Source organism: Bradyrhizobium sp. CCGUVB14 (genome assembly GCF_024199935.1).
In the GTDB taxonomy this organism is placed as follows: Bacteria; Pseudomonadota; Alphaproteobacteria; order Rhizobiales; family Xanthobacteraceae; genus Bradyrhizobium.
In genome coordinates, this window is the sequence record NZ_JANADS010000001.1 from 3581324 (window position 1) to 3638366 (window position 57043).

Consider the following 57043-nt stretch of genomic DNA (forward strand, 5'->3'; position numbering starts at 1 on the left):
ACGCATCCATCGCGTCGGAAGCGACCGCCCGGATGTCACAGCCCCATCCGGGCTTCATGGCCCACGCGGCTATGACGGAGGATGCGGGCTACGACGCGCATCAGTATCACGGCGGCCCGAAAGCCAACGATTAAGATCTGACCGGGGCGCCGAGGTCTTGGTAACGGGCCGCGCAGAGGCGGCCTGATGGCGAATGTGCCGGCACCGGGGAACAGCTAAGGTCCCCCGGTGCGGCCCGCATCATGCCTTGATCTTCGGGTCGATCGGCGTCGTCCCGCGCAGGCCGAGAATATCCTCCAGCACCTTCGCGCCGGCGAGCACCTGCGCATCCGCGCGCGGCGCGCCGACGACCTGCACGCCGACCGGCAAACCGGAAGCCGTGAAGCCGCAGGGCAGCGACAGTGATGGGCAGCAGGCCAGCGTGATGGCGTAGACGATGCCGAGCCATTCGACGTAGTTCTCGAATCTCTTGCCGGCGCATTCCGCGACATAACGGTTCTCGATCGGGAAGGGCGGCACGATCGTCGTCGGCGTCAGCAGCAGATCGTAGGTCTTGAAGAATTCGATCGCGCGTGCGGTCATGCCGACGCGCTGGGCTTCGGCACGAGCGAGCTGCTCGACCGTGAGCTTGAGGCCCTCCTCGATGTTCCAGATCACCTCGGGCTTGAGCAGGTCGCGCTTGGTGCGCAGCAGATTGGCCTTGGTGATCGCGAAGTCGAAGGCGCGCAGCACGTGGAAGCATTCGTGCGCTTCGCGCCAGTCGGGATGCGCCTCCTCGACGATGGCGCCGGCTTCCGCGAAGCGTTCCGCCGCCTTGCGCGTGATCGCCTTGACCTCGGGATCAACCGGCGTGATGCCGAGATCGGGCGAATAGGCGATGCGCTTGGGCTTCCTGCCCGACTGTGCCGCCGACAGGAAGGAGGTCGTGGGCGCCGGCAGCGACAGCGGATCGTCGGCATAGTCGCCGCTCATGGCGTCGAGCAGCAATGCGAGATCCTCGACATTGCGCGCCATCGGACCGACCACGCCGAGATTGCGGTCGATACCCGATTTCGGGGTATGCGCGACGCGACCGATGCTCGGCCGCATGCCGACGACGCCGCAGAAGGCTGCGGGGCTGCGCAAGGAGCCGCCCATGTCGGAGCCCTGTGCCAGCCAGGCCATGCCGGTGGCGAGTGCCACCGCTGCGCCGCCGGAAGAGCCGGCCGCCGACCTGGACGTATCCCAGGGATTGAGCGTCGCACCGAACACCTCGTTGAAGGTGTTGGCGCCGGCGCCGAATTCCGGCGTGTTGGATTTTGCGTAGACGACCGCGCCATTGGCCTCGAGATTCTCGACCATGAGGTCGGACGTCGCGGAAATGTTATCCTTGAAGATCGGCGAGCCCTGGGTGTTCAACACGCCGGCGACGTCGGTCAGGTCCTTGATCGGCAGCGGCAGACCCGCGAGCAGCCCGCGTGCACCGGCCGGCTTCTGCATCAGCGCTTTCGCATTGGTCCGCGCGCGATCGAAGCACAGTGTCGGCAGCGCGTTGACCTTGCCGTCGACCTCGCCGATGCGCTTCTCCACCACGTCGAGCAGCTCGAGGGGAGAAACGTCGCCGGAGCGCAGCTTGTCGACGACGGTGCAGGCGGTTTCGCGGATCAGGTCTTGAGACAACTATTTTGCTCCTAAGGCTACTCTTGGTTCGCTTCGACAGAAAAGTCTAACCCCATCCGGCGCTGATGCCGCCGTCGACCGTGTAGATCACGCCGGATGTGTAGCCGGCGCGATCCGACGCGAGGAAGGCCATGAGGTCGCCGATCTCGCGCGCATGCGCGGGGCGGCCGAGCGGCAGGCCCTTCTGGAATTCCTTGTAACGGTTCTCATCGCCGAACTGGTGCTTTGCCCGCGTCTTCAGCAGCGTGACGTGGCGGTCGGTGCCGACCGGGCCCGGATTGATGCCGACCACGCGGATGTTGTCGGCGAGGCTTTTTCCGCCGAGCGCGCGGGTGAAAGCCATCAGCGCGGCATTGCCGGCGCTGCCGCAGATGTAATTGGCGTCGAATTTTTCGCCGGCCGCACCGATGTCGTTGACGATGACGCCGCCGCCTTTGGCCTTCATCTGCGCGTAGATCTGCCGCGTCAGGTTGATGTAACCGAACACTTTCAATTCCCAGGCGTGGCGCCAGGTGGCTTCATCGATCTTGTCGATCGAGCCGCCGGGGATGTCGCCGGCATTGTTGACGAGCACGTCGATATCGGCAGCTTCCTTGGCGAGCCGGGCGATGTCCTCGGCCTTGCGCAAATCCACGATGCTGGTCGCAGCGTCGATCTGGTGCGCCGAGCGCAGCCGGTCAGCCAGCGCCTTGAGCTGATCGCCGTTGCGGGCGGCGAGCAGGAGATGAGCGCCTTCCTCGGCAAACGCTTCGGCGGCGGCTGCGCCGATGCCCTTGGACGCGCCCGTGATCAGGACGCGCTTGCCACGCAGATGCAGATCCATGGAGTGTACTCGCTCGGTGGGAACTGAATGAAATCAGTAGGCGGTCGGCTGCGCCATGGTCAACATTGCAGTGCAGCGTTGCACTGCCGCCGAGTTTGGTCCATTGCAGTGCGGTCAAAAAGACGGCGGCTGCCGGACCAAAAAGGGACGTTCTCGATGAGCAAGAAACAATACCGGATCGCAGTCATCCCCGGCGATGGCATCGGCAAGGAAGTGATGCCCGAGGGCCTGCGCGTTTTGGAGACGGCGGCCAAGAAGCACGGCGTGTCCCTGCATTTCGATCATTTCGACTTCTCGTCCTGGGATTATTACGAGAAGCACGGGCAGATGATGCCGGATGATTGGAAGGAAAAGATCGGCAAGCACGACGCGATCTATTTCGGCGCGGTCGGCTGGCCCGCCAAGATTCCGGATCACGTCTCGCTGTGGGGCTCGCTGATCAAGTTCCGTCGCGAGTTCGATCAATATGTGAACCTGCGCCCGGTGCGGCTGATGCCCGGCGTGCCGTCGCCGCTGGCGGGCCGCAAGCCCGGTGACATCGATTTCTGGGTGGTGCGCGAGAACACCGAAGGCGAATATTCCTCCGTCGGCGGACGCATGTTCCCCGACACCGACCGCGAGTTCGTGACGCAGCAGACGGTGATGACCCGCACCGGCGTCGATCGTATCCTGAAATTCGCCTTCGAGCTCGCGCAGTCGCGGCCGAAGAAGCACCTGACCTCGGCGACCAAGTCCAACGGCATCTCCATCACCATGCCCTATTGGGATGAGCGCGTGGAGGCGATGGCCAAGAAGTTTCCGGGCGTGAAGTGGGACAAGTACCACATCGACATTCTCACCGCGAACTTCGTGCTGCATCCGGACTGGTTCGACGTCGTGGTCGGCTCCAACCTGTTCGGCGACATCCTGTCCGATCTGGGTCCCGCCTGCACCGGCACGATCGGCATCGCGCCATCGGGCAACATCAATCCCGAGGGCGATTTCCCCTCGGTGTTCGAGCCGGTGCACGGCTCGGCGCCCGACATCGCAGGGCAGGGCATCGCGAACCCGATCGGTGCGATCTGGTCGGGCGCGATGATGCTGGATCATCTCGGCGAGAAGGTTGCCGGCAAGTCGATCGTCGATGCGATCGAGCGCACGCTGGCCGAACGCACGCTGCGCACCAAGGACCTCGGTGGCAATGCCGACACCACGGCGTGCGGCAAGGCCGTCGCGGATATGGTGGACTAGGCACGTTCGCGCAACAGATCACGGTGTCGTCCCGGCGAAAGGCGGGACCCATACGCCGCAGCCGTTGTTGCTGCGCGAGAAGGTCATTGCCTGTCTTCGCCAAACGCCTGCTGCGACATATGGGTCCCGGATCTGCACTTCGCTTGTCCGGGACGACACCGTTTGTGGTTGCTTCGTTCTCGTTCAGCCCGCGATCTTCTCGATCGCCGCCTGATCCAGCCCGAACTTCTTCCCGGCTTCCAAAATTTCCTGCCAGGTGGTCGGATCGACCGGAATGCCTTCGGCAAGGCGCTTCTTCTTGGTCTCGCGCTCGGGCTCGCCGGCAATCTTCACTTTCTCGACGCCGGGGCCGGGAGGCGAGCCGGTGTGCCAGGCAACAAAACTCTCGACTTCACTTGCCAGGTTCTCGCCTGTGCCGAGCTTGCCCGGATCAATGACGATCGAGAGCATGCCGTTGAGGACGTTGTACTTGCCGTCGGACGGGCCCTTGACCACCTGCCCGCCGGAGAGCGCGCCGCCGAGGATTTCGCACACCAACGCGAGCCCCGAACCCTTGTGCTCGCCGAACGGCAAGATGGCGCCATACGGCGGGATCACGGTGTAGCGCGGATTGACGGTGGGCTTACCTTCGTTGTCGATGATGGTGCCGGGCTCGAGTTCGACGCCCTTGTTGTGAGCGACGCGGGTCTTGCCCTGCGCGATCCGGCTGGTGGCGAAGTCGAGCACGATCGGCTCCTTGCCGCGGCGCGGGATGCCGACACAGAACGGGTTGGTGCCGTGGCGCGGATCGCTGCCGCCCCAGGGCGCCACGATCGGGCGCGAGATCACGTTGACGAAATGGATCGAGACCAGCCCGTGGTCGATGCACTGCTCGGCCCAGTGGCCGATGCGGCCGATGTGGTGCGCGTTGGAAAGGCCGACGAGGCAGACGCCGTTCTGCTTGGCGCGCTCTGCCGCCAGCTCCATCGCTTCATGGCCGATCACCTGGCCGTAGCCGGTGAGACCGTCGAGGGTGAGAAGCGGACCGGTGTCGAGCACGGTCTTGACGTGAGCGTTCACCGCCAGGCCGCCGTTGACGACGCTCGAGACATAACGCGGGATCATGCCGACGCCGTGGGAATCATGTCCCTTGAGGTTGGCCTCGACGAGATTGGTGGATACGAGTTCGGCTTCACGGTCGGAGGAGCCCCCGGCCTTGACGATGGCGCGGATGGCGTTGGTGAGCGGCTCTGCCTTGATGGTGCGATAGTCGGCCATTGTTGTTGCTCTTATCCTTTCACGATCCGGCGGCAATGGATCCATGCCGCCTCAATCAGGTTCTCGCTGGCTTCCGGCGTCCGAAACGCCGAATGCGCCGACAGCGTCACGTTCGGAATCTTGGTCAGTGGATGATCCGCGGGCAGCGGCTCGATGTTGAAGACGTCGAGGCCAGCATGGCGGATGTGGCCCGACTTCAACGCATCGATCATCGCCTGTTCGTCGACGATGGCACCGCGCGCGGTGTTGATGAAGACGACGCCCGGTTTCATCTTCGCGATCTTTTCGCGCGTGATCATGCCGCGCGTCTCGTCGTTGAGCAGCAGGTGCAGCGACACGACGTCGCTCCGCGCCAACAACGTGTCGAGATCGGTGAACTCGATGCCGGGATGGGTCTTCGGCGAGCGGTTCCAGGCGATCACCTTCATGCCGCTGCCGGACGCAATGCGCGCGACTTCGGCGGCGATACCGCCGAAGCCGATCAGGCCCAGCGTCTTGCCGGTGAGCTGCATACCGTCCTCGCGCAGCCAGTTACCGGCGCGCATCTCGCGGTCCATCATCGTGATGACGCGCGCGGAGGACCACATCAGCGCGATCGCCGACTCCGCGACGGCCGTATCGCCATAGCCCTTGATCAGATGCACGGAGATGCCGAGCTCGGCGAGTTCCTCCGGGTTCATGTAGCTGCGCGCGCCGGTGCCGAGGAATACGACGTGCTTGAGGCCTGCGCACTTCTTCGCGACCTCGGTTGGCAGCGCGGTGTGGTCCACGATCGCGATCTCGGCACCGTCGAGGATCTCAGGATATTGCTCGGGCTTGATATCAGGGTCCCGGTGAATCCGCACCTTGGGGTCGCCGGGCTTCTCCAGCCGCTCCATGATCACGGCGAGCGCTTCATTGGCGTCGACGAAAACTCCGCGCATATCTGTCTCCGATCAGGATGCGACGCCGGCGATCGCCAGCACGGTGTGCATCAGCACGTTGGTGCCGGCAGCGCAGTCGGGCTGCGTGGCGTCTTCGAGCTCGTTGTGGCTGATGCCGTCCTTGCAGGGCACGAACACCATCGCCGCCGGCATGACGGTGTTGAGGTTGCAGGCATCGTGGCCGGCCCCGGAGGTGATACGGCGGGAGGAGTAGCCGAGCGTCTTGGCCGCATTCTCGACCGCCGCAATCAGCTTGGGATCGAAATGCGTCGGTGGTTTGCGCCAGACCAGATCGATCTTGACATCGACCTTGCGGCGCGCGGCGATCTCGGCGATGGCCGCACGAAGGTCGCGATCGAGCGCATCCATGATCGCGCCGTCTGCGCTGCGGCAATCCATGGTGAAGGCGATCTCGCCGGGAATGACGTTGCGCGAGGGATTTGCGATCACGGCCTCGCCGATGGTGCCGACCGCGTTCGGCCCGTGCTTCCTGGCGATGGCTTCCATCGCGAGCACGATCTCGGACAGCGTCGCCAGCGCATCGCGCCGCAACGGCATCGGCGTCGATCCCGCATGGCTCTCGAAGCCGGAGATCTTGCCGTCGTACCACAGCACGCCCTGGCCGGAATCGACCACGCCGATGGTCTTGCCCTCGGCTTCCAGGATCGGACCCTGTTCGATGTGCAGCTCGACGAAGCAGCCGAGCTTCTGGAAACCGACCGGCTTGTCGCCGCGATAGCCGATGCTGTCGAGCGCCTGGCCGACAGTCGTGCCCTCGATATCCTTGCGCGAGAGGATGTCGTCGGTGGTGAAATCGCCGACATAGGCGGCGGAGGCCATCATCGCCGGCGCGAAGCGCGAGCCTTCCTCGTTGGTCCAGTTGACGACGCAGATCGGCGCCTCGGTCTCGATGCCGGCATCGTTCAGCGTGCGGATCACCTCGAGCGCGCCGAGCGTGCCGAGAATGCCGTCATATTTGCCGCCGGTCGGCTGGGTGTCGAGATGCGAGCCGATGCCGACGGGCAGCTTCGACATGTCGCGGCCCTTGCGGAGCCCGAACTGCGAGCCGAGCGCATCGACATGCACCTCGAGGCCCGCGTCCTCACAGGCCTTTCGGAACCAGTCGCGAACCTGCTTGTCTTCGCTGCTCAGCGTCAGCCGCCGTACACCGCCCTTGGCCGTCCCGCCGAATTGCGCGGTCTCGTGAATGGAGCCCCAGAGGCGGGCGGAATCGATTTGCAGGTTCGTCGCGGCTCGGCTCATGCGTCAGTCTCTCGTTTGTCCGGCGCCTTTTTCAATGACGCGCCAGCGCGGGCGCGTCAACCGCGAGGCTGCTCTGCGCAATCTGACATGCAAGCTCGGCGACGCGCTCCACCGCAACGACGTCGGGCGAGGCGAGCCAGCTTGCCGTAAACGTCAGCGGCGCGATCTCCAGGTCGGTGTCGAGCAACTGCAGCCGGCCATCGGCGAGCTCGTTCTCGACGATGGCATCGGGGATCACGGCGATGCCGAGGCCTTCCACTGCCATGTGGATCACGGTCGCAAGCGAGGCAGAGGCGTGGAGACGGATCGGCGGCAAGTCGGGCCGGTCGAATACCTCGCGCACGACCTCGTAGGGCCTGGTCTTGCGCGGAAAGGTGATGATCGGAAACCGCGCGAGATCGGCGGGCGTCACCGGGCCGTGTCCGAGCCCGAGCGAGGGACTTGCGAGAAAGCCGATCGGATAATCGGCCAGCACGCGGTTGTGCACGCCCGAGGCCGACAGCGGTCCGACCACGAAGGCCAGTTCGATCTCCTGCGCGAGCAGGCGCGCGGTGAGGTTCGGCGTGATGTCGACCTCGATCTCCAGCGACAGGTTGGGATAGATCTGGTTCATGCTCTTCACCAGCCGCGGCAGCCAGGTGTGCACGATGGTCTCGGCGACGCCGAGCCGCATCACGCCGCGCATCGCCGAACGATCGCCGATCTCGGCCATCATCTGGGCGCGCAGGCCGATCAGCTTTTCCGCATAGACCATCATCTGCCGGCCGCTCGGGGTGGGCGAGGCCACGCGATGGTCGCGGTTGAGGAGCTTGACACCCATCTCGCGCTCGAGCTGGGCGATGCGCTGGGAGATCGCAGGCTGGGTCGTATTCAGCCGTGCCGCGGCGCCGCGAAAGCTGCCGAGCTTCACAACCCAAAGGAAGGTTTCGATCGACCTGAAGTCCAGCATCGGAAGGATTTTCCCAATCGATAAATTATATTTATCGATATTGATTAGAAAGGAAGATTAGACTTTATAGCACGCTTGGTGTTGGCTGTCTTTGTCGAGTTTATAGGCAGGTCAATCACATGACTGTTTTGGTGGCAGCGCAGCAAACTGAAACACCCGACGCCCTCCCGAGCCGCCAGGCGCGGCTGGCCTATCGTGGCGGCGAGGTCGGTTCCACCGCGGGGGTCGCCCCCGGCTTCGTCCAGGGCAATCTGGCGATCCTGCCGGCGGAATATGCCGGCGCCTTCCACCGCTTCTGCCAGCTCAATCCCAAGCCGTGCCCGATCATCGGCATGTCCGATGTCGGCAGCCCGTACATCCCCGCCCTTGGCGCCGATCTCGACATTCGCACCGACGTGCCGCGCTACCGTGTCTGGCGCGACGGCGAAGTCGTCGACGAGCCGACCGACGTGACGAAGCATTGGCGCGACGACCTCGTGACCTTCGTGCTCGGCTGCTCCTTCTCGTTCGAAGAGGCACTCCTCGACGAGGGCATGCCGATCCGCCACATCGAGCAGAACGTGCGGGTGCCGATGTACCGCACCAACATCGCGTGCGGCGAGGCCGGCCCGTTCGCCGGTCCGATGGTGGTGTCGATGCGCCCGTTCAAGCCGGCGGATGCGATCCGCGCGGTGCAGATCACGTCGCGCTATCCCGCCGTGCACGGCGCGCCCGTGCATCTCGGCCATCCGCATCTGATCGGTATCAAGGACATCGCCAAGCCCGACTATGGTGATCCCGTACCTGTTGCCGACGACGAGATTCCGGTGTTCTGGGCCTGCGGCGTGACGCCGCAATCGGTGATCAATGCCGCCAAGGTCCCGTTCGCGATTACGCATTCGCCCGGCCTGATGCTGGTGACCGATCTGAAGAACAGAAACATGGCCGTGATTTAGTAGGCAGCGTTTGCTGCTTCTTCGGGCTTTACGCAGTTTGCCAATCGTTTCATTCGATACGCGCAAAATTCGGATAACAGGGGACTTTGCCTATGACGATCACTCGCCGCGACGTTCTGCTCGGAGCCACCGCCGCTGCCGCGCTGTTGCCGCTAGCCGCGCGCGCGCAAACCTCTGAGGTGGTGATCGGCGCGACCTATCCCCTGTCGGGCGCCGGCGCCCAGGTCGGCGTCGACGCGCAACGCGCGTTCGAGACCGCGATCGACATCATCAACAACGACCAGGACTTCGATCTTCCGCTGGCAAAGGGCGTCGGTTTGCCGGGGCTCGGCGGCGCCAAGATCCGCATGGTGTATGCCGACCATCAGGGCGACCCGCAAAAGGGACGCGCCGAAGCCGAGCGACTGATCACCCAGGAGAAAGTCTGCGCGGTGCTCGGCTCCTATCAGAGCGCGGTCGCGGTCACGGTCAGCCAGATCTGCGAGCGTTACCAGATCCCGTTCCTGTCGGCGGACAATTCCTCGCCGAGCCTGCATCGCCGCGGACTGAAGTACTATTTCCGCGCCTCGCCGCATGACGAGATGTTCTCGGCCGGGATGTTCGATTTCCTCGACTCGATGAAGAAGAAGGGCGTCAAGGCCGACACGCTGGCGCTGTTCCACGAAGACACGATCTTCGGCACCGACTCCGCCAACGCCCAGACCAAGCTCGCGACCGAGCGCGGCTACAAGATCGTCGCCGACATCAAGTACCGCGCCAACTCGCCGTCCTTGTCTGCCGAGGTCCAGCAGCTCAAGGCCGCCAATGCCGATGTGCTGATGCCCTCGAGCTACACCACGGACGGCATCCTGCTGGTCAAGACGATGGCGGAGCTCGGCTACAAGCCGAACGCGATCCTGGCTCAGGCAGCCGGCTTCTCCGAAAAGGCGCTTTACGACGCCGTCGGCGACAAGCTCGAAGGTGCGATCACCCGCGGCAGCTTCTCGCTCGATCTTGCCGCCAAGCGGCCGATGGTCGGCAAGATCAACGATCTGTTCAAGGCGAAATCGGGCAAGGACCTCAACGACAACACCTCGCGCCAGTTCATGGCGATGATCGTGATTGCCGACGCCATCAACCGCGCCAAGTCGACCGACGGCGAGAAGATCCGCGACGCGATGGCTGCGACCGACATTCCGGGCGAACAGACCATCATGCCCTGGAAGCGGGTCAAGTTCGACGACATGGGCCAGAACAACGACGCCGATCCGGTGCTGCTGCAATATATCGGCGGCAAGTTCGTCACCGTGTTCCCGTCGCAGGCGGCGGTCGCCGAAGCTGTCTGGCCGATGAAGTGAGGATTGCATCGGGAGCGCGGACGTTAGCTCCCGATCCTGATCCTGCGGAGTAAGACGGAGCCCGCGTCGGGACAGGCGAGGGCGGCCCGTCGTTGCGACACGCGTTCGATGACGCCCCTCGGGGTGAGGGCTTTTTCTGGGGGACAAGTTGCTGACAGTCGAAACAATTGTCCAAAGTCTCGCAAGCGGCCTGCTGATGGGCCTGCTCTACGGACTGATCGCCGTCGGCCTCGCGCTGATCTTCGGCCTGATGGACGTCACGAACTTCGCCCATGGCGAGTTCCTGATGATCGCGATGTACGCGTCCTTCTTCCTGTTCGCGTTCTTCGCCATCGATCCCTTGCTCTCGGCGCCGCTGGTCGCGGCGGCGATGTTCGTGTTCGGAGCAGTGGTCTACCTGTTGATTGTACGCTTCGCCATGCGGGCCAAGGCCAATGCCGGCATGGTGCAGATCTTCACCACCTTCGGCCTGGCCATCGTGATGCGCGGACTGGCCCAGCTGTTCTTCACGCCGGACTATCGCAGCATTCCGCAATCCTGGCTCGGCGGCAAAACCGTCTCGATTGCAGGCATTTTCCTCCCCGAGCCGCAGCTGGTCGGTGCGCTGGTCTCGATTCTCGCCTTTGCCGGCCTCTACTTCTTCATCCACCGCACCGATTTCGGCCGCGCGCTGGAAGCCACCCGTGAGGATCCCGGTGCGGTCGCGCTCGTCGGTATCGACAAGAACCGCGTGTTCGCGTTCGGTTGGGGCCTGGGCGCTGCGCTTGTCGGTCTCGCCGGCGCGATCATGGCGGTGTTCTTCTACATCTATCCCGACGTCGGCGCGTCCTTTGCGCTGATTGCCTATGTCACGGTGGCGCTTGGCGGCTTTGGCAGTGTGTTCGGTGCCTTTGCCGGCGGCATCATTGTCGGCCTGGTCGAAGCGGTGACCGCGCTGATGCTGCCGCCTTCGCTGAAGTCGGTCGGCATCTACGCGGTGTACCTGCTCGTTGTCTTCATCCGGCCGCGTGGCCTGTTCGGGTCGATGTGATGGACAAGAATTTTGCCGCGCGGCGTCGCCGCGATCTCATCATTGCGGCAGTGCTGACCGCACTGGCCGCGCTCGCGCCGCTGTTCGTCAAAAACGTCTACGTCCAGAACATCCTGGTCCTGACCTTGATGTATGCGGCGCTGTCGCAGAGCTGGAACATCCTCTCCGGCTATTGCGGACAGATCTCGCTAGGCCACGCTCTCTATTTCGGCATCGGCGCCTACACCACCGAGCTTCTGTTCACCAAGTTCGGCGTGCTGCCCTGGTTCGGCATGCTCGCCGGCGGTACGATCGCGGCGCTCATCGCGATGGGGCTCGGTTATCCCTTCTTTCGGCTGCGCGGCCATTACTTCGTGATCGCGACCATCGTCATCGCGGAGATCGGGTTGCTGCTGTTCCAGAACTGGGAATGGGCAGGGGCTGCGATGGGCATCACCATTCCCGTGCGCGGCGACAGCTGGCTGAAATTCCAGTTCATGCGCAGCAAACTGCCGTATTTCTATTTCGCGCTGGCGCTTTGCTGTCTCGCCTGGTTTGTCACATGGTGGCTTGAAGACTCTAAATGGGGTTTTTGGTGGCGCGCGGTGAAGGACAATCCGGAAGCGGCCGAGAGCCTGGGCGTCGTCGTGTTCAATTCCAAAATGGGTGCGGCAGCGGTCTCTGCGTTCCTCGTTGCTGTCGGAGGCGCCTTCTACGCGCAGTTCCTCGCCTATATCGATCCCGAGAGCGTCATGGGCTTCCAGTTCTCGCTGCTGATGGCGCTGCCGGCCGTGCTCGGGGGCATCGGCACCCTCTGGGGTCCCGTGCTCGGGGCGGTCATCCTGATCCCGATGACGGAGCTGACGCGCTCCTATATCGGCGGCTCCGGTCGCGGCGTCGACCTCATCGTCTATGGCGCGCTGATCGTGGCGATCTCGCTGGCCTTGCCGCAAGGCCTGGTCAGCCTGTTTTCCCGTTCCAAAGCAAAAGGAGCCACGCGATGACCGCGCTCCTTGAAACCCGCGGCGTCTGGCAGCGCTTCGGCGGCCTCGTCGCCAACAGCGATGTGTCGATCTCGGTCGGCCGCGGCGAAATCGTCGGGCTGATCGGTCCGAACGGTGCCGGCAAATCGACGCTGTTCAATCTGATCGCCGGCGTGCTGCCGCCGACGCAAGGCTCGATCTGGTTCGACGGCGAGGACGTGACGAAGATGCCGGCGGCAGAGCGCTGTCAACGCGGCGTCGGGCGCACCTTCCAGGTCGTCAAGAGCTTCGAGACCATGACGGTCATCGACAACGTCATCGTCGGCGCCTTGGTGCGCAACACCGTAATGCGCGAGGCGCGCCGCAAAGCGCATGAGGTGCTGGAGTTCACCGGCCTTGCCGCGCGCGCCGATGTGCTCGCAAGCGACCTCGTGCCGGCCGAGAAGCGCCGCCTCGAGGTTGCCCGTGCGCTCGCGACCGAACCGAAACTGCTGCTGCTCGACGAGGTCCTCACCGGCCTCACGCCGACCGAGGCGCAGACCGGTGTGGCGCTGGTGCGGAAAGTCCGCGACGCCGGCATCACCGTTCTGATGGTCGAGCATGTCATGGAGATCGTGATGCCGCTGGTCGATCGCGCCATCGTGCTCGATCTCGGCAAGGTTCTGGTCGAGGGCAAGCCCGCCGACGTGGTCCGCGATCCCAAGGTGATCAAGGCATATCTGGGAGATCGTCATGCTGTCGGTGCATGAAGTCACGACCGCCTATCAGGGTCTGGTTGCGATCTCCGCGGTCTCGATCGAGGTCCAGAAGGGCGAGATCGTCTGCGTCGCCGGCGCCAACGGCGCGGGCAAGTCGACCCTGCTCAAGACGATTGCCGGTGCCGAGCGTCCGCGTTCGGGCTCCGTAACGTTCGACGGCAAGCGCCTCGATGGCATGGCGCAGCATCACGTCACCGCCACCGGCATTGCCTACGTGCCGGAGAACCGCCGTCTGTTTCCGCGCCTGTCGGTGCGCGACAACCTTCGCCTCGGCAGCTACCTCTATCGTGGCGAAGCGGATCGCGAAGCACCGCTCGATCTCGTCTTCAAGCTGTTCCCGCGCTTGTCCGAGCGCCTCGATCAACGCGCCGAAACGCTGTCCGGCGGCGAGCAGCAGATGCTCGCGATCGGCCGCGCGCTGATGACGCGCCCGCGGCTCTTGATGCTCGACGAGCCCTCGCAGGGCATCATGCCGAAACTGGTCGACGAGATTTTTCAGGCGGTGAAGCTGATCCGCGACTCCGGCATGACCGTGCTGATCGTCGAACAGCGTATGGCCGAGTGTCTGGAAATTGCCGACCGCGCCTACATCCTGCAAACCGGTCGCGTGCTGATGCAAGGGCCGGCAGCGGAGATCAGGGGCAATCCGGACGTGCGGAAGGCGTATCTGGGGCTGTAGCGGCGGAGTGTGGGGCTCGCTCGCGCAACACATTCGATGTCATCGCCCGACTTGATCGGGCGATCCAGTACTCCGAGACAGCAGTGGTCAATCGAGAGGCCGCGGCGTACTGGATTCCCCGCCTTCGCGGGGAATGACAGTGGTGTGTGGGGCGATACTATCGCCTCCGACGGCACGCACTAATGCCCGTGCCCGTGCTCCGGCAGCGTCACCCCGAACACCTTCACCAGATCCTTCACCTGCTCTGGCGAAAGATAGCGCGGGTTCATCCCGCGCAGCAGCAGATAGAGCTTCGCCGTCTCCTCCAGCTCCTCGGTCGCGAACACCGCCGCTTCGAGCGTGTCGCCTGCGACCACCGGGCCGTGATTGGCGAGCAGCACGGATGAATATTTTCCGGCCAGTCCCTTGATCGCATCCGCAACCGCCGGATCGCCGGGCCGGTAATAGGGCACGAGCGCGGTGGCGCCGCATTTCATCAGATAATAGGCGGTCATCGGCGGCAGCGCGGCGCGCGGGTCGATCTCGGGCAGCATCGAGAGCGCGACCGAATGGGTGGAGTGCAGATGCACGATCGCCCGCGCACTCCCGCGCGTATCGTAGAGTGCGGTATGCAGCGGAACTTCCTTGGTCGGCGCATCGCCGGACATGAGCCGGCCCTGCTCATCCAGCCGCGACAGCTTTGCCGGATCAAGGAAGCCGAGCGAGGCGTTGGTCGGCGTCACCAGCCAGCCGCCGCCGTCCAGCCTGACACTGATATTGCCGGAGGAGCCCGGTGTCAGGCCGCGCTCGAACAGGGACCGTCCGAAGCGGCAGATATCCTCACGCAGTCTTGTCTCGTTGCCGGTTTCAGTTCTCATGGCCGTCATGCCCGCTTGTCTCACGCTTTGGCAGCGCGGCCAAGCCGTGTTATTCGAGATCACGAGCCGCCGCAAAGGCGGCCCTCCGGGAAACGTTCGCAAGAATAAGTCGAAGGGTTAGTTGCATGTCCGCCTCCACCTCACAAAATCAGCGCATCGCCGTCATCGGGCTCGGCTCGATGGGGTACGGCATGGCGACCTCGCTGAAACGCGCCGGCCATACGGTGACCGGCTGCGACGTTTCGGCCGATGCGGTCGCGCGGTTTGTGAAGGACGGGGGCGCGGGCGCCACAACGCCGGCCGAGGCGGCTAGGGCTGCGGACATCGTCGTCAGCGTGGTCGTCAACGCCGCGCAGACCGAAGCGATCCTGTTCGGCAAGGACGGCGTCGCCGAGACCCTGCCGAAGGATGCCGTCTTCATCTCCTCCGCGACCATGGATCCCGACGTGGCGCGGCGCCTGGCCAAACAGCTGGAAGCGACCGGCCGAAATTACCTGGATGCGCCCATCTCCGGCGGTGCGCAGCGCGCCGCCGAGGGCGAACTGACGATCCTCGCTTCCGGCAGTCCGGCTGCCTTTGCAAAGGCGCGTCCCGCGCTCGATGCCATGGCGGCAAAGCTCTACGAACTCGGCGATGCCGCGGGGCAGGGCGCCGCGTTCAAGATGATCAACCAGCTGCTGGCCGGCGTGCATATCGCTGCCGCGAGCGAAGCGATGGCGTTCGCCGCCAAGCAGGGGCTCGACATCCGCAAGGTCTACGAGGTGATCACCGCGTCCGCCGGCAATTCCTGGATGTTCGAGAACCGCATGCCGCACGTGCTCGACGGCGACTACACGCCGCGCAGCGCGGTGGAGATCTTCGTCAAGGATCTCGGCATCATCCAGGACATGGCGCGCAGCGCCAGATTTCCGGTTCCGGTTTCCGCCGCAGCCCTCCAGATGTTCCTGATGACATCAGCCGCGGGCATGGGGCGTGACGACGATGCGTCGGTGGCGCGAATGTATGCGCAGGTCACCGGCGTCAAACTTCCCGGCGACAAGTAGAAGAGGATTCCAATGCCCCGTTTCGCCGCCAACCTCTCGATGATGTTCACCGAGGTGCCGTTCCTCGACCGCTTCGATGCCGCCGCCCAGGCCGGCTTCACTGCTGTCGAGTTTCTCTTTCCCTATGAGCATCCGGTCGAAGCGATCGGCGAGCGGCTCAAGCGCAACGGTCTGACACAGGCACTGTTCAATCTGCCGCCGGGCGACTGGAATGCCGGCGAGAAAGGTTTTGCCGCGCTGCCGGCGCGCTTTGCCGATCTCAAGGCGAGCCTGGAGACGGCGCTGCCTTACGCCAAGGCGACCGGCGTCAAGCGGCTGCATCTGATGGCGGGCATCGCCAACCGCGGCGAACGGGTCGCAATCGAGGCCTTCTACAAATCGGTGGCGTGGGCCGCGGAATTCTTCGCGCCGCATGGCATCGACATCGTGCTCGAGCCGATCAATTCCCGCAATGTGCCGGGCTATTTCCTCAATGATTTCGGCTTTGCGCGCGACCTGATCCAGGAGTTGCGGCTTCCCAACCTGAAACTGCAGTTCGACATCTATCATTGCGGGATCATCCATGGCGATGTCACCATGCGGCTGCGCGAGATGATGCCGATCATCGGCCACATCCAGATCGCCAGCATTCCCTCGCGCAACGAGCCCGACGGCGAGGAGCTCAATTATCCGTTCCTGTTCGAAGAGCTCGATCGGCTCGGCTATGCCGGCTTCGTCGGCTGCGAATACAATCCGCGGGGCAAGACCACCGATGGGCTCGCCTGGTTCAAGCCCTATGCGGGAGTGAAGCCGTGACACTTGCGCTGGGCTGTATCGCCGACGACTATACCGGCGCCTCCGATCTCGCCAACACGCTGACGCGCGCCGGTTTGCGCACGGTGCAGACCATCGGCGTGCCCGCGGACGATCTGAAGCTACCCGACGTGGACGCGGTCGTGGTGTCGCTGAAGAGCCGCTCGATCGAGGCGGGGCTTGCCGTGTCGCGCTCGCGCGCGGCCGAGACATGGCTGCGTGGTCGCGGCGCGGGCCACGTGCTGTTCAAGATCTGCTCGACCTTCGATTCGACGGATGCTGGCAATATCGGCCCGGTGATGGATGCGCTGCGCGCCGATTGCGGTGCGGCCGTCGTGCTGGTGACGCCGGCCTTTCCTGAGACCGGCCGCACCGTCTACCAGGGCAATCTGTTCGTTGGCGCCGTGCCGCTGAACGAGAGCCCGCTCAAGGACCATCCGCTCAATCCGATGCATGATTCCAACCTGGTGCGCGTGTTGGCGCGCCAGAGCAAGACGCAGATCGGTCTCGTCGATCTCGCGACGCTGTCGCGGGGGGCGGAGGCCGTGCAGGCCAGGCTTGCCGAATTATCGGGCAAGGGCATCGGCGCCGCGATCGTCGACGCGGTGTTCGACCGCGATCTCGAGACCATCGGCCTTGTTGCCGCGGAGCACCGGCTGTCGGTCGGCGCCTCCGGGATCGGCCTCGGGCTCGCCCGCGCGCTGGTATCGACCGGCAAGGTCAAGTCGGCCGCCACCGGCAGCGAGCAGGGCGCCGCCGTTGGTGGGCAGGTGGCGTGCCTCGCGGGAAGCTGCTCGCAGGCCACCCTGCAGCAGATCGCCAACGCCGAACGGGTCATGCCGGTGCTTCGTCTCGACTCCGACCGTATTCTTACGGGCGCAAACGAAACGCAGCGCGCGCTGGACTGGGCGAAGGAGCGATTGGCTCAGGGGCCCGTGCTGATTGCATCGAGCGCGACGCCGGCCGACGTCGCTGCGCTCCAGGCGCGGCACGGCCGCGATGCCGCAGGCCATGCGATCGAGCAGACGATGGCCGATATCGCCGAAAGCTTAGTGAAATCAGGCGTGCGGCGACTGATCGTCGCAGGCGGTGAGACATCAGGGGCGGTCGTCGATCGGCTGAAGATTCCCGGATTTCTCGTAGGGGCAGAGATCGCCGCGGGCGTCCCGGTGCTGCGCGCGGTGGGCGCTGTGGCCGGTGACATGCTGCTCGCGTTGAAGTCCGGTAATTTCGGCGGGCCGGAGTTTTTTGCGGACGCGATTAGGCTCATGCGCTGAGCGCAGAGCATTTTTAGTCGCTCATTCACTTCTTTAAGGTTCCGTACTCGTACGGAGTCGTAGTTAACAACTGCTCAGTCGCTTTGTTGTTGGATGTCGGCGCCGCCGCTTTTGGTTGATCCATTCGACGCGCCGCCGCGCCAACGCAAAGAGACCCGATTATGCTCGCCACCATCTCCATCCGCGCCAAGATCATCAGTGTCGTGGCGTTCCTGCTGGTTGCGATGACCGGCATGGGCCTGCTCGCCGTCATGAAGATGCGGTCGATGAATGCCAATACAACGGACATCACCACGAGCTGGCTGCCGACCGTGCGGGTGCTCGGCGAGATCCGGGCGAGCGTCATCACCTATCGCAACGTGGTCCGCCAGCACATGCTGGCCGAGACCCTGGAAGACAAGCTCGCCAACGAGAAGACCGCCGGCACTGTAATGGAGGCGCTCGGCAAGTCCCGTAAGAGCTACGAGCCGATGATCACCTCCCCGGAGGAGCGGAGGCTGTACAACGAATGGGCCAAGCTCTGGGATGATTACAAGAAGGGTACCGAAGAGGTCTTCGCGTTGTCGCGCAAGGAGGCCGGCAAGATCCCGCATGAAGCCCAGGAGTTGAACACCAAGACGGTCAACAAGATCGGCCTCGCGTCAGATGAGGTGCTGACCAAGGACATCGAGCTCAATACTCAGGGCGGTGATCAGGCTGCAAAGGATGCCGCCGACAGCTACTATTACGCCTTCATGCTGGTCTCGATCATCCTCGGTGCCGCCGTCATCATCGGCATCGGCGTCAGCTTCTACCTGGTCCAGGACGTTTCCGCGGGCATCAATTCGATCATCCAGCCGATGCAGGCGCTGGGCCGCGGCGATCTCTCCGCTGAAGTCCCGCATCGCGGCGAGAAGACCGAGATCGGCTCAATGGCCGACGTGCTCCAGGTCTTCAAGGAGGCTCTGATCGCCAAGAAGGCTGCCGACGAAGCTGCCGCGGCCGACGCCGAGGCCAAGATCGAGCGCGGCCGCCGCGTCGACGGCATCACCCGCGACTTCGAAACGATGATCGGCGAGATCGTCCAGACCGTCTCGTCGGCCTCGACCCAGCTCGAAGCTTCCGCCTCGACGCTGACCTCGAGCGCCGACCGCTCGCAGCGGATGGCGACCACCGTTGCCGCCGCCTCGGAAGAAGCATCCACCAACGTCCAGTCGGTGGCTTCTGCCACCGAAGAGATGGCCTCCTCGGTCGGCGAGATCAGCCGCCAGGTGCAGGAATCGGCGCGGATGGCGGGTGACGCCGTCGGCCAGGCCCGTGCCACCACCGACCGCGTCAGCGAGCTCTCCAAGGCTGCGTCCCGCATCGGCGACGTCGTCGAACTGATCAACACCATCGCCGGCCAGACCAACCTGCTGGCGCTGAACGCGACGATCGAAGCGGCGCGCGCCGGTGAGGCCGGCCGCGGCTTCGCGGTGGTCGCCTCCGAAGTGAAGGCGCTCGCCGAGCAGACCGCCAAGGCGACCGGCGAGATCGGCCAGCAGATCTCCGGCATCCAGGCGGCCACCAATGACTCGGTCGGCGCGATCAAGGAGATCTCCTCGACCATCGAGCGTCTCTCGGAAATCTCCTCGGCGATCGCCGCCGCAGTGGAAGAGCAGGGCGCGGCGACCCAGGAAATCGCCCGCAACGTCCAGCAGGCGGCCCAGGGCACCCAGCAGGTCTCGTCCAACATCACCGACGTGCAGCGCGGAGCCACCGAGACCGGCACCGCCTCCTCGCAGGTGCTCTCTGCCGCACAGATGCTGTCCAACGACTCGGCCCGGTTGAAGACGGAAGTCAGCAAGTTTCTGACCAACGTCCGCGCGGCCTAAGCCTAAAGACGATGTCGTTCTGAAAGCGGCGCCTTTGGGCGCCGCTTTTTTGTGGGTGAGAGCCGTCTCTGTAATCTTCCGGGCGGCGGTTGCATATCTGGAATGCGATTTCGCTAGGCGATAGCAGGGAAGTGACCGCGCGTGACGCGCCGCCATTAGCCATTTCGGCGGTGTTCGGGTAAATCACCCGAGGAACCCGTGGGGCGTGTTCCCTGACCCCCGTTTTGGAATTGCCTGACGAATGATTGCTCTGGTTCGTATTGCCCTGAGCCGGCCCTACACGTTTGTCGTGCTGGCGCTCCTGCTTCTGATCATCGGGCCGCTCGCAGCGCTGCGGACGCCGACCGATATCTTTCCGGATATCCGCATCCCCGTGATCGGCGTGGTCTGGCAGTATACCGGCCTGCCGCCCGACCAGATGTCCGGACGCATCACCACGCCGTTCCAGCGGGCGCTGACGACGACGGTCAACGACATCGAGCACATCACCGCCAACTCCTATAACGGCTTTGGCATCATCAAGATCTTCTTCCAGCCCAATGTCGACATCCGCACCGCCAACGCGCAGGTCACCGCGATCTCGCAGACGCTGCTGAAGCAGATGCCGCCGGGCGCGACGCCGCCCTTGATCCTGAACTACTCCGCCTCGACCGTGCCGATCATCCAGGTGGCGCTGTCGGGCGATGGCCTGACCGAGCAGAACCTCGCCGACATCGGCATCAACAATCTGCGTACCCCGCTGGTCACCGTGCCCGGCGCGGCGATTCCCTATCCTTTTGGCGGCAAGCAGCGCCAGGTCCAGATCGACCTCGACCCGACCGCGCTGCAGGCCCGTGGCCTGTCCGGCCAGGACGTCGCCAATGCGCTCGCAGCGCAAAACCTGATCACGCCGGTCGGCACCCAGAAGATCGGCACCTTCGAGTACAGCATCCAGCTCAACAACTCGCCGCTCAAGATCGATGAGCTCGGCAATCTGCCGATCAAGACCGTCAACGGCGCCATGGTCTATGTGCGCGACGTTGCCACCGTGCGCGACGGCAATCCGCCGCAGACCAACATTGTCCACGTCGACGGCAACCGTTCGGTGCTGATGATGGTGTTGAAGGCGGGCGCAACCTCGACGCTCGATATCATCGCCGGCATCAAGCAGAAGGTCATCGACGTCAAGGATCAGCTGCCGGACGCGCTCAAGATCGGCTTCATCGGCGACCAGTCGGTATTCGTGCGCGGCGCGATCCAAGGCGTCGCCTTCGAGGGCGTGATTGCGGCGCTGCTCACCAGCGTCATGATCCTGCTGTTCCTCGGCAGCTGGCGTTCGACCGTCATCATCGCGGTTTCGATCCCGCTGTCCGTGCTTGGCGCCATCGTCATGCTGTCGGCGATCGGCGAGACGCTCAACATCATGACGCTCGGCGGTCTCGCGCTCGCGGTCGGCATTCTCGTCGACGACGCCACGGTGACCATCGAGAACATCAATTACCATCTGGAGCAGGGCAAGCCGGTCGAGCAGTCGATTCTCGACGGCGCCAATCAGATCGTGACGCCGGCCTTCGTCTCGCTGCTCTGCATCTGCATCGTGTTCGTGCCGATGTTCTTCCTCACCGGTGTCGCGCGCTTCCTGTTCGTGCCGATGGCTGAAGCGGTGATGTTCGCGATGATCTGGTCGTTCATCCTGTCGCGCACGCTGGTGCCGACCATGGCGAACTATCTGCTGCAGGCGCACGTCCATCATGATGGCGAACCGCCGAAATCGCGCAATCCGCTGGTATGGTTCCAGCGCGGCTTCGAGGCGCGGTTCGAACGTATTCGGGGGGGCTACCGTGGCCTGCTCGGCATGGCGCTGGCGCATCGCGCAGTGTTCGTGATCGGATTCCTCTGCGTCGTCGGTGCGTCCTTCGCGCTGGTGCCGTTCCTGGGGCGCAATTTCTTCCCCGCCGTCGATGCCGGCAACATCCTGATGCATGTGCGCACCCAGGTCGGCACCCGCGTCGAGGAAGCCGCCAATCAGCTCGCCGATGTGCAGAAGGCGGTGCGCAAGCTCGTTCCCGGCGAGATCGAGACCATGACCGACAACATCGGCATGCCGATCTCCGGCATCAACATGACCTACAACAACACCGGCGTGATCGGTCCGCAGGACGGAGACATCCAGATCAAGCTGAAGGAAGGTCACAAGCCGACCGAAGAGCATGTGAAGGTGCTGCGCGAGCAGCTGCCACGGCTGTTCCCGGGCGTCAGCTTCGCCTTCCTGCCGGCCGACATCGTCAGCCAGATCCTGAATTTCGGCGCGCCGGCGCCGATCGACCTGCAGATCCGCGGCGCCAATCTCGACGCCAACTTTGCCTACGCCAACAAGTTGCTGGCCAGGGTCCGCCGGATTCCGGGCATTGCCGATGCACGCATCCAGCAATCGCCGAACCTGCCGACCTTCAACATCGATGTCGATCGCACCCGCGCGCAATATGTCGGCCTGACCGAACGCGACGTGACCAACAGTCTCGTGGTCAATCTCGCCGGCTCCTCACAGGTCGCGCCGACCTACTATCTCAACCCTGACAACGGCGTGTCCTATTCGATCGTGATGCAGACGCCGCAATATCAAATCGATTCGCTCAGCGCGTTGCAGACGCTGCCGATTACCGCCGCTGGCGCCTCGCAGTCGCCGATCCTCGGCGGCATCGCCGACATCAAGCGTGCAACCTCGAGCGCGGTGGTGTCGCAGTACGACATTCAAAACCTCGTGCAGATCTTTGCCACGACGTCGGGCCGCGATCTCGGCGCGGTCGCAACCGACATCCGCCAGGCCATTGCCGACACCGCCAAGGAGGTGCCGAAGGGCTCCTCCGTGGCATTGCTTGGTCAGGTGCAGACCATGAACAGCGCCTTCACCGGTCTTCTGTTCGGCCTGCTCGGTGCCGTCGTGCTGATCTATTTCCTGATCGTCGTGAACTTCCAGTCCTGGTCCGATCCGTTCGTGATCATCACGGCGCTGCCGGCCGCGCTCGCCGGCATCGTCTGGATGCTGTTCACGACCCAGACCACGCTGTCCGTACCGGCCCTGACCGGCGCCATCATGTGCATGGGCGTGGCTACGGCGAACAGCGTGCTGGTGATTTCCTTCGCGCGCGAACGCTATGAGGAACTCGGCGACCCCATCGCCGCCGCGCTGGAAGCCGGCTTCGTCCGGTTCCGCCCGGTGCTGATGACCGCGCTCGCCATGATCATCGGCATGGCGCCGATGGCCTTGGGGCTGGGCGAGGGCGGCGAGCAGAATGCGCCACTTGGCCGCGCCGTGATCGGCGGCCTGATCTTTGCAACTTTCGCCACGCTGATGTTTGTTCCCGTGGTGTTCAGTATGGTACACAAGAAACAAGGCGCCAAAGCCGCCGCCCCATTGGAGACTCCGCATGTCGCCCACTGAACCCCGCTCCCCGGTGTCGCACCGGAAACTGGGCATTTTCAGCGTGGTGGCGCTGATTGCGGCTGGCCTCGTGGTCGGCACCGGCATCCGGGCCCGCGAGGACCAGAGCTCCAAGCTGAAGGAATGGACCGACGACCAGGCCGTTCCCAGCGTTGCGGTGACCCTGCCCAATGCCAAGGCGCTCAATTCCACCATCGACCTGCCGGGCCGGCTCGAGGCCTATTACCGCGCGCCGATCTTCGCGCGCGTGTCCGGCTATCTCAAAAGCTGGAGCGCTGACATCGGCGCCCGCGTCAAGGCCGGCCAGGTGATCGCCGAGATCGAGGCGCCCGACCTCGACCAGCAACTCTTGCAGGCCCGCGCCGACCTCGCCAGTCAGCAGGCCAGCGCCAGGCTGTCGGAAGCAACCCTGAACCGGCGCAAGACGCTGGTCGCCTCCAACTTCGTCTCGGCGCAGGAGATCGACGAGCGCACCGCCGATCTCTCCAACAAGAACGCCGCGGTCCATTCTGGCCAGGCCAATGTCGAGCGGCTCGAGGCGCTTGCCGGCTACAAGAAGATCACCGTGCCGTTCGACGGCGTGGTCACGGCACGCGACACCGACGTCGGCGCGCTGATCAACGCGGGCGGCGGCTCGGGACCGGCGATGTTCGTGGTCTCCGACATCACCAAGCTGCGCGTCTATGTCAGCGTTCCCCAGAACTACGTGCCGGCGATCAAGATCGGCGCCAAGGCCACCATCTCGCTGCCGGAATATCCGAACCGGACCTTCCAGGCCACGGTGGAGGCCTCCTCGCAGGCTGTCGACGTCGCCTCGGGCACCACGCGCATGCAGCTCGGTCTGGACAATTCGAGCGGCGAATTGATGCCCGGCGGCTATGCCAGCGTGAAGCTGAGCCTCCAGCGCGATTCCGCGCCGCTCAGCATTCCCGCCAGCGCTCTCATCTTCAACGGCAGCGGCCTGCGCGTCGCGACCGTCGGTGCGGACGACAAGGTGCAGTTCAAGACCGTGACCATCGCCCGCGATCTCGGCAAGGAGATCGAGCTTGCCTCGGGGATTGCGCCCGACGACCGCGTCATCACCGCTCCGCCGGATGGTTTGTCCGACGGGGACCAGGTGCGTGTGGTTGGCGCCGGCGGCAAGCCGGCAACCGCGTCGGAGAAGCAGGCACCGAAGAGCTAGGGCAGTCTCGTGCCCCGGACGCAGGTCCCGTAGGGTGGGCAAAGGCGCATATGCGCCGTGCCCACGTTCTTTTTCAATTGAGCAAGATGGTGGGCACGCTTCGCTTTGCCCACCCTACGAGACCTAGGCGAATCGCCACTCCGGCACGCCATCAGCAGCCATGGTGATCTCGCCAAGCGATCCCACCGGCGTGCGATCCATGTTGAGCAGATGCGCCAGCGTCGCACCGTCGCTCGCCGGAATCCGCGCCAGCGTGCGCCGGTCATCTGCCGTGCGCAACATCACCACGCCGTGCTCGGCATCGCCACCACGGCCGTAGAGCACCGTAAAGCTCTCGACCTTCCCCCTGCCTGAAGCCTCGTTGACGAACTCCGGCACCGCGCGCTTGTTGCGGTCGGCCTCGCCCTGCACGCTGGTGTCCTGCGCCAGTGCATCCCGCGGCGGCGTCTTCGAAACGACCAGCGCGTGATGCTTGGTGACGAAGCCGCCCTGGCCGTAGAGCAGGCCGAGCCTGTCGCCGCCGCGCAGCCGCCGCACCATCGCGCAGGCCGCGTGCGTCATGTAGGTGTTGAGCGGCGCGCCGAAGAAGGTGAGGCCACCGTTCACCGTGGGCTGCACATCGGCGGAAAGACCCAGCGTCCGCCGCGCCATCTTCGGCACGCAGGGGAAGCAGCTATAGAGCTCGATCGCGTCGAACTTCCGGCCGTCGCCGCCGGCGATGTCCATCACGGCCTTCAGCACCGCATTCTGTGGATGGCTCTCGTAGAACTGGTCGCGCACGAGATAGTCGGGCGGCTCCTCTGCCGAGGCGCCGCCGAGCGGATAGACCAGCTTGTCCTCGGCAATCCCGGCCGCGCGTGCCTTGGCAAGGCTGGTCAGCAACAACGCGCCGCCCATGTTGACGCTGGGGTTGGCGACCATGAGCTTGTTGTAGGGCCACGCAATCAGCCGGTTGTCCGCGGTCGGCGTCGTGATCTCGTCCGGCGCATAGCGCCGCTTCAGCCAGGAATTGGGATTTTGCGCGGCTGCTTCCGAATAGCGCGACCACAACGTGCCGGATTCTTGCATCGCCTCGCGCGGCGTCTGGCCCCAATGCGCGGAGGAAGCCGCTTCATAGAACGGATAGACCGTGACGGGCCGGAACACGCCGAGCTTCACGGCAAGCGGCTTCTGGAATGACGCACCGCGCTTCGGCTCCGGGGCATCGTGGGCGAACGGCGTCCATGGCAGCTTGGCGCCTGCGCGGTCGGCCTTGGTTGCCGTCGATTGCGCTTCCGCGCCGCAGACCGCGGCGACGGTGCATTCGCCCCGCGCGATGCGCTTTGCGGCTTCATGAATGAAGCGGATCGGGCTCTCGCCGCCGACAGGGCCGTAATGGCAATGCGCTGGCGTAACGCCGAGCCGTTGCGCCAGCAGCCTCTCGGGGTCGCGATAGCGCCAGCTCAGGAAGTTGACCACGTCGAGCGACTGCACCTCGCCGAGCAGCTTCGCGCCGGCATCGGCTTCCGCGCGCAGCAAGGCCTGTTCGAGCAGATCGAGCGGCTCGAGGCCCTCGGTGATCTCCTTGGGACGGTCGACTATCTCGCCGATGCCGATGATGACGGGGATGCGGTCTTCGGGGGAAACAGTCGTCATTGTTCTTGCTTCTTCACTCTCTCAAAAACCTCTGACCTCATCCTGAGGAGCCTGCGCAGCAGGCGTCTCGAAGGATGGGCCGCGGGCTCTCATGGTTCGAGACGGCGCTTGCGCGCCTCCTCACCATGAGGGTCTACATCTACTCCGCCACCAGCGCATTCATGTGCTCGACGGCTTCGGCAAACTCTTCCTTGAACTCCTGCACCACGGCGCCGGCCGATTTCACGCTGTCGATCAGGCCGACGCCCTGGCCGACGAAATAGCTGACGAGATCGCGCGCCTTGGCATTGCCTGCGGCCGCCGCGCGGTCGATCGAGTTGAAGGCATCGCGGCTGATGATGCTTTGCAGCGGCATCGGCAGGGCGCCGGGGCTCTCCGGCGCGCGATCCCAGGCATCGGTCCAGACCGAACGGAGCTGTCGTGCCGGCTTTCCGGTGCGGCCCTTCGAGCGGATGGCATCACGCGACGATGCCGCGATCATCTTCTCGCGAAAGATCTCGGAAGTCTCGGACTCGACGGTGGCCAGCCACACCGAGCCGGTCCATGCACCGGCGGCGCCCATCGCCATGCACGCCGCCATCTGCCGTCCCGTCATGATGCCGCCGGCCGCCAGCACCGGCACGTCGCGGATCGGCTTGATCGCCTTGATCACCTCCGGCACCAGCACCAGGGTCGAGACCTCGCCGCAATGGCCGCCGGCCTCGGTGCCCTGGACCACGAGGATGTCGACACCGGCCGCGACCTGGCGCAACGCATGCTCCTTGGCGCCGACGAGGGCCGCCACCGGCACGTTGTGCTTCCTGCCCATCTCGATCATCGCCTTCGGCGGCACGCCCAGCGCGTTCGCGATCAGCCGGATCGGATGATTGAACGAGACCTTCAGCAGCTCCATCGCGGTCTCGGCGTCGAACGGCTGAGGCTGGTTGTCGGCAACATCAGTTGTCGTCAGCTCGATATCGTACTTCTTCAGGAGATCGCTGGTGTATTTGCGGTGCTCCCGCGGCACGCGCGCTTCCAGGCTCTTCCAGGTGACGTCCTTCTCGCCCGCGGTCGAGATGTTTTCGGGGATCAGCACGTCGATGCCGTAGGGCTTGCCGTCGACGTGGTCGTCGATCCATTTCAGCTCGCGTTCGAGCGTATCAGGCGTGTGCACGGTGGCGCCGAGCACGCCAAAGCCGCCGGCGCGGCTGACGGCAGCAACGACATCGCGGCAATGGCTGAAGGCGAGCAGCGGGAACTCGATACCCAGCATGTCGCAGATCGGCGATTTCATGATCCTCTCCCGGCGGCCCTCGACGACGCTAGCCCATCGTCATTTGCGATGCCATGCCGGATTCCCGCGCGCATCTTGCGTGCAGACGTTACGTCGTGCGGTGAGCCATTCCGTCGTGCAAAATAAGCGGGAGAGGGGCCACCGACTAGCCTCTTGCGCTTTCGCCGATGTCAGAGAATGCTGGCTCACAACAACAGAAAACAATCAGGGAGCGCCAACCGATGTCGCCAACGCAAGCGAGCCAGGCTCAAGCCGCCGAGGCCTATGATGTGGTCGTCGTCGGCGCGGGCTTTGCCGGCATGTACATGCTGCATCGTCTGCGCGGGCTCGGTTTCTCGGCGCGCGTCTACGAGCAGGGTGGCGGTGTCGGCGGCACCTGGTACTGGAATCGCTACCCCGGCGCGCGCTGCGACGTCGAGAGCATGCAATATTCCTACTCGTTCTCGGAAGAGCTCCAGCAGGAATGGGACTGGAGCGAGCACTATGCGCCGCAAGCGGAGATCCTGAAATACGCCAACCACGTCGCCGACCGGTTTGATCTGCGCCGCGACATTCAGTTCAACACGCGTGTCGAGCGCGCCGTGTTCGACGAACGCGCGAACAGATGGTCGGTCACGATATCCAACGGCAGGACGGTTCGGGCGCAATTCGTCGTGCTCGCCACCGGCTGCCTCTCGAATGCGCGCAGGCCCGACATCAACGGCCTCGAAAATTTCAAGGGCCCCGTCTACCACACCGGAAACTGGCCGCATCAAGACGTCGACTTCACCGGCTTGCGCGTCGGCCTGATCGGCACAGGATCGTCAGGCATCCAATCGACACCCGTCATCGCCGAGCAGGCGAAGCATCTCATCGTGTTCCAGCGCACGGCGAATTTTTCGATTCCCGCCCGCAATGCCGCGCTGACGGACGAGGAACGCGATGCGGTCCGCAACAAATATCCGGAGATCCGCCGCTTCGCTCGCGAGGTCGCGCGCAATGGCATCTATGCCGAGCAGCCTGATCGCGGCGCGCTCGACGACAGCGACGAGATCAGGAACGGAAAGTACGCCTCGCGCTGGGATCGTGGCGGACTGACCTTCATGTACGTCTACAACAATCTCGGTCTCGACCGGGCGGCCAACGACACGGCCGCCGATTTCGTCCGCGGCAAGATCGCCGAGATCGTGAAGGACCCCGAGACCGCAAAGCTGCTCCAGCCGAACAGCCATCCGATCGGCACAAAACGCATTTGCATCGACACCGATTATTTCGCGACGTTCAACCGGCAGAACGTCTCGCTGGTCGACATCAAGTCCAATCCGATCGAGGAGATCACGGCGAACGCCGTGCGTGTCGCCGGCAAGGACCACGAGGTCGATGCCCTGGTGATGGCGACGGGTTTCGACGCCATGACGGGATCGGTCGCGAAGATCGACATATGCGGCCGCGACGGGCAGACGCTGAATCAGAAATGGGCGGAGGGTCCGAAGACCTATCTCGGCCTGATGAGCGCAGGCTTTCCGAACCTGTTCATCATCACCGGTCCCGGCAGCCCGTCGGTGCTGTCGAACATGATCGTGTCGATCGAGCAGCATGTCGACTGGATCGCCGATGGCCTCGTCCATATGCGCAAGCAAGGCCTCGCCACGATGGAAGCGGGCAGGGACGCCGAGGAGAAGTGGGTGGCGCATGTCAACGAAGTCGCCCATGGCACCCTCTATCCGCAGGCCAATTCCTGGTACATGGGCGCCAACATCCCCGGCAAGCCGCGCATCTTCATGCCCTATATCGGCGGCGTCGGCGTCTACCGGCGGATCTGCAACGAGGTCGCGGCCAAGGGGTATGAGGGGTTTGTGCTGGAGGCGGGGCTGCAGCCTCGCCGGGCGGTGACGGGCTAGGGCGGATGCATGGCGCTGGCCTCAGGCCCGCGCAAAACGCAGAGCCGGCGGGGCTTGCCATCCGCCATCCGCGGGCTAATTAATGCACGCGCATCTTTCTGCCGGAGCCCCTCGCATGACCGACGCCCCTTACGTGCCGCCCAAAGTCTGGACCTGGAACAAGGAGAATGGCGGTCAGTTCGCCAGCATCAACCGGCCGATCGCAGGCCCCACCCACGACAAGGAACTGCCGGTCGGCAAGCATCCCTTCCAGCTCTATTCGCTGGCGACGCCGAATGGGGTGAAGGTTACCGTGATGCTGGAGGAGCTTCTGGCGCTCGGTTACAAGGGCGCCGAATACGACGCCTGGCTGATCAAGATCGGCAATGGCGATCAGTTCGGCAGCGGCTTTGTCGACATCAATCCGAACTCCAAGATTCCGGCGCTGATGGACCGCTCCGGCCCCGAGCCGATCCGGATCTTCGAATCCGCCTCGATCCTGTTCTACCTCGCCGAAAAGTTCGGCGCGTTCCTGCCGAAGGAGATCAAGGCCCGCACCGAGGCGATGTCCTGGCTGTTCTGGCAGATGGGCAGCGCGCCTTATCTCGGCGGCGGTTTCGGCCATTTCTACGCCTATGCGCCGTTCAAGATCGAATACGCCATTGATCGCTTCGCGATGGAGGTCAAGCGCCAGCTCGACGTGCTCGACCGGCGCCTTGCCGATCATGAGTATCTCGCAGGCAAGGAGTACACCATCGCCGATATGGCCGTATGGCCCTGGTACGGCGCGCTCGCCAAGGGGCTGGTCTACGGCGCCGGAGAGTTCCTGTCGGTGCAGGACTACAAGAACGTGCAGCGCTGGACCGATCAGATCGCGCAACGCCCCGCCGTAAAGCGTGGCCGCATGGTCAACCGCGTCTCCGGCGACCCCGCCAGCCAGCTCCACGAGCGCCACGACGCGTCGGACTTCGAGACCAAGACGCAGGACAAGGTTGAGGCGGCGACGTAGGTGCTTCCTTCACCTCTCCCCGCTCGCGGGGAGAGGTCGGATCGCTCTTGCGATCCGGGTGAGGGGGTACAGGTCTCACGGCGATCCTACGCGCGGAGAGAGGCCCCTCACCCCAACCCTCTCCCCGTAAGAACGGGGCGAGGGAGCGCTTCTTCACCGTGGTGCACCCTACGCTTTCTTCACACCCTCCGCCGCCGGAAACACCACGCGGTCATCCGTGCGACAGTAACGATCTGCGAACATGCGGCCGATCGGGTGGTAGCGGTCCATGTGCACCCGCATCGCCTTGTCGTCCCACAACTCGTCGCGAATGTGGAAGTGGATGCCTTCGCCCATGATCAGCCGACGATCGTTGTTGACGTCGATCATCTTCCACAGCTTGCACTCCATCGCCCAGGGCGTGTCGGCGAGCCGCGGCACGGCGATCCTGGTCGAGGGCGCGAGCTTCAGCCCGAGATAATCGGGCTCGCCGATGTCAGGCGGAAAGTCGCCGCTGCTCTCATGCATGGCCCTCGCCAGCGGCTCGTCCGTCAGATTGACCACGAACTCGCCGGTGCGCTGGATGTTGAGGAAGGTGTCCTTGTCCTGACCGTTGGGCTTGCGGTTCGCCGCGAACATGCAGAGTGGCGGATCTTCGCAAAAAGCATTGAAGAAGCTGAACGGCGCGGCGTTGACGACGCCGGTCGGCCCCACTGACGTCACCCATGCGATCGGTCGCGGCAGGATGAAGGACGTCAGCACCTTGTAGCGCTCGCGTGGCGTCAGGTCGCTGGCGGCGTAGTCCATGGTGGCTCCGTGGGGAGGGGGAGACTTGCTTTCTTCACCTCGCCCCGCTTGCGGGGAGAGGTCGGATCGCTCTTGCGATCCGGGTGAGGGGGTACAGGTCTCACGGCGATCTCACGTGTGGAGAGAGGCCCCTCACCCCAACCCTCTCCCCGTAAGAACGGGGAGAGGGAGAGGACCTTTACGCCATGCTCAGCTCGTGACGTCCCACCACCATCCAGTGCACCTCGTCCGGACCGTCGGCAAAGCGCAGATGGCGCACGTCCTGGTACATCTCCGCAAGCGGGGTCCAGTGCGAGATGCCGGTGGCGCCGTGCATCTGGATCGACTGGTCGATGATCTTGCAGGCGCGCTCCGGCACCATGGCCTTGACCATGGAGACCCAGACGCGAGCCTCCTTGTTGCCGAGCACGTCCATGGCCTTCGCGGCCTTCAGCACCATCAGCCGCATCGCTTCGATCTCGCAACGCGCCTGCGCGATGATCTGCATGTTGCCGCCGAGATGGGCAATCTTCTTGCCGAAGGCTTCGCGGGTGAGGCCACGCTGCACCATCAAATCGAGCGCCTTCTCGGCCTTGCCGATGGTGCGCATGCAGTGATGGATGCGGCCGGGTCCGAGGCGGAGCTGCGAGATCTCGAAGCCGCGGCCTTCACCGAGCAGCATGTTCTCCTTCGGCACGCGGACATTGTTGAAGCGCATGTGCATATGACCGCGCGGCGCGTGGTCCTGACCGAACACGTACATCGGCCCCAGCACCTCGACGCCGGGCGTGTCGCGCGGCACCAGGATCTGCGACTGCTGCTTGCTCGGCGCTGCGTCCGGATTGGTCTTCACCATCACGATGAGGATCTTGCAGCGGGGATCGCCGACGCCGGAGATGTAATACTTCTCGCCGTTGATCACCCACTCGTCGCCGACGAGCTTGGCCGTGGTCGAAATGTTCTTGGCGTCGGAGGAGGCGACGTTCGGCTCGGTCATGACATAGGCTGAACGGATCTCGCCGTTCATCAGCGGCTTCAGCCACTTCTCCTTCTGCTCCTTGGTGCCGACGCGTTCCAGCACCTCCATGTTGCCGGTGTCGGGCGCCGAGCAGTTCATGGTTTCCGAGGCCAGCGGGCTCTTGCCGAGCTCGGAGGCGATATAGGCATAGTCGAGGTTCTTCAGGCCCTGGCCGGTCTCGTCATCGGGCAGGAAGAAGTTCCAGAGGCCTTCCTTCTTGGCCTTGTTCTTTGCGACCTCGAGCACCTCGAGCTGCTTCGGGGTGAAGCTCCAGCGATCCTGCTTGCCTTCGCCGGCCTTGGCGAATTCGATCGACATCGGTTCGACGGTGTCGCGAATGAATTTCCTGACGTGATCGTACAGCGGACGGACCTGGTCCGACATGCGCAGGTCGTTCAGCTCGTCGCCGGGATTGAGCGTGTAGTTGGTGGTGCGGGGAATGTAGGTATGTTTTGTCATTGTTCCTCCCGGGGTCACTGAGATCGCGTTGGGCCTGAGAATAGTCGCAGCGCGCGCAAAGTGCGAGCGCGCATTTTCTCACGCAAGCCATGCCATGCGATGAAATTTCGCAGGGGCGTTTGAAATGTTGTTTGAATGGGGAGAGCGCGGTCTCTCGCGGACGTCGTCCCGGACAAGCGAAGTGCAGATCCGGGACCCATAACCACAGGGAGGAGTTTGGCGAAGATGCGTAGTTGTCAGCTCGCGTTACGACTGCTCCCTGGGGGTATGGGTCCCCGCTTTCGCGGGGACGACACCGATTGTGCGGCGCTAGCTCAGTTCGGCATCCGGTGCATTGCACAGATCTTGTTGCCGTCGAGGTCGCGCAAATAGGCGAGATAGAGCTTGTTTCCCGCGCCCTCGCGAATGCCGGGCGGATTTTCGATCGGCGTTCCGCCGGCGGCGACGCCGGCGGCGTGCCACTTGTCGACCTGCTCAGGCGAGTTGGCGGCAAAGCCGATGGTGCCGCCGTTCGCACAGGTCGCCGGCTCGCCATTGATCGGCTTCGACACCGAGAACACGCCCGTCTTGGTGAAATAGAAAATGCGATGGCCGTCGACCTTCGCCGGGCGCACCTCGAGCGTGCTGAGCAGGCTGTCGTAGAAGCTCTTGGCCTTGTCGAGGTCGTTGGTGCCGATCATGATGTGTGAGAACATTTGCCTTCCCCTCAGAGTTTGTCGCCCGGATGGAGCGTAGCGAAATCCGGGTCTTGTTTACTTCTTGGCAGTCCCGGATCGCGCTGCGCTCCATCCGGGTTATGAAAAATCAAAACGCCGTATAGCCGCCGTCGATCACGAAGGTATCGGCGGTGTGATACGACGACGCCTTGCTCATCAGATACACGGCGATGCCGCCGAAATCGGATGCTTCGCCGAAGCGGCGCATCGGAATGCGCGGCATCACGTTGGCGACGAACTTTTCGTTGGCCATGATTCCGGCGGTCATGTCGCTCTTGATCCAGCCGGGCAGGATCGCGTTCGCGGTGACGCCGTGGCGGGCGAGCTCGACACCGAGCGCGCGCACCAGCGCGTTGATCGCGGCTTTCGTCGCCGCATAATGCTCGTTGCGCGCCGTGCCGAAGATCGAGGCGAGGCTCGAGGTCGCGACCAGCCGACCGAAGGGATCGCCGGCATTGGCGCGCTCGGTCATGTGTTTTGCGGCGGCCTGGAAGGCGTGGAACACACCATCGAGATTGGTCGCAAACATCGTGCGCCATTCCTCCTCGGTGCGCTCGATGAAGGACCTGCGGCCGCCGCCGCCGATGCCGGCATTGGCGAAGCAGCCGTCGACCCGGCCGAAGGTGTCGAGCGTCGCCTTCATCGCGGCGTTGACCGAAGCCGGATCGGTGACGTCGCAGACGCGGCTGTCGACCTTGCCGGAGAGACCCGCCATGCTCGCGGCAGCGGCCTTGTTCTTGTCAGCATTGCGGCCCCAGATCGAGACGTTGCAGCCCTGGCCCGCAAGGGCCTGCGCGATGCCGAGCCCGATACCGCCATTGCCGCCGGTGATCACGGCGACGCGGCCGGTGAGGTCGAAGAGGTTCATGGCGCGTTTCCTGTTTTTTGGCGAGGCTTCTTGGTATGACGCGCGTCAGCCGGTGCGCGCAAGATCATGCGATATGACGGTGGGGTATGCTTTCGTCACCATGGACAAGACCGCGCCAAAAATCAAATATGCGCCGCGGCAAAACTAATTCCGGTCTGCGAAACTGACGCAGGCGGCAACTGACGAGGAAACGATGCAGTTCAAACACGTCACGCTCGAATTCGATGGTTCGGTCGCGATCCTCAGGCTCGACCATCAGGAGGTGATGAACGCGGTCTCCATGGACATGCTGGGCGGGCTCTCCGATGCGCTCGACGCGATCGAGGAGAAGAAGGACGAGGTGCGCTGTGTCGTACTGACCGGCGCGGGCCGCGCGTTCTGCACCGGTGCCAACCTCCAGGGCCGCAACAATCAGTCGAAGAAGACCAAGGCGGGCCTGACGCTCGAGACCGGCTTTCATCCCTTCCTGCGCCGCATCCGCAACCTGCACTGTCCGATCGTGACGGCGGTCAACGGTCCCGCCGCCGGCGCCGGCATGAGCTTCGCGCTGCTCGGCGACATGATTTTGTGCGCGCGTTCCTCCTACTTCCTTCAGGCGTTCCGGCGCATCGGTCTGGTGCCGGATTGCGGTTCGACCTGGCTGCTGCCGCGCCTGATCGGCAAGGCGCGTTCGGTCGAACTGTCCTTGATGGGCGAGCGGCTGCCGGCCGAGAAGGCGCTGGAATGGGGCCTCGTCAACCGTGTCTATGACGACGGCGTGCTGATGGAGGAGGCGATGAAGCTGGCGCGCGACCTCGCGAGCGGGCCCACGGTCGCACTGTCGTTGATCCGCAAGCTCTATTGGGACAGCCCGGAAAATTCCTTCGAGGACCAGCTCAATCTCGAATTCCAGTGCCAGCTGCGCGCCGGCGATACGCAGGATTTCCGCGAGGGCGTCGGCGCGTTCCTGGAGAAGCGGCCCGCGCAGTTCAAAGGCAAATGATCGAGGCGGAGCTTTCCCGCAGCGTCCAGCGCTGGTGTCCCGGTGCGACCGGTGTCACGGGCGCTGCAAAGCTGTCCGGTGGCGCCAGTCAGGAAACCTGGCGCTTCGACATCACGCATCCCGGCGGGCCGATCGGCGCGATCCTGCGCCGCTCGCCGAAAGGCTATGGTGCGGCGCCGACGCGCGCGGCGGGGCTCGCGGCCGAAGCGCAGCTGATGCAGCTGGCGTTCGAGGCCGGCGTGCCGTCACCGCGCGTGATGCATGTGCTGACGCCGGACGAAGATCTCGGTACCGGCTTCATCATGCAGCGGGTCGAGGGCGAGACCATCGCCCGCAAAATTCTTCGCGACGACGAATTCGCCGCGGCGCGGCCAATGCTTGCGCGACAGATCGGCGGCGTGCTTGCGGGCCTGCACAGGCTGCCGCAGGACAAATTGCCCGAACTGCGCAGTCGTAATGCGACCCAGGAGATCTCCGAGTTCGATCGCGACTATCGCAGCCTGAACTGGCCAAAGCCGGTGTTCGAGCTGGCGCTGCGCTGGCTGCGCGACCACGATCCGGGCCCTTCGGCCGAAACTACGCTGGTGCATGGCGATTTCCGCAACGGCAACCTCATCATCGGTGCCGATGGCGTGCGCGCCGTACTCGACTGGGAGCTTGCCCATCTCGGTGATCCCATGGAGGATCTCGGCTGGGTCTGCGTCAACTCCTGGCGTTTTGGCGAGATCGACAAGCCCGTCGGCGGGTTTGGTTTACGCGAGGAGCTGTTTGCGGGTTACGAGGCGGCGGGTCGGAAGGTCGATCCGTCGCGCGTCAAGTTCTGGGAAGTGATGGGCACGCTGCGCTGGGGCATCATGTGCGGCGGCATGATGCAGCGGTTTCGCGAGGGACCGGACCATTCGATGGAGCGCGCCATGATCGGCCGCCGTGCCTCGGAGACCGAGATCGATCTGCTGCGGCTGCTCGCGCCGCGGGGAGGGTAGACATGCAGGACGAACCGACACCGATCGAGCTGACCAAGGCGGTCGCCGATTTCCTCCGCAACGACATCACACCGCTGATTTCCGGCCACCAGGCTTTCAAGCTGCGCGTGGCGATCAACATCCTCGATCTCGTGACGAGGCAGTTGACGCAGGAGGAGGGGAGCGACGCGAAGGAAGTGGAGCGGCTGCGCGCGCTGCTCGGCGTCGATGGCTCCGTGACCGAGCTCAACCGTGCGCTGGCCGAGCGGATCGCCAAGGGCGAGGTGGATCTGGCCACGCCGGGGTTGGCGGAGCATCTTTGGCAGACCACCATGGACAAGCTGGCCGTCGATCAGCCGAGTTACGCCTCGTACAAGCGCGAACAGGGGCGCAATCCGTAGGATGGGTAGAGCGTAGCGAAGCCCATCATCTAACACCCCGCCCCGGCATCGATGGGTTTCGCTGCGCTCTACCCATCCTACACCCGCTCTCTCCCCGTCATTGCGAGGAGCGGAGCGACGAAGCAATCCAGACTGTTTTCGCGGAGGTACTCTGGATTGCTTCGCTACGCTCGCAATGACGGCGGTGAGACCGCGCTACTTCCCCACCCATTTCGGCGGCCGCTTCTCCGAAAACGCCTTGGGTCCCTCGATGTAATCCTGCGACGTTACCATCGCCTTCACCGCCGGATACTCGCGCTGCTCCTCGATCGCCTGCTCCAGCGACACGGCAAGGCCCTTCCGAATGGTCTGCTTGGACGCCCGGATCGACATCGGCGAGTTCTTAGTGATCATCTCCGCCCAGCGCAGCGCGCCCGACAGAGCCTCGCCTTGTGGCACCACCTCATTGACGAAGCCGAGATCAAGGCCCTCCTTGGCGCTGACGTGACGCGCGGTAAGGATCATGCCCATGGCGCGCTTCAGTCCGATCTGCCGCGGCAGCCGGTGCAGGCCGCCGGCAAGGGCTGCGAGGCCGACGCGCGGCTCGGGCAGGGCGAAGGTCGCGTTCTCCGATGCGATGATGAGGTCGCAGGCGAGCGCGATCTCGAAGCCGCCACCCATGGCAACGCCGTTGACCGCGGCGATGATCGGTTTGTCGCAGTCGAAGCGCGACGTGAGGCCGGCGAAGCCGCCCTTGTCCCAGCCGCGTTTTTCCCCCGCCGCTTGCCATTTCAGATCGTTGCCGGCGCAGAAGGCCTTGTCGCCGGCGCCGGTGACGACCGCGACCCATTGCTCGGGGTCCGCGGCGAAATCGTCAAACACCTTGTTGAGCTCGAAATGCGCATCGATGTGCAGCGCGTTGTAGACCTCGGGCCGCGACAGCGTGATGATCGTGATCGGCCCCTTGCGTTCCACCTTTGAGAATTTCAGCTCCATCGCGCGCTCCCGCAGTTTCTCGTGAAGGAATATTGCCGTCATACTAACGCGCGCCGGCGCTGGAGCACCATCGAATTGCGCTGATGCGCCTTGCGCCGCTCACACGCCTCGCCTTGCTTGACTTGGAGACGCTCTTCTCACCTTAATCGTGCGAAGCAAAAACGCGTCTAGCGCCTTAACGCAAAACGATAAAATCAATCCGGGAGAGAACCGTGGATTTCTCATTGCCTGCCGATCTCGTCGCCTATCTCGGAGAGCTCGATCGTTTCATCGAACGCGAGATCAAGCCGCTCGAACAGGCCGACGACAACATTCGTTTCTTCGACCATCGCCGCGAATGGGCGCGCACCGATTTCGAGAATGGCGGGCTGCCGCGCCACGAATGGGAAGCGCTGCTGCGCAAGGCCAAGGATCTCGCCGATGCCGCCGGCCATTTGCGCTTTCCGGTGTCGAAGCAATATGGCGGCAAGGACGGCTCCAACCTCTGGATGGCGGTGATCCGCGAGCATTTTGCCGCGAAGGGCCTCGGCCTGCACAACGACCTCCAGAACGAGCACTCGATCGTCGGCAATTTTCCCGTCGTCACCATGCTCGACCGCTACGGCCGCGACGACCAGAAGGCAATGATCGACGGTTCGATCAGGGGCAAGTACCGCATCACCTTCGGCTTGACCGAGCCGCATCACGGCTCGGACGCGACCCACATGGAGACGCGCGCGGTGCCGGCTGTCAGAGACAACGTCAAGGGCTGGATCATCAACGGCGAGAAGATGTGGACGACCGGCATGCACGTCGCCACGCATTGCGCGCTGTTCGCGCGCACGTCTGGCAACGACGGTGATGCCCGCGGCATCACTTGCTTCCTCGTTCCTGCGAAGAGCCACGGCGTCAAGGTCGAGGAGTACATGTGGACCTTCAACATGCCGACTGACCATCCTCGTGTCAGCTTCACGGATGTATTCGTGCCGGAAGATGCGCAGTTCGGCGAGGTCGGCCGCGGTCTGTCGCTGGCGCAATGCTTCGTGCACCAGAACCGCATCCGGCAGGCGGCGAGCTCGCTCGGTGCTGCCGTCTACTGCATCAACGAAAGCGTGAAATACGCGCGTGAGCGAAAGCCGTTCGGCAAGGCGCTCGCTGAGAACCAGGCGATCCAGTTCCCGCTGGTCGAACTCGCAACGCAAGCCGAGATGCTGCGCCTGCTGATCCGCAAGACCGCCTGGGAGATGGATCAGCTCAACGAGGAGCAGATCGAGCGCACGCTCTCCGACCGCGTCTCGATGTGCAATTACTGGGCAAACCGCCTCTGCTGCGAATCCGCCGATCGCGCCATGCAGGTCCACGGTGGCATGGGCTACTCACGCCACAAGCCGTTCGAGCACATCTACCGCCACCACCGCCGCTACCGCATCACCGAAGGCAGCGAGGAGATCCAGATGCGGAAGGTGGCAGGGTTCCTGTTCGGCTATATGGGGCCGGGGAAGCATTAGCCCCATGTCGTCCTGGCGAAAGCCAGGACCCATTACCCCAGGGAGAAGTTTTGGGCAGGCACGCAACTGCCAGCCTTCGCCAATCTCAATTCGGTGGTAATGGGTCCTGGATCTGCGCTTCGCTTGTCCAGGACGACAAGGCGATCAATTCACCCGCCGATCCTTCCCAGCCCAGTACGGCTCGCGCAGCTGCCGTCGCAAGATCTTGCCGCTCGGATTGCGCGGCAGCGCCGGCAGAAACTCCACGCTCTTCGGCGTCTTGAATCCGGCGATGCGCTCGCGGGTGAAGTTGATGATGTCGGTGGCGGTTGCCTCCTTGCCGGGCTTCATCACCACCACGGCTTTCACGGCCTCGCCCCATTTGTCGTCGGGCACGCCGATCACGGCGGCCTCGGCGACGTCAGGATGATCGCACAGCGCGCTCTCGACCTCGGCCGGATAGATGTTCTCGCCGCCGGAGATGATCATGTCCTTGATGCGATCGTGGATGTAGAGGTAGCCGTCCTCGTCCATGTAGCCGGCATCACCCGTGCGCAGCCAGCCGTCGCCGCGCAGCGTCGAGGCGGTCGCTTCCGGCAGATTCCAGTAGCCCGCCATGTTGGAGCCCGAGCGCGTCGCGATCTCGCCGACCTGACGCGGCGGCAGCGGCTTGCCGTCGGCATCGAGGATGGCGATCTCGACGCCCGGCAGCGCCTTGCCGGCGGAGCGCATCCGTTCCAGCCCCTCGACGTGGTCCTCCGGCGGCAGCGCGACGATGGTGCCTGTGGTCTCGGTCATGCCGTACATCTGCACGAAGCCGCATTTGAAGACCTCGATGCACTCCTTCAGCAGCGCAGCGGGGATCGGGGAGGCGCCGTACAGCATGTATTTCAATCGTGAAAAGTCGACCGTCTTGGCGCGCGGCTGCCGCACCACGAACTGCATCGCCGCAGGCACCATGAAGAGTTTCGTGATGCCGGACTGCTCGAAGAAATCCAGCACCTTGGTCGGATCGAACTCGCGCGCGATGACGCCGCGGGCGCCGTGATAGAGCCCCATCACGCCCCAGCCGGAGCCGCCGATGTGGAAGATCGGCATGGCGACCAACGACACATCGGAGGTCGACCACCTGTTCCATTCCGGCTTGTCCTCGGCATTGCCGGTTTGCACGAGGTTGAGGAAGTTCGCGTGGCTCAGCATCGCGCCTTTCGGTTTGCCCGTGGTGCCCGACGTGTAGAGCTGGATCGCGATGTCTTTCGTATCGATCGGTACCTTGGGATCGTCACCGCTCTGCGCATCGCGCCACGCGGTAAAATCCTGCCATTCCGGCGCGCCGCCTTCGGTGGTGATGATGGTGCGCACGCCCGGGAGCTGATCCCTGATCTGCGAGACGAGCGTGATGAACTCCGGCCCTGCGAATAGCACCGGCGCCTTGCAGTCAGCGACGATGAAGGCGACCTCGGGGCCCGCCAGCCGCCAGTTCACCGGCGCCATCACTACGCCGGCCTTCATCGCGCCCATCAGCAGCTCGAAATAGAGATCACTGTTTTTGCCGAGATAGGCGATGCGGTCGCCCTTCTTCACGCCCATCGCAATCAATGCGTTGGCGACCTTGTTGGTCTTGATGTTGAACTCGGCAAAGCTGGTGACGCGTCCCTCGAACTCATAGGCGGTGGCGCCGCCGCGGCTCGTCGCGCGCTCGCGCACCATGTCGGCGAGATTCGCCAGTTTCGCTGATGCAGACATGTTTCTCCCGGGAGGTTTTGCTTTTATTCCGCGGAGTGTGGCGTCATCCGCGGGTGAAGACAAGACGGGAGAGGGAGTACGTAGCTCTTTCAACACCGTCGTCCCGGCGAAGGCCGGGACCCATAACCACTAAACGCAATTTGGCGAAGACAGGTCATGACCAATCTTCGCCAAATTCAATTCGGTGGCTATGGGTCCCGGCCTTCGCCGGGACGACGGCGGAGTGTGGAGCGCCCTCGCGGTTGTTATTACGGAGAGACGATCACCCCCGCTTTGCGCGGTCCTTCTCGTTCTGCGCCATGATGCTCTCGCGCGCGGTCTTCCAGTCGTCGTCGCTCCAGTCGCGGAGCTGGTAGAAATTGCCGCCCATCGCGAGCGCCTGCGCGCCGTCCATGGCGATGGTCTCGCCCGTGATCCAGTCGCAGCCGCCGGAGATCAGGAACACTGCGAGGTTCTGCAACTCCTCCATGGTGCCGACGCGGCCCATCGGGTTCATCGCCTTGGTGCGTGCGCCGGCTTCGTCGCCCGGCTTGATGCGCTTGCTCATGCCTTCGGTCGGGATCTCGCCCGGCGCGATGGTGTTGAGGCGGATGCCGTGCCGGCCCCATTCGGTCGCGAGCGACATCGTCATGGCGTGGATCGCCGACTTGCTCATCGCCGACGGCACCACGTAAGGCGAGCCGTTGCGCACCCAGGTCACAGTGATCGACACGACGTTGCCCGGCTGTTTCAGGGCGATCCAGCGCTTGCCGACGGCATGGGTCACGTAGAACGTGCCGTGCATCACGATGTTGGCGACGGCATCGAAGCCGCGCGGCGAGAGCTCTTCGCTGCGCGAGATGAAATTGCCGGCGGCGTTGTTGATGAGATCGGTCAGCGGCGCGTCGCGAAAGATGGTCTCGATCATCTCGTCGACCGCGAGCGCATTGCGGATGTCGACGCCGTGGCTGGTGACGCGGCCGCCATACTCACCCATCAGCTCGGTCGCGGTCTCGTCGCAGACGATCTTGCGCCGGCCGCAGATATGCACCTCGGCGCCGAGCTGAAGAAAGCGCGCCGCCATCGATTTGCCGAGGCCCGTGCCGCCGCCGGTCACGAGAATGCGCCGACCAGCCAGAAGATTTTCCTTGAACATGGCTGTTTCTCCCGTACGGATTGTCAGTTAATTGGTCGATTGACTAAATCCGGCCGTCAGCTTTCTGTAAAGCGGCACCGAACAAGAACAGGGGAGAATTCATCCATGGAAGAGCGCGTCTCGATCTCGATCTCGGAGGGCGTCGCCGACGTGCGCCTGGTGCGCGCAGACAAGATGAATGCGCTCGATCAGGCCATGTTCGAGGCTCTTGTCGCGGCAACCGGGCGGCTTTCGAAGGAGAAAGGCGTGCGCGTCGTGGTGCTATCAGGTGAAGGACGCGCCTTCTGCGCCGGTCTCGACATGGGGCGTTTTGCCGCCATGAAGGAGGGCGGTGGCAACGGAATTCCGGGTGGCGAAAATCGCGACCTCACCAAGCGCACGCATGGCCAGGCAAACTTTCCGCAACAGGCGGTATGGGGATGGCGCCAGCTCCCGGTTCCCGTGATCGCCGCCGTGCACGGCGTTGCGTTCGGCGGCGGCTTCCAGCTTTCGCTCGGCGCCGACATGCGCTTTCTCTCGCCCGATGCGCGGATGTCGGTGATGGAGATCAAATGGGGTCTGGTGCCCGACATGGCCGGCACGCCGATCCTCGCCTCGCTCGTGCGCGACGACATCTTGCGTGATCTTACCTATACCGGCCGCATCTTCTCCGCGCAGGAGGCGATGACGTATGGCCTCGCCACGCGCATTTGCGATGACCCGCGCGCCGCGGCCCTCGAAGTCGCGCGCGAGATCGCCGGCAAGAGCCCGGATGCGATCCGTGCCGCGAAGCGCCTTCTCAATAATCTCTCGGTCGATCCCGGCCCAGCGCTGCTGGCTGAGTCCGTCGAGCAGCAGAAGCTGATCGGCAGCGCGAACCAGACCGAGGCGGTGCGCTCCAATCTGGAGAAGCGTGCGGCGAAATATGCGGACTAGCACGGTCCTCATCCCGAGGAGCCGCGAAGCGGCGTCTCGAGGGATGGGCCACGGGCTCTCATGGTTCGAGACGGCGTGGAGTTTATCATCGGGCCGCGCGTTGCGCGGACCCGGTGGCGCCTCCTCACCATGAGGGTCAACTCCAACCAAAAAGAAAAACAAAAATGAGCGAAACGTCCAACTTCCTCGGCATCGTCTCCGGCGATCGCCGCCGTGCCCACGCCGAAGTCGCCGATCGCGCCGACCGCATCGCGTCCGGTCTCGCCGGGATCGGCGTCAAGCAGGGCGATTGCGTCTGCATGCTGATGCGCAACGATATCGCTTTCCTGGAGGCGGCCTACGCCGCGATGCGGCTTGGCGCCTACGGCGTGCCGATCAACTGGCACTTCAAGCCGGAGGAGATCAACTACATCCTTGGCGATACCGGCTCGTCCGTGCTGATCGGACATGCCGACATGCTGCATGCCTTGCGCGATGCGATTCCCGCTGATGTCACCGTGCTCAGTGTGCCGACGCCGGCGGAGATTGTGAAGAATTACAAGATCGATCCCGACCATTTGTCGACGCCTGACTTCGCGATCGATTTCGAGCCCTGGCTCGCGCAACACCAGCCTTATGACGGCCCGGTCGTGCCGCAGCCGATGAACATGATTTATACGTCGGGTACCACAGGCCATCCCAAGGGCGTCCGGCGCAACGCGCCGACGGCAGATCAGCAGGCCGCCGGTGAGCGCATGCGCGCGATGATCTATGGCCTGAAGCCCGGCGCTCGCGCGATCCTGCCGGGACCGCTCTATCATTCCGCGCCGAACTCGTTCGGCATCCGTGCGGGCAAGCTCGGCGGCGCGCTGGTGCTGATGCCGCGCTTCGAGCCGGAGGAGTTTCTGCAGCTGATCGAGCGCTTTGAGATCGACACCATCTTCATGGTGCCGACCATGTTCATCCGCCTGATGAAGCTGCCTGAGGCGGTGCGCAAGAAATACGACGTCTCGTCCTTGCGCCATATCATCCACGCGGCTGCGCCATGCCCGGCCGACGTCAAGCGCGCCATGATCGAATGGTGGGGGCCGGTGATCTACGAATTCTACGGCTCGACCGAATCCAGCGCCGTCACGTTCGCGACCTCCGAAGATGCACTGAAGAAGCCCGGCACGGTCGGCAAGATATCGCCCGGCGCCGAGCTGCGCTTCATCGGTGATGACGGCCGCGTGCTGGGCGTGGGCGAGATCGGCGAGATCTACTCGCGCATGGCCGAGATGGCCGACTTCACCTACCACAACAAGCCGGAAAAGCGCGCCGAGATCGACCGCGACGGTTTCATCACCTCGGGCGACGTCGGCTATATCGACGAGGACGGCTACGTCTTCATCTGCGACCGTAAGCGCGACATGGTGATCTCCGGCGGCGTCAACATCTATCCGGCCGAGATCGAATCGGTGCTGCATGCCGTGCCCGGGGTGCATGATTGCGCCGTGTTCGGCATCCCCGACGCCGAGTTCGGCGAGGCACTGATGGCCGTGGTCGAGCCGCAGCCGGGCATCACGCTCGATGCGGCGGACGTGCGTGCAAGGCTGAAGACATCGCTCGCCGATTACAAGGTGCCGAAGCATATCGAGATCCGCAGCGGTCTGCCGCGCGAAGACTCTGGAAAAATCTTCAAGCGCCGCCTGCGCGATCCCTATTGGGAGCAGGCGGGACGCAAGATCTGACAACGCGACGAGGTGCCGTAGGGTGGGCAAAGCGATGCGTGCCCACGATATCCGTCACGAGGCAGAGATCGTGGGCACGGCGCAAGCGCGCCTTTGCCTACCCTACGAGATCGAGGACAAGGAGACATATTCATGAACGATGCCACCAGAGAAGTCCTCTACGAGGTCGCCGACCACATCGCCACCATCACGCTGAACGCGCCGGAGCGCATGAACACGATCTCCGGCCCAATGCTGAACGACCTCGCGCGGCTGCTGACCGAGGCCAATGAGGACAAGAACGTTCGCGTCGTGATCCTCACCGGCAAGGGCAGGGCATTCTGCGCCGGTCTCGATCTCCGCAGGGAGCGCGACGGCAACGGCCTCAGCGCCGCGTCCTCGCCGACCACGATCAACCTGCGCAACACGCCGCCGACCGTGCTCCAGTCCATGGACAAGCCGACCATCTGCGCCGTCAACGGCGGCGCGGCCGGCTATGGCATGGATACGGCGCTCGGCTGCGACATCCGCATCATGGCGGAGTCCTCAAAGCTCGCCGCCGCCTTCGTCAAGCGCGGCGTGGTACCGGAATCCGGCGGCACCTGGCTGCTGCCGCGCATGCTCGGATGGGCCAAGGCCTCCGAGCTGATCTTTACCGGCCGCACGCTCAGCGCGCGCGAATGCCTGGACTGGGGCCTCGCCAACGAGGTCGTGCCGGACGCCGATCTGATGAACCGCGCCTCCGCCATCGCCCGCGAAATCGCCGCCAACGCGCCGCTGGCGGTCCAGGCCTCCAAGCGCATGATGCGGATGGGCCTCAACGAGAACTTCCACGACCATGTCCATCACGTCTATCTCCAGCTGCTGCCGCTGTTCAAAACCCAGGACATGGCCGAGGGCATGAAGGCCTTCATGGAGAAGCGCGAACCGAAGTTCGAAGGACGGTAGGCGAGGCAGGATCGCACACGCTGGAGTAGCATTCGCTGATCGGCTCGGCTAGGTTGGCGCTGCCACGCCAACCGCTTGCGATCGCCGATGCCTTCATACCGCGCCAGCTTCTTCGAAGTCCCCCACGCCGCCGTCTACGCGCTGATGACCGTGACGGTCCTGGCATCAGGGTTTTGCTTGATCCAGGCCGGCGGTCCGGCGGCGCCCGCCGAGTTGCTGTATCGCTACGGCGGCATGTATGCGGGCGCGATCGCGCGGCATGAGTACTGGCGCCTCATCGCCTATGGCTTCCTGCACGTCAATTTCGTCCACCTCACGATGAACATGTTGTGCCTCGTGCTGTGGGGCGGACATCTCGAGCGGCGGGTGGGGCCGGCTTATTTCCTCGTCATCTATCTCTGTGCGATGGTGTTCGGCGCCGTCATCGGCAACGGCATCCATTCCACGCCCTATCTGACGGTCGGCGCGTCCGGCGCCACGTCGGGCATTTTGGGCGCGCTGCTCTGCCTGTGGATCCTCGGCAAGCTCGACGTCAGGTTCGACTTCTTCGCCATCAACATCGGATTGAACATCGCGTTTGCACTCGGCAATTCGCGGATCGACTGGGGCGTCCATCTCGGTGGCTTTGCGGCCGGGTTGATCGCCTGCGCATTGCTGGACCTGATCGAAAAGGTGAATCCTTACGCGCTTCGCTGCAAGTTTCCCGAAGCCGTGAAGGTCAATCTCACCCTGTTGGCCTGTGTCGCGGCCGTGTGGGCCTGGAGCGGTCAGGCCCAGGCCATCGCCGCCGGAATTTCCGGATGGGGCCTTGCCGTCGTCGTCCTGGTCGCATGCTGTGCCATCGTGAAGCTGGTTGATCTCGCCCTCTCCATGAAGAAGGGCCTTGCGATCGTCGTGATCGCCCTTGCCGGGGCGAACGCCGTCACCATCCTGCTTTGCGGTTTGGCGTTGGCATCGTCTTGCAGTCCGCGCTGGCCAACCGGGTCGGTTCCGCTTGATAATCTCCTTGTCATGGTCTGTCCCAATCCTGTTCTCATCGCGGGGCTGGCTGCGATCGGCGCCGCCGCGGTGACGCTGTGGCTCTGCGCGAAGGAAATTTCGCGCGGAATCGAGGATGTTGGATTTGTCGCCACATCGCTGCGTGCCGAACGCAACCGGCGTCATGGACTATGACCGCCGAGGTCGTGCTATAAGAGGGCTCACTGACCGCCGGATGATCCCAAGGTTCTTGAATTCATGTCCCCAGTTTCCATTCTGCTCAATCTGATCTGGATTCTCATCGGCGGCGCCTGGATGGCATTCGGCTGGCTGGTGGCCTCGGTCATCATGGCCATCACCATCATCGGCCTGCCCTGGGCGCGGGCTGCGTTCAACATCGCTATTTACACGCTGCTGCCGTTCGGCTCACGCGCGGTCAATCGCGACGAGGTCACCGGCATGAGCGATATCGGCACCGGCGCCCTCGGGGTGATCGGCAACATCATCTGGCTCGTGCTGGCCGGCTGGTGGCTGGCGCTCGGTCACCTCCTGACGGCCGTGCTCTTTGCGATCACCATCATCGGCCTTCCCTTCGCATGGGCCCATCTGAAGCTCGCCGGCATCGCGCTCTGGCCGATCGGCAAGGTGATCGTGCCGGCCTAGCTCTGCCCTCTATGTGCGCCGCCCCCAAGTTCATCTTGCACTGCGGTAGAAAAATATCGCACACTCCTCCGGACCAAGGAGCCATTGGGAGCTCTAAAAGGGGAGCGAGCCATGTCCCTCCAATCAGTACCATCCGACGCCGCCGATCTTCGTCAGAACCGCCCTGAGGACGTCCAGGCGCTGGAGGCGGATGCGCGGCTGCGCGACGATATCCGCCTGCTCGGACGCATCCTGGGCGACACCGTGCGCGACCAGGAGGGCGCGGATGTGTTCGACCTGGTCGAGCGTATCCGGCAGACCTCGATCCGGTTCCACCGCGACGAGGACCGGCTTGCCCGCCGCGAGCTCGAGCAGATCCTCGACAGCATGTCGACCTCGGAGACGGTGCGGATCGTTCGCGCCTTCAGCTATTTCTCCCACCTCGCCAACATCGCCGAGGACCAGAACAACATCCGCCAGATGCGCGCCGGCAAGAACGGCGGCTCCGGCGTGCTGGCGGAGACGCTCGCCAAGGCCAAGGGCGCGGGGATCGGCACCGACACGCTGCGCAGCTTCTTCAAGAGCGCGCAGGTCAGCCCGGTGCTGACCGCGCATCCGACCGAAGTCCGCCGCAAGAGCACCATGGATCGCGAGATGGAGGTCGCGGCGCTGCTCGACCGCCGCGAGCGGGTTGCCTTGACCGAAGACGAGGCCGCCGCCAGCGACGAGCAGTTGCGCCGCGAGGTGCTGACGCTGTGGCAGACCAATCTGCTCCGCCGCACCAAGCTCACCGTGCTCGACGAGGTCGCCAACGGCCTGTCGTTCTACGATTACACGTTCCTTCGTGAAGTGCCGCGGCTGGTCAACACGCTGGAGGACCGGCTGGAGGAGGGTGGCGAGCAGGCCGCCGGCGAGCTCGCCTCGTTCCTGCGTATGGGCAGCTGGATCGGCGGTGACCGCGACGGCAATCCCTTCGTGACCGCCGACGTGATGCGCGGCACGCTGCGGCTGCAATCGAGCCGGGTGATGCAGTTCTATCTGAACGAGCTGCACGTGCTCGGCTCCGAACTGTCGATCGCAGCGCATCTCGCCGACGTCTCCGGGGAGCTGCGCACGCTGGCGGAGCGTTCGCCCGACACCTCGCCGCACCGGAGCGGCGAGCCTTATCGCCTCGCGGTCTCCGGCATCTATGCGCGCCTGACCGCCACGGCCGAAAAGCTCGAGGTCGAGATCACCCGCCGTCCCGTCGGCAAGGGCGCTCCTTACGACAGTGTCAAGGAGCTGCAGGCCGATCTCGACGTGCTGCACCGCTCGCTGATCTCCAACAACGCCCGCGTCATTGCCCGTGGCCGGCTGCGGCTGCTCCGGCGCGCGGTGGACTGCTTCGGCTTCCATCTGGCGCGGCTCGATATCCGCCAGAACTCGGCGGTGCATGAGCGTACCATCGCGGAGCTGATGGATGCCGCGAACCCCGGCATGTCCTATCTCGCGCTCGGCGAGGACGCGCGCATCTCGCTCCTCACCAATGAGTTGCGCTCGACGCGCGCGCTGGTGTCGCCGTTCGTCAAGTACAGCGACGAGACCATGGGCGAGCTCAACGTCTTCCATGCCGCGGCGGAAGCGCATGCGAAGTTCGGCTCGGATGCCATTCCCCAATGCATCATCTCGATGTGCAAGGGCATGTCCGACATGCTCGAGGTCGCGGTGCTGTTGAAGGAGGTCGGCCTGGTCCATCCCTCCGGGCGCAGCGCCATCAACATCGTGCCGCTGTTCGAGACCATCGAGGATCTGCAGGCATCATCAGGCATCATGGATCGCATGCTGTCGCTGCACGATTACCGCCGTCTCGTCGACAGCCGCGGCAGCGTCCAGGAGGTCATGCTCGGCTATTCCGACTCGAACAAGGATGGCGGCTTCGTCACCTCGGGCTGGGAGCTCTATAAGGCCGAGATCGGCCTCGTCGACGTGTTCGAGCGCCATGGCGTCCGCCTGCGCCTGTTCCACGGCCGCGGCGGCTCCGTCGGCCGCGGCGGCGGACCGAGCTACGACGCCATCGTCGCGCAGCCGGGCGGGGCCGTGAACGGCCAGATCCGCATCACCGAGCAGGGCGAGATCATCTCGTCGAAATATTCCAACGCGGAGGTCGGCCGCAACAATCTCGAGATCCTGGCGGCGGCAACGCTGGATGCCAGCCTGTTGCAGCCGAGCCAGAGCGCGCCCCGCCGCGAATATCTCACTGCGATGGATGAGCTTTCGAATCTCGCCTTCAAGGCCTATCGCGGCCTCGTCTACGAGACCGACGGCTTCGTCGAATATTTCTGGTCCTCGACCGTGATCAACGAGATCGCGACCTTGAACATCGGCAGCCGTCCGGCCTCGCGCAAGAAGACCCGCGCGATCGAGGACCTTCGCGCGATTCCCTGGGTGTTCTCCTGGGCGCAGTGCCGCCTGATGCTGCCGGGCTGGTACGGCTTTGGCAGCGCGGTCGAGCAATGGATCGCCGAGCATCCGGATAAGGGCATGCCGTTCCTGAAAGAGCTCTACAAGGAATGGCCGTTCTTCCGCATGCTGCTGTCGAACATGGACATGGTGCTGGCGAAAAGCTCGATCGCGATTGCCTCGCGCTATGCCGAGCTGGTGCCGGACGAAGCCCTGCGCGAAAAGATTTTTGGCCGCATCCGCCGCGAATGGCATTCCTGCATCGAGACCCTGCTCGACATCATGGGGCAGGACCGGCTGCTGCAAGGCAATCCGCTGCTGGAGCGCTCCGTGCGTCATCGCTTCCCCTATCTCGATCCGCTCAACCACGTTCAGGTCGAGCTCCTGAGGGAGCATCGCGCGCAGAACCCGGATGAGCAGGTGCTGCGCGGGATTCAGCTGACGATCAACGGCATCTCGGCGGGCTTGAGGAATACTGGCTAGATGCGAATGGCGAATAGCGGATGGATTCCACTCGCTATTCGCCACTCACTATTCGCTTCTCAACAGAAATGCGCCCCCTGCGTCTCCACATAGACCGAATACAGCGACTGGCTCGCGGTCATGAACAGGCGGTTGCGTTTCTTGCCGCCGAAGCAGAGATTGGCGCAGGTCTCCGGCAACATGATCTGGCCGATGCGCGCGCCGTCGGTCGACGCGAACACCTGCACGCCGTCATAACCCGGACCGACCCAACCGGCGCCGACCCAGATGTTGCCTTCGGTATCGACGCGCAGTCCGTCAGGGAAGCCGGACTTGCCGTCGAGCTTCATGTCGATCAGCCGCTTCGGGTTCGATAGTTTCTGACCGTCGAGGTCGTAGGACCACACCACGTTTTCCGCCTGCGGATAATGCGTGATCCCGGTGTCGCAGACATAGACCTTCTTGTAGTCGTGGGAGAAGGCGATGCCGTTCGGCTTGAACGGCTCGTCCGCGACCTTGGTCAACTGGCCGGACTGCGCGTCGAGGCGATAGACCGCTTCCTTCTGATAGGGTTGCAGCGAGCCGGTATTGGCGAGCTTGCCCTCGTAGATGCTGATCGCGCCGTAACCGGGATCGGTGAACCAGATCGACTTGTCGTTGGGATGCACGACCATGTCGTTCGGGCCGTTGAGCGGCTTGCCGTTGGCCTGCTCGGCCAGCGAGGTGACCGAGCCGTCGTGCTCGTAGCGGACGAGGCGTGTGCGCTCGGCGGTGATCTGGCGTCCCTCGGTGTCGAATGAATTGCCGTTGCCTTCGTTCGAGGGCTTGTGGAACTGCTCGGAGATATGGCCGTCGTCGTCGAGGTAGCGAAGCTGCCGGTTGGCGGGAATGTCGCTCCAGACGAGGTATTGTCCCTGCGCATTCCACGCAGGTCCTTCCGCCCACAGGCAGCCGGTATAGAGCCGCTTGATCGAGGTGTTGCCCACCTTGGCCTTGAAGCGCTTCGGATCGATGGCGACGATGTCGGGGTCAGGATAGCGCTGCGGCTCGGCATTGGCGCCGTAGTTGCGGGCGTCGGCCTTGGAGGCGAGCACAGTGGACGCGGCGAGCACGGCCGCGCCTCTTAAAATATCGCGGCGGCCGAGGCCGCCGGGTTCCGTTGCAGAGGTGTCGTTGGGGTTGGTCAGTATTCTTGTCATGGTTTCCTCCCAAAGTTGTGTTGGGAGGCCACCATTCGCCCGCATTCAGGCATAAAGCGGGGCGATCTCTGGACGGGACAACCAGAGATCGCGGCGCAGGAATGCCAAAAATATGGCTAGACAGGATCCCACGGGAAGATGTCGGCGGAGCGGTCGAGCTTGTAGAAGGAGCCCTTCAGCGCCGGCATGCCATGTTCCGCAATCGACTGCGGCGTCCAGCCTTCGCTGCGATGCACGGAGCGCAGCGGACGGTTCTGGCTGAACAGGAACAGCTCGTTCATGCGCGCACCAAAAATCTGACCGCTGACGTCCTTGGCTGCGTCGGAGAGCAGATACGCGCAGATCGGGGCGATCTTCTCCGGGCCCATCTGCTTGATCTTCTCGACGCGCGCCTTCTCGGCTTCGGTCTCGGTCGGGATGGTGCCGATCATGCGGGTCCAGGCGAACGGCGAGACGCAGTTCGAGCGGACGTTGAAGCGGCCCATGTCGAGTGCGATCGACTTGGACAGGCCGATGATGCCGAGCTTGGCGGCGGCGTAGTTGGCCTGGCCGAAATTGCCGATCAGGCCCGAGGTCGAGGTGAAGTGCACGAAGGAGCCGGACTCCTGCTCGCGGAAGATGCGCGCGGCGGCGTGGCTGACATAGAACGAGCCCATCAAATGCACCTTGATGACGGCCTCGAACGCTTCCACGCTCATCTTGTGGAAGATCATGTCGCGCAAGATGCCGGCATTGTTGACGACGCCGTCGAGCCGGCCGAAATGATCGGTCGCGGTCTTCACGATCTTGCTCGCCGGAACGGCTTCCGCCACCGATTCGAAGTTGGGGACGGCGATGCCGCCGCGCTTCTTGATCTCCTCGACCACCTCCTCGGCGGGCGTCGCGCTCGAACCGGCGCCGTCGGCGGCTCCGCCGGGATCGTTGACGACGACCTTGGCGCCCTCGGCCGCGCAGAGCAGCGCGATCTCGCGCCCGATGCCGCGGCCCGCGCCGGTGACGATGATGACCTTGTCCTGCAGTGATTTGCTCATGTGGATGACCTCTCGTTCGTAAACACGATCGTGCCGCTGGCGGCGAACATGCCGCCGACGCCGTGGCACACTGAAATCTTCGCATTCGGCACCTGGGCCGGCGCGATGCCGCGCATCTGGCGCACGCTCTCCTGGAGCGCGTACATGCCGTACATGCCCGAATGCATGTAGCTCAAGCCGCCGCCATTGGTGTTGAGCGGAAGCTTGCCGCCGGGGCGCGTGTTGCCGTCGGCGATGAATTTGCCCGTTTCCTCATGCGGCATGAAGCCGAGATCGCCGAGGCCGAACAGCGGCAGATGCGCGAAGGCGTCGTAAATCATGAGATGATCGACGTCCTTGTGGGCGATACCGGCCTCCTTGAACGCTAGCGGTCCCGCCGTCTTGAATGCCCGCGACGAGTTGAATGTCTCCATCTGGCTGACCATCGGCGTCTCGACGCTCTCGCCGGTGCCCATGATGTAAACCGGCTTGCGCGGAAAGTCCTTGGCGTGGTCGGCCGAGGTCAGGATCAGCGCGCCGCCGCCGTCGGTGACGAGGCAGCACTGCAAGAGCCGGAACGGATAGGCGATCATGCGCGAGTTGAGGACGTCGGCGACCGTGATCGGATCCTTCATCATCGCCCGCGGATTCTTCGCCGCCCATTCGCGCTGCACCACCGCGACCGAGGCGAGCTGCTCATGCGTGATGCCGTAAGTCTTCATGAAACGCAGCACGGGGATCGGGAACATGCTGGGCGGGCCGTAGACGCCGTAGGGCGCTTCGAACTGGCCCTGCAAACTGTCGGCCGGGATCGAGCGCGGCGCCTTGCCGATCATCGACTTGCCGCTCTCGGCATGCGTGATGAGCACGGTCTTGCACAGCCCGGCCTCGATCGCCGCCGCTGCGTGGCGGACATGCAGCATGAACGAGCAGCCGCCGACGGAGGTGCCGTCGACCCAGGTCGGCTTGATGCCGAGATAGTGACAGACCTGCTGCGGTGTCTCGACCGCGGTGGCAAAGCCGTCGATATCCGAGAGTTTCAACCCGGCATCCGCAATGGCATTGAGCGCCGCGTCCGCGTGAAGCTGGAGCTGCGACATGTTGGGGACGACCCCGAGCTCGGTGGTCTCGGCCGCGCCGACGACGGCAACCTGGTTCTTGCGCATGGTTTACCCCTTCGCCGGACGGAACACGGGGAGGGTGATCTTGTCGTCGAGCACCTCGAACGCGACCTCGAGCTTCATGTCGAGTTCGAGCGCCTCCGGTGTCTGCGGGCAGTCGATGATGTTGCTCATCATCCGCGGTCCCTCGGCAAGTTCGACCACCGCAATCGCATAAGGCGGCGTGAAACCGGGCGCGGCGGGGCGGTGGTTGATCACGTAACTGTAGAGAAAGCCCTTGCCGCTCGCCTTGAACACGGAGACCTTGCGCGAGGCGCAGGACGGGCAGAATGGGCGCGGCGGGAAGTAGACATGCGCGCAGGCATCGCAACGTTGCAGGCGCAGTTCGCCTGCTTTCGCGCCGTCCCAGAAATGCTGGGTTTCCGGCGTCGGTTTCGGTCGCGCGCGCTGCGGTTCGGCCATCTCGGAACGCCCTCCCAAAGGCAAATCTTGAATAGGCAGGCTTGACGCCCGCCTGTTTCGATCTTGATGCGACAATCGGCTATCGTGCGTCAACGGTCCAGCAGGCAGCATGCATGCCATCATGCGCACAATGCTTGTGTCGAACTGAGCCGGCGCTATAGATTGCGCGCGCAATATTCCGTGAGACAGACATGCCCGATTTTCCGACACTGGCGAAGCTCGCCGACGACCTCGAAAGCGGCTGCACCACCTCCCGAAAACTGGTCGAGGCGTGCATCGCCAGGATCGCCGATCCCTCAGGCGAGGGGCAGCGCACCTTCATCCATGTCGACAAGGACGCCGCGCTTGCGGCGGCGGATGCGATGGACGGCTTGCGCAAGGCCAAGGCGGAGCCGTCGCGCTATGCCGGTATCCCCATCTCGATCAAGGATCTGTTCGACATCAAGGGCCAGGTGACGCGCGCCGGCTCCCGTGCGCTCGACGATTCCCCGCCGGCCGAGCATGATGCGGCGACGGTGGCGCGGCTGCGCAAGGCCGGCTTCGTCGTGATCGGGCGGACCAACATGACCGAGTTCGCCTATTCCGGCATCGGCATCAATCCGCACTATGGCACGCCCAAGGGCGCCTGGAACCGTGCCGAGGGCCACGTGCCGGGCGGTTCGTCCTCGGGTGCCGCGGTCTCGGTGCTCGACGGCATGGCGCATGGCGCGCTCGGCACCGACACCGGTGGCTCCTGCCGCATTCCGGCGGCCTATAACGGCATCGTCGGCTACAAGCCGACGCAGCGCCGGGTGCCGCTGGATGGCGCGGTGCCGCTGTCGTTCTCGCTCGACAGCATCGGTCCCTTGGCGCGATCGGTCAGCTGCTGTGCCATTCTCGACGCCGTGCTCGCGAACGAGCCGATCGTTCCGCTGAAGCCGCGGTCCGTGAAGGGCATGCGGCTCGCAGTGCCGACCACGATCGCGCTGGACGATCTCGACGCAGCCGTGTCCGAAACGTTCGAGCGCGCGCTGAAATCGCTGGCCGATCACGGCGCCATCATCGAGCGGATCGAGATGGCCGAGTTCCACGACATCGGCCCGATGAACGCCAAGGGCGGCTTTGCCGCGTCGGAAAGCTACGCCTGGCATCGCTATCTCATCACGTCCAAGGGCGACGTTTACGATCCCCGCGTGTCCGTCCGCATCATGCGCGGCGAGGCGCAGAGCGCGGCCGACTACATCGATCTCCTCAACGAGCGCCGCTCGCTGATCGCCCGCGTCAATGCGCGCATCGCGCCCTATGACGCGCTGGTGCTGCCGACCACCGCCAATACGCCGCCGAAGATCGCGGATCTCGCCGACGACAAGGCGTTCACCGCGCAAAACCTGCGCGCGCTGCGCAATTGCACCCTGATCAACATGATCGACGGCTGCGCCATCTCGCTGCCGGCGCATCGCGAAGGCGATGTCCCGATCGGCCTGATGCTTGCAGGGGCGGGCGGATCCGATCGTCGTATCTTCGAACTTGCTGCCGGCATGGAGGCCGTCATTCGTGTTTGACCTGACTTTCACCGTTGATGCCCAGGACGCCACCACACCGCTGACCTTGGCGATCGACCAGATGGTCATCGCCGGCTGGACCGGCCGTGATCCCGTCGCGCGCGACAAGCACATCAAAGAGCTGCAGGAGATGGGCATCGCCCCGCCGGCGTCGACGCCGATTTACTATCGCGGCGCGGCACGGCGGCTGACCCAGGAAGACAGCATCGAATGCTGCGGTGGCGATTCCTCCGGCGAGGTCGAGTTCGTGCTGATCGGCTGGCAGGGCCGCATCTTCGTCGGCTGCGGTTCCGACCACACCGACCGCAAGGTCGAGGCCTACAACGTCACCGTCTCCAAGCAGATGTGCGACAAGCCGATCGCCTCGACGCTGTGGGAGCTCGAAGAAGTCATCGGCCATTGGGACAGGATGATCCTGCGCTCCTGGGCCACCATCAAGGGCGAGCGCGTGCTCTACCAGGAGGGCACGCTGGACGCGATGCTGCCGGTCGCCGATTTGATCGCGCGCGGCTTCGAAGGCGCAAAATTCCCCGACGGCTGCGCCATGTTCGGCGGCACCTTCGCCGCCAAGGGCGGCATTCGCCCCGCCGACCGCTTCGATTTCGAGCTCGAGGACCCCGTGCTGAAGCGGACGATCAAGCATGGATATGATGTGGTGACGCTGCCGGTGCGGGGCTGACCGGCGTGGTCATTGATTGATCGGCTGGGCCTGAGCGCCCGGAATGTCCATGCGAGGTAGCGGCCGGTTCTTGGCCGCTGTCGCCTGCGCCTCGCTGATCAAGCTGGCTGTCTGCATCCGATCAATGACGTAATCTCGATTGCGGGCCTCGAAAGATCGGCTTGGGTAAGGTTGTCGCGCTCGCATCATGAGGAACGCGATTTCGTCGATCTGAAGATCCGGCAGCCGCTTCCCAAAATAGATCTCCGCTGCGGTCACCACGCCATATGCGCCGCGACCCAGATAGTTCTCGTTAAGATAGATCTCGAAGATCCTGTCCCGGGACAGACTGCGGATGACGCGCTGCATGAAGATGATCGAGGCAATAGGATCGATCTGCCGGCGAGTCTCCGGGGACAGCAACAGCAGGCAGCGTGACACAGATTGCGTCACGCCGGCTGGCCCGGGACTGCTGCCCGTGCTCATCGCAACTGCAATCTCAACGAGAGGATTCAACGACCAGGCTTCGTAGAAGTCTGGTTGCTCAAGAGCGATTGCGGTGTCTCGTAGCAGAGGCGGAACATCGGCAAGGAGAATGTAGTTACGCTTTGGATCGGTGCTGCATGCCGGGCCTGTCGGCGCAATCGCCGCGAGCTGGGCTTTGGTCGGAAGTCCAACGCCGTATTCATAGTGCCAGACCAGCCAACCCACGAAGGTGAGCAGCCCCACGGTCGCGAGCGAGAGTGCGATCAGCACCGTCTTGGCAGCAATGATGAGAACTTTGCGCATCGGACGCGGGCTGAAGGAGCGGAACGGGTCCAAACTCGCGTTGGAACCGGACGGAATTGGGGCGGTTGGGCCTCACGGAAATCGGGTGGTGCGCCCGTGCGGGGTCTGCAAAGCTATCGGCCATGAAAACAGCCGCAAAACTTGCCATGCCTGCTCCGGACCCCGCCGCCCGCGTCGATGCGCTCCGATGGCCTGAGATCACCGCCGAGCTCGACTCCCAGGGTTGCGCCGTCCTGAAAGGCCTGCTGACGCCGGACCAATGCCGGGCCGTCGCCGCGCTCTATCCTGACGACGCGCACTTCCGCAGCCGAATCGTGATGGGCCGCCACGGCTTTGGCCGCGGCGAGTACAAATATTTCTCCTACCCGCTGCCCGATCTGATCGCGCAGCTGCGTCCGGCGCTTTATGCGCATCTGCAGGGCGTTGCTAACAGCTGGAACGAGGCGATGGGGATCGACATCCGCTATCCCACCTCCCATGCCGCCTTCCTCAAGCGCTGCCACGAGGCGGGGCAGGCGCGGCCGACGCCCTTGCTGCTGCAATATGAGGCCGGCGATTTCAATTGCCTGCATCAGGATCTCTATGGCGAGCACGTGTTCCCGCTCCAGGTCGCGATCCTGCTGTCCGAGCCCGGTCGCGATTTCAGCGGCGGCGAGTTCGTGCTGACGGAACAACGTCCGCGCATGCAGTC

51 protein-coding genes (2 of these 51 cut by a window edge) are annotated in these 57043 nt (G+C 64.1%); 30 read left to right on the forward strand and 21 right to left on the reverse strand.

Annotation, left to right across the window (positions count from 1 at the left end; translation table 11 throughout):
- Positions 1 to 134 carry the 3' portion of a hypothetical protein gene (locus NLM32_RS16575; RefSeq protein WP_254130010.1) on the forward strand. The gene continues 79 nt to the left of window position 1, outside the view, so 134 of the gene's 213 nt are visible here — the last part of the coding sequence; its start codon lies off the left edge, out of view; it ends in the stop codon at positions 132 to 134.
- A 106-nt stretch (positions 135 to 240) separates the two neighbouring features.
- On the opposite strand, the gene NLM32_RS16580 is transcribed toward NLM32_RS16575, so the two are convergent.
- Together NLM32_RS16580 and NLM32_RS16585 are read right to left on the reverse strand one after the other, a co-directional pair.
- Positions 241 to 1659, reverse strand: coding sequence for an amidase (locus NLM32_RS16580; RefSeq protein ID WP_254130011.1), 1419 nt, complete (start codon positions 1657 to 1659; stop codon positions 241 to 243).
- A 46-nt stretch (positions 1660 to 1705) separates the two neighbouring features.
- Complete coding sequence (locus NLM32_RS16585; RefSeq protein ID WP_254130012.1) at positions 1706 to 2482, reverse strand: SDR family oxidoreductase; 777 nt, start codon at positions 2480 to 2482, stop codon at positions 1706 to 1708.
- A gap of 156 nt (positions 2483 to 2638) precedes the next feature.
- Between NLM32_RS16585 and NLM32_RS16590 the strand changes: the two genes are divergently transcribed.
- On the forward strand, positions 2639 to 3712 hold the full coding sequence (locus NLM32_RS16590; RefSeq protein ID WP_254130013.1) for a tartrate dehydrogenase: 1074 nt from the start codon (positions 2639 to 2641) through the stop codon (positions 3710 to 3712).
- 183 nt (positions 3713 to 3895) lie between these two features.
- On the opposite strand, the gene NLM32_RS16595 is transcribed toward NLM32_RS16590, so the two are convergent.
- The 4 genes from NLM32_RS16595 to NLM32_RS16610 are packed head-to-tail and all read right to left on the reverse strand — an operon-like array spanning position 3896 to position 8104.
- Positions 3896 to 4969 carry a malate/lactate/ureidoglycolate dehydrogenase gene (locus tag NLM32_RS16595; protein WP_254130014.1) on the reverse strand — a complete coding sequence of 358 codons (1074 nt, stop codon included), beginning with the start codon at positions 4967 to 4969 and terminating at the stop codon, positions 3896 to 3898.
- A gap of 11 nt (positions 4970 to 4980) precedes the next feature.
- Positions 4981 to 5892: an NAD(P)-dependent oxidoreductase gene (locus NLM32_RS16600; protein ID WP_254130015.1), complete on the reverse strand. Its 912-nt coding sequence runs from the start codon at positions 5890 to 5892 to the stop codon at positions 4981 to 4983.
- A 12-nt stretch (positions 5893 to 5904) separates the two neighbouring features.
- Positions 5905 to 7155 (reverse strand): Zn-dependent hydrolase, encoded by a 1251-nt coding sequence (locus tag NLM32_RS16605; RefSeq protein WP_254130016.1) that lies wholly within the window; start codon positions 7153 to 7155, stop codon positions 5905 to 5907.
- A 31-nt stretch (positions 7156 to 7186) separates the two neighbouring features.
- On the reverse strand, positions 7187 to 8104 hold the full coding sequence (locus tag NLM32_RS16610; protein ID WP_148774422.1) for a LysR family transcriptional regulator: 918 nt from the start codon (positions 8102 to 8104) through the stop codon (positions 7187 to 7189).
- A gap of 119 nt (positions 8105 to 8223) precedes the next feature.
- On the opposite strand from NLM32_RS16610, the gene NLM32_RS16615 reads away from it, so the two are divergent.
- From NLM32_RS16615 to NLM32_RS16640, 6 genes are all read left to right on the forward strand, one after another.
- Positions 8224 to 9039: a putative hydro-lyase gene (locus NLM32_RS16615; RefSeq protein ID WP_254130017.1), complete on the forward strand. Its 816-nt coding sequence runs from the start codon at positions 8224 to 8226 to the stop codon at positions 9037 to 9039.
- 92 nt (positions 9040 to 9131) lie between these two features.
- Positions 9132 to 10376 (forward strand): ABC transporter substrate-binding protein, encoded by a 1245-nt coding sequence (locus NLM32_RS16620; RefSeq protein ID WP_254130018.1) that lies wholly within the window; start codon positions 9132 to 9134, stop codon positions 10374 to 10376.
- Between the two features lie 151 nt (positions 10377 to 10527).
- A complete protein-coding gene (locus NLM32_RS16625; protein ID WP_256562133.1) occupies positions 10528 to 11406 on the forward strand; it encodes a branched-chain amino acid ABC transporter permease in 879 nt (292 codons plus the stop codon).
- Positions 11406 to 12389, forward strand: coding sequence for a branched-chain amino acid ABC transporter permease (locus NLM32_RS16630; protein WP_254130019.1), 984 nt, complete (start codon positions 11406 to 11408; stop codon positions 12387 to 12389). The genes NLM32_RS16625 and NLM32_RS16630 overlap by 1 nt, the downstream gene beginning before the upstream one ends.
- A complete protein-coding gene (locus tag NLM32_RS16635; RefSeq protein ID WP_254130020.1) occupies positions 12386 to 13117 on the forward strand; it encodes an ABC transporter ATP-binding protein in 732 nt (243 codons plus the stop codon). The genes NLM32_RS16630 and NLM32_RS16635 overlap by 4 nt, the downstream gene beginning before the upstream one ends.
- The gene (locus NLM32_RS16640) at positions 13101 to 13805 is read left to right on the forward strand and encodes an ABC transporter ATP-binding protein (protein WP_254130021.1); all 705 of its coding nucleotides are present in this window, start codon (positions 13101 to 13103) and stop codon (positions 13803 to 13805) included. Before NLM32_RS16635 ends, NLM32_RS16640 begins: the two co-directional genes overlap by 17 nt.
- 179 nt (positions 13806 to 13984) lie before the next feature.
- On the opposite strand, the gene NLM32_RS16645 is transcribed toward NLM32_RS16640, so the two are convergent.
- Complete coding sequence (locus NLM32_RS16645) at positions 13985 to 14671, reverse strand: aldolase (protein ID WP_254130022.1); 687 nt, start codon at positions 14669 to 14671, stop codon at positions 13985 to 13987.
- Positions 14672 to 14787: 116 nt separating this feature from the next.
- On the opposite strand from NLM32_RS16645, the gene ltnD reads away from it, so the two are divergent.
- The 6 genes from ltnD to NLM32_RS16675 all read left to right on the forward strand — a co-directional run bounded on the left by ltnD (position 14788) and on the right by NLM32_RS16675 (position 24231).
- Positions 14788 to 15705: an L-threonate dehydrogenase gene (gene ltnD, locus NLM32_RS16650; RefSeq protein WP_254130023.1), complete on the forward strand. Its 918-nt coding sequence runs from the start codon at positions 14788 to 14790 to the stop codon at positions 15703 to 15705.
- 12 nt (positions 15706 to 15717) lie between these two features.
- Positions 15718 to 16500, forward strand: a complete 783-nt coding sequence (gene otnI, locus NLM32_RS16655; protein WP_254130024.1) for a 2-oxo-tetronate isomerase — start codon at positions 15718 to 15720, stop codon at positions 16498 to 16500.
- Complete coding sequence (gene otnK / locus NLM32_RS16660; protein ID WP_254130025.1) at positions 16497 to 17774, forward strand: 3-oxo-tetronate kinase; 1278 nt, start codon at positions 16497 to 16499, stop codon at positions 17772 to 17774. The genes otnI and otnK overlap by 4 nt, the downstream gene beginning before the upstream one ends.
- A 161-nt stretch (positions 17775 to 17935) precedes the next feature.
- Positions 17936 to 19627: a methyl-accepting chemotaxis protein gene (locus tag NLM32_RS16665; protein ID WP_254130026.1), complete on the forward strand. Its 1692-nt coding sequence runs from the start codon at positions 17936 to 17938 to the stop codon at positions 19625 to 19627.
- 241 nt (positions 19628 to 19868) lie between these two features.
- On the forward strand, positions 19869 to 23048 hold the full coding sequence (locus tag NLM32_RS16670; RefSeq protein WP_254130027.1) for an efflux RND transporter permease subunit: 3180 nt from the start codon (positions 19869 to 19871) through the stop codon (positions 23046 to 23048).
- Positions 23035 to 24231, forward strand: coding sequence for an efflux RND transporter periplasmic adaptor subunit (locus NLM32_RS16675; protein WP_254130028.1), 1197 nt, complete (start codon positions 23035 to 23037; stop codon positions 24229 to 24231). The genes NLM32_RS16670 and NLM32_RS16675 overlap by 14 nt, the downstream gene beginning before the upstream one ends.
- A gap of 123 nt (positions 24232 to 24354) precedes the next feature.
- Here NLM32_RS16675 and NLM32_RS16680 read toward each other — a convergent pair whose 3' ends face one another.
- Together NLM32_RS16680 and NLM32_RS16685 are read right to left on the reverse strand one after the other, a co-directional pair.
- Entirely contained in the window at positions 24355 to 25866 is a 1512-nt protein-coding gene (locus NLM32_RS16680) for an acetyl-CoA acetyltransferase (protein ID WP_254130029.1), read from the reverse strand.
- A 139-nt stretch (positions 25867 to 26005) separates the two neighbouring features.
- Positions 26006 to 27139, reverse strand: coding sequence for a nitronate monooxygenase (locus NLM32_RS16685; RefSeq protein WP_254130030.1), 1134 nt, complete (start codon positions 27137 to 27139; stop codon positions 26006 to 26008).
- A 221-nt stretch (positions 27140 to 27360) separates the two neighbouring features.
- On the opposite strand from NLM32_RS16685, the gene NLM32_RS16690 reads away from it, so the two are divergent.
- Together NLM32_RS16690 and yghU are read left to right on the forward strand one after the other, a co-directional pair.
- Positions 27361 to 29019: an NAD(P)/FAD-dependent oxidoreductase gene (locus NLM32_RS16690; protein ID WP_254130031.1), complete on the forward strand. Its 1659-nt coding sequence runs from the start codon at positions 27361 to 27363 to the stop codon at positions 29017 to 29019.
- Positions 29020 to 29134: 115 nt separating this feature from the next.
- Positions 29135 to 30007, forward strand: a complete 873-nt coding sequence (gene yghU, locus NLM32_RS16695; protein WP_254130032.1) for a glutathione-dependent disulfide-bond oxidoreductase — start codon at positions 29135 to 29137, stop codon at positions 30005 to 30007.
- Positions 30008 to 30175: 168 nt separating this feature from the next.
- On the opposite strand, the gene NLM32_RS16700 is transcribed toward yghU, so the two are convergent.
- From NLM32_RS16700 to NLM32_RS16715, 4 genes are all read right to left on the reverse strand, one after another.
- Positions 30176 to 30793, reverse strand: a complete 618-nt coding sequence (locus tag NLM32_RS16700; protein ID WP_254130033.1) for a flavin reductase family protein — start codon at positions 30791 to 30793, stop codon at positions 30176 to 30178.
- A 178-nt stretch (positions 30794 to 30971) separates the two neighbouring features.
- Complete coding sequence (locus NLM32_RS16705; protein WP_212482965.1) at positions 30972 to 32249, reverse strand: acyl-CoA dehydrogenase family protein; 1278 nt, start codon at positions 32247 to 32249, stop codon at positions 30972 to 30974.
- A 314-nt stretch (positions 32250 to 32563) separates the two neighbouring features.
- Positions 32564 to 32944, reverse strand: a complete 381-nt coding sequence (locus NLM32_RS16710; RefSeq protein ID WP_254130034.1) for a VOC family protein — start codon at positions 32942 to 32944, stop codon at positions 32564 to 32566.
- Positions 32945 to 33053: 109 nt separating this feature from the next.
- On the reverse strand, positions 33054 to 33833 hold the full coding sequence (locus NLM32_RS16715; protein WP_254130035.1) for an SDR family NAD(P)-dependent oxidoreductase: 780 nt from the start codon (positions 33831 to 33833) through the stop codon (positions 33054 to 33056).
- Between NLM32_RS16715 and NLM32_RS16720 the strand changes: the two genes are divergently transcribed.
- Genes NLM32_RS16720 through NLM32_RS16735 form a run of 4 tightly spaced genes read left to right on the forward strand, consistent with a single transcriptional unit; the run spans position 33832 to position 36178 of the window.
- Entirely contained in the window at positions 33832 to 33981 is a 150-nt protein-coding gene (locus NLM32_RS16720) for a hypothetical protein (RefSeq protein WP_254130036.1), read from the forward strand. The genes NLM32_RS16715 and NLM32_RS16720 overlap by 2 nt on opposite strands.
- Positions 33982 to 34026: 45 nt before the next feature.
- Positions 34027 to 34815 carry an enoyl-CoA hydratase/isomerase gene (locus NLM32_RS16725; RefSeq protein ID WP_254130037.1) on the forward strand — a complete coding sequence of 263 codons (789 nt, stop codon included), beginning with the start codon at positions 34027 to 34029 and terminating at the stop codon, positions 34813 to 34815.
- Positions 34812 to 35798: a phosphotransferase family protein gene (locus tag NLM32_RS16730; protein ID WP_254130038.1), complete on the forward strand. Its 987-nt coding sequence runs from the start codon at positions 34812 to 34814 to the stop codon at positions 35796 to 35798. The genes NLM32_RS16725 and NLM32_RS16730 overlap by 4 nt, the downstream gene beginning before the upstream one ends.
- A gap of 2 nt (positions 35799 to 35800) precedes the next feature.
- Entirely contained in the window at positions 35801 to 36178 is a 378-nt protein-coding gene (locus NLM32_RS16735; protein WP_254130039.1) for a DUF6285 domain-containing protein, read from the forward strand.
- 195 nt (positions 36179 to 36373) lie between these two features.
- Here the strand turns inward: NLM32_RS16735 and NLM32_RS16740 are convergent, their stop codons facing one another.
- The gene (locus NLM32_RS16740; protein ID WP_254130040.1) at positions 36374 to 37153 is read right to left on the reverse strand and encodes an enoyl-CoA hydratase-related protein; all 780 of its coding nucleotides are present in this window, start codon (positions 37151 to 37153) and stop codon (positions 36374 to 36376) included.
- 212 nt (positions 37154 to 37365) lie between these two features.
- On the opposite strand from NLM32_RS16740, the gene NLM32_RS16745 reads away from it, so the two are divergent.
- The gene (locus NLM32_RS16745) at positions 37366 to 38640 is read left to right on the forward strand and encodes an acyl-CoA dehydrogenase family protein (RefSeq protein WP_254130041.1); all 1275 of its coding nucleotides are present in this window, start codon (positions 37366 to 37368) and stop codon (positions 38638 to 38640) included.
- Between the two features lie 144 nt (positions 38641 to 38784).
- Here the strand turns inward: NLM32_RS16745 and NLM32_RS16750 are convergent, their stop codons facing one another.
- Both NLM32_RS16750 and NLM32_RS16755 read right to left on the reverse strand, forming a co-directional pair.
- Entirely contained in the window at positions 38785 to 40365 is a 1581-nt protein-coding gene (locus tag NLM32_RS16750; protein ID WP_254130042.1) for a fatty acid--CoA ligase, read from the reverse strand.
- A gap of 262 nt (positions 40366 to 40627) precedes the next feature.
- Positions 40628 to 41500 (reverse strand): SDR family oxidoreductase, encoded by an 873-nt coding sequence (locus NLM32_RS16755; RefSeq protein WP_254130043.1) that lies wholly within the window; start codon positions 41498 to 41500, stop codon positions 40628 to 40630.
- A 105-nt stretch (positions 41501 to 41605) separates the two neighbouring features.
- Between NLM32_RS16755 and NLM32_RS16760 the strand changes: the two genes are divergently transcribed.
- The 6 genes from NLM32_RS16760 (at position 41606) to ppc (ending at position 49593) form a co-directional block, all read left to right on the forward strand.
- Positions 41606 to 42415: a crotonase/enoyl-CoA hydratase family protein gene (locus tag NLM32_RS16760; protein ID WP_254130044.1), complete on the forward strand. Its 810-nt coding sequence runs from the start codon at positions 41606 to 41608 to the stop codon at positions 42413 to 42415.
- A 164-nt stretch (positions 42416 to 42579) separates the two neighbouring features.
- Positions 42580 to 44124, forward strand: coding sequence for an acyl-CoA synthetase (locus tag NLM32_RS16765; protein WP_254130045.1), 1545 nt, complete (start codon positions 42580 to 42582; stop codon positions 44122 to 44124).
- Positions 44125 to 44256: 132 nt separating this feature from the next.
- Entirely contained in the window at positions 44257 to 45051 is a 795-nt protein-coding gene (locus NLM32_RS16770) for an enoyl-CoA hydratase/isomerase family protein (RefSeq protein ID WP_254130046.1), read from the forward strand.
- 87 nt (positions 45052 to 45138) lie between these two features.
- Complete coding sequence (locus NLM32_RS16775; RefSeq protein WP_254130047.1) at positions 45139 to 46224, forward strand: rhomboid family intramembrane serine protease; 1086 nt, start codon at positions 45139 to 45141, stop codon at positions 46222 to 46224.
- Positions 46225 to 46287: 63 nt separating this feature from the next.
- Positions 46288 to 46692 carry a YccF domain-containing protein gene (locus NLM32_RS16780; protein WP_254130048.1) on the forward strand — a complete coding sequence of 135 codons (405 nt, stop codon included), beginning with the start codon at positions 46288 to 46290 and terminating at the stop codon, positions 46690 to 46692.
- 111 nt (positions 46693 to 46803) lie between these two features.
- Complete coding sequence (gene ppc, locus NLM32_RS16785) at positions 46804 to 49593, forward strand: phosphoenolpyruvate carboxylase (protein WP_254130049.1); 2790 nt, start codon at positions 46804 to 46806, stop codon at positions 49591 to 49593.
- 59 nt (positions 49594 to 49652) lie between these two features.
- Here ppc and NLM32_RS16790 read toward each other — a convergent pair whose 3' ends face one another.
- From NLM32_RS16790 to NLM32_RS16805, 4 genes are all read right to left on the reverse strand, one after another.
- Positions 49653 to 50771, reverse strand: a complete 1119-nt coding sequence (locus tag NLM32_RS16790) for an SMP-30/gluconolactonase/LRE family protein (RefSeq protein WP_254130050.1) — start codon at positions 50769 to 50771, stop codon at positions 49653 to 49655.
- 116 nt (positions 50772 to 50887) lie between these two features.
- The gene (locus tag NLM32_RS16795) at positions 50888 to 51802 is read right to left on the reverse strand and encodes an SDR family oxidoreductase (protein WP_063691128.1); all 915 of its coding nucleotides are present in this window, start codon (positions 51800 to 51802) and stop codon (positions 50888 to 50890) included.
- On the reverse strand, positions 51799 to 52947 hold the full coding sequence (locus NLM32_RS16800) for a thiolase (RefSeq protein WP_254130051.1): 1149 nt from the start codon (positions 52945 to 52947) through the stop codon (positions 51799 to 51801). Before NLM32_RS16800 ends, NLM32_RS16795 begins: the two co-directional genes overlap by 4 nt.
- Before the next feature lie 3 nt (positions 52948 to 52950).
- Positions 52951 to 53364: a Zn-ribbon domain-containing OB-fold protein gene (locus tag NLM32_RS16805; RefSeq protein ID WP_254130052.1), complete on the reverse strand. Its 414-nt coding sequence runs from the start codon at positions 53362 to 53364 to the stop codon at positions 52951 to 52953.
- A gap of 191 nt (positions 53365 to 53555) precedes the next feature.
- Here NLM32_RS16805 and NLM32_RS16810 point away from each other — a divergent pair, with 191 nt between their 5' ends.
- Together NLM32_RS16810 and NLM32_RS16815 are read left to right on the forward strand one after the other, a co-directional pair.
- The gene (locus NLM32_RS16810) at positions 53556 to 54905 is read left to right on the forward strand and encodes an amidase (protein ID WP_254130053.1); all 1350 of its coding nucleotides are present in this window, start codon (positions 53556 to 53558) and stop codon (positions 54903 to 54905) included.
- Positions 54898 to 55584 carry a DUF2848 domain-containing protein gene (locus NLM32_RS16815; RefSeq protein WP_254130054.1) on the forward strand — a complete coding sequence of 229 codons (687 nt, stop codon included), beginning with the start codon at positions 54898 to 54900 and terminating at the stop codon, positions 55582 to 55584. The genes NLM32_RS16810 and NLM32_RS16815 overlap by 8 nt, the downstream gene beginning before the upstream one ends.
- Before the next feature lie 9 nt (positions 55585 to 55593).
- On the opposite strand, the gene NLM32_RS16820 is transcribed toward NLM32_RS16815, so the two are convergent.
- Positions 55594 to 56352, reverse strand: coding sequence for a transglycosylase domain-containing protein (locus NLM32_RS16820; protein WP_254130055.1), 759 nt, complete (start codon positions 56350 to 56352; stop codon positions 55594 to 55596).
- Positions 56353 to 56474: 122 nt separating this feature from the next.
- Here NLM32_RS16820 and NLM32_RS16825 point away from each other — a divergent pair, with 122 nt between their 5' ends.
- Positions 56475 to 57043, forward strand: the 5' portion of a protein-coding gene (locus NLM32_RS16825; protein ID WP_254192689.1) for a 2OG-Fe(II) oxygenase. The gene runs 172 nt beyond the window's last position; only the first 569 of its 741 coding nucleotides appear in the window; the start codon lies at positions 56475 to 56477; its stop codon lies off the right edge, out of view.

Bases quoted from the DNA above. Each gene is read 5' to 3' on its own strand.
- NLM32_RS16585 (WP_254130012.1), bottom strand. From the start codon at position 2,482: ATGGATCTGCATCTGCGTGGCAAGCGCGTCCTGATCACGGGCGCGTCC.
- NLM32_RS16590 (WP_254130013.1), top strand. From the start codon at position 2,639: ATGAGCAAGAAACAATACCGGATCGCAGTCATCCCCGGCGATGGCATC.
- NLM32_RS16595 (WP_254130014.1), bottom strand. From the start codon at position 4,969: ATGGCCGACTATCGCACCATCAAGGCAGAGCCGCTCACCAACGCCATC.
- NLM32_RS16600 (WP_254130015.1), bottom strand. From the start codon at position 5,892: ATGCGCGGAGTTTTCGTCGACGCCAATGAAGCGCTCGCCGTGATCATG.
- NLM32_RS16605 (WP_254130016.1), bottom strand. From the start codon at position 7,155: ATGAGCCGAGCCGCGACGAACCTGCAAATCGATTCCGCCCGCCTCTGG.
- NLM32_RS16610 (WP_148774422.1), bottom strand. From the start codon at position 8,104: ATGCTGGACTTCAGGTCGATCGAAACCTTCCTTTGGGTTGTGAAGCTC.
- NLM32_RS16615 (WP_254130017.1), top strand. From the start codon at position 8,224: ATGACTGTTTTGGTGGCAGCGCAGCAAACTGAAACACCCGACGCCCTC.
- NLM32_RS16620 (WP_254130018.1), top strand. From the start codon at position 9,132: ATGACGATCACTCGCCGCGACGTTCTGCTCGGAGCCACCGCCGCTGCC.
- NLM32_RS16630 (WP_254130019.1), top strand. From the start codon at position 11,406: ATGGACAAGAATTTTGCCGCGCGGCGTCGCCGCGATCTCATCATTGCG.
- NLM32_RS16635 (WP_254130020.1), top strand. From the start codon at position 12,386: ATGACCGCGCTCCTTGAAACCCGCGGCGTCTGGCAGCGCTTCGGCGGC.
- NLM32_RS16640 (WP_254130021.1), top strand. From the start codon at position 13,101: ATGCTGTCGGTGCATGAAGTCACGACCGCCTATCAGGGTCTGGTTGCG.
- NLM32_RS16645 (WP_254130022.1), bottom strand. From the start codon at position 14,671: ATGACGGCCATGAGAACTGAAACCGGCAACGAGACAAGACTGCGTGAG.
- ltnD (WP_254130023.1), top strand. From the start codon at position 14,788: ATGTCCGCCTCCACCTCACAAAATCAGCGCATCGCCGTCATCGGGCTC.
- otnI (WP_254130024.1), top strand. From the start codon at position 15,718: ATGCCCCGTTTCGCCGCCAACCTCTCGATGATGTTCACCGAGGTGCCG.
- NLM32_RS16665 (WP_254130026.1), top strand. From the start codon at position 17,936: ATGCTCGCCACCATCTCCATCCGCGCCAAGATCATCAGTGTCGTGGCG.
- NLM32_RS16670 (WP_254130027.1), top strand. From the start codon at position 19,869: ATGATTGCTCTGGTTCGTATTGCCCTGAGCCGGCCCTACACGTTTGTC.
- NLM32_RS16675 (WP_254130028.1), top strand. From the start codon at position 23,035: ATGTCGCCCACTGAACCCCGCTCCCCGGTGTCGCACCGGAAACTGGGC.
- NLM32_RS16680 (WP_254130029.1), bottom strand. From the start codon at position 25,866: ATGACGACTGTTTCCCCCGAAGACCGCATCCCCGTCATCATCGGCATC.
- NLM32_RS16685 (WP_254130030.1), bottom strand. From the start codon at position 27,139: ATGAAATCGCCGATCTGCGACATGCTGGGTATCGAGTTCCCGCTGCTC.
- NLM32_RS16690 (WP_254130031.1), top strand. From the start codon at position 27,361: ATGTCGCCAACGCAAGCGAGCCAGGCTCAAGCCGCCGAGGCCTATGAT.
- yghU (WP_254130032.1), top strand. From the start codon at position 29,135: ATGACCGACGCCCCTTACGTGCCGCCCAAAGTCTGGACCTGGAACAAG.
- NLM32_RS16700 (WP_254130033.1), bottom strand. From the start codon at position 30,793: ATGGACTACGCCGCCAGCGACCTGACGCCACGCGAGCGCTACAAGGTG.
- NLM32_RS16705 (WP_212482965.1), bottom strand. From the start codon at position 32,249: ATGACAAAACATACCTACATTCCCCGCACCACCAACTACACGCTCAAT.
- NLM32_RS16710 (WP_254130034.1), bottom strand. From the start codon at position 32,944: ATGTTCTCACACATCATGATCGGCACCAACGACCTCGACAAGGCCAAG.
- NLM32_RS16720 (WP_254130036.1), top strand. From the start codon at position 33,832: ATGGCGCGTTTCCTGTTTTTTGGCGAGGCTTCTTGGTATGACGCGCGT.
- NLM32_RS16715 (WP_254130035.1), bottom strand. From the start codon at position 33,833: ATGAACCTCTTCGACCTCACCGGCCGCGTCGCCGTGATCACCGGCGGC.
- NLM32_RS16725 (WP_254130037.1), top strand. From the start codon at position 34,027: ATGCAGTTCAAACACGTCACGCTCGAATTCGATGGTTCGGTCGCGATC.
- NLM32_RS16730 (WP_254130038.1), top strand. From the start codon at position 34,812: ATGATCGAGGCGGAGCTTTCCCGCAGCGTCCAGCGCTGGTGTCCCGGT.
- NLM32_RS16735 (WP_254130039.1), top strand. From the start codon at position 35,801: ATGCAGGACGAACCGACACCGATCGAGCTGACCAAGGCGGTCGCCGAT.
- NLM32_RS16740 (WP_254130040.1), bottom strand. From the start codon at position 37,153: ATGGAGCTGAAATTCTCAAAGGTGGAACGCAAGGGGCCGATCACGATC.
- NLM32_RS16750 (WP_254130042.1), bottom strand. From the start codon at position 40,365: ATGTCTGCATCAGCGAAACTGGCGAATCTCGCCGACATGGTGCGCGAG.
- NLM32_RS16755 (WP_254130043.1), bottom strand. From the start codon at position 41,500: ATGTTCAAGGAAAATCTTCTGGCTGGTCGGCGCATTCTCGTGACCGGC.
- NLM32_RS16760 (WP_254130044.1), top strand. From the start codon at position 41,606: ATGGAAGAGCGCGTCTCGATCTCGATCTCGGAGGGCGTCGCCGACGTG.
- NLM32_RS16765 (WP_254130045.1), top strand. From the start codon at position 42,580: ATGAGCGAAACGTCCAACTTCCTCGGCATCGTCTCCGGCGATCGCCGC.
- NLM32_RS16770 (WP_254130046.1), top strand. From the start codon at position 44,257: ATGAACGATGCCACCAGAGAAGTCCTCTACGAGGTCGCCGACCACATC.
- NLM32_RS16775 (WP_254130047.1), top strand. From the start codon at position 45,139: ATGCCTTCATACCGCGCCAGCTTCTTCGAAGTCCCCCACGCCGCCGTC.
- NLM32_RS16780 (WP_254130048.1), top strand. From the start codon at position 46,288: ATGTCCCCAGTTTCCATTCTGCTCAATCTGATCTGGATTCTCATCGGC.
- ppc (WP_254130049.1), top strand. From the start codon at position 46,804: ATGTCCCTCCAATCAGTACCATCCGACGCCGCCGATCTTCGTCAGAAC.
- NLM32_RS16790 (WP_254130050.1), bottom strand. From the start codon at position 50,771: ATGACAAGAATACTGACCAACCCCAACGACACCTCTGCAACGGAACCC.
- NLM32_RS16795 (WP_063691128.1), bottom strand. From the start codon at position 51,802: ATGAGCAAATCACTGCAGGACAAGGTCATCATCGTCACCGGCGCGGGC.
- NLM32_RS16800 (WP_254130051.1), bottom strand. From the start codon at position 52,947: ATGCGCAAGAACCAGGTTGCCGTCGTCGGCGCGGCCGAGACCACCGAG.
- NLM32_RS16805 (WP_254130052.1), bottom strand. From the start codon at position 53,364: ATGGCCGAACCGCAGCGCGCGCGACCGAAACCGACGCCGGAAACCCAG.
- NLM32_RS16810 (WP_254130053.1), top strand. From the start codon at position 53,556: ATGCCCGATTTTCCGACACTGGCGAAGCTCGCCGACGACCTCGAAAGC.
- NLM32_RS16820 (WP_254130055.1), bottom strand. From the start codon at position 56,352: ATGCGCAAAGTTCTCATCATTGCTGCCAAGACGGTGCTGATCGCACTC.